This is a genomic window from Niallia sp. FSL R7-0271 (assembly GCF_038005785.1).
GTDB lineage: Bacteria > Bacillota > Bacilli > Bacillales > Cytobacillaceae > Niallia.
The window spans coordinates 1,168,430-1,226,100 of sequence record NZ_JBBOTZ010000001.1; the positions used below are offsets into that span (position 1 = coordinate 1,168,430).

Sequence of the window (57,671 nt, forward strand, 5' to 3'; positions counted from 1 at the left end):
ATGGAATATCTTTGAATTAAAAAAGCCGTTGTCGGAATCATAATTCCGTTAACGAGCATGTAGCCTGTAACGAGCCATTGCCCGACAGAAGCATCAATATCAAAGTCCTTATTAATAGAAGGCAATGCTATATTTAATAATGTTGAGTTTAAGATAGCAACAAAAGCCCCGGCCATCAGAATGGCGATAATGCCATATGGTGGCTTTTTCGTATTTTGTGTTGCTGTGTTGTTCATGAAATGTTTTCCTCCTTATGAACCTTTAGTTCATTTTTTATACAATTGTTCTAGGCTTAAATAATAATATACTGGCAGTATAAATTTTGCAATAAAAAATGTTTAGGTTTACTAAAAAATAAATTTTGTTGGATTACTTTTCCTGTTGGATAGCGAGAGCAAGGCTTAATGGTAACGTTTTCTTTGCTGATTTCTTGAAATTATTTACCGAATAGGTTAGTATGTTTTTTGAACTGTCAGTATAATTTCCCTAAGGTGATGAATATGAATAACCGGAAAAAGCATGTATTGAATAAAGCTCATGAGCTATTTATTGAAAAAGGATTCCAAGCCACATCCATTCAAGAAATTCTAGAAAGTAGCGGAATCTCGAAAGGAACCTTTTACAACTATTTTTCAAGTAAAAATGAACTGCTGATTTCTATTTTTAAGGATATATACACTGAACTTGGCGAGAAGCGCAAACAGCTTATGATTGGTCAAGATAAAGCTTCATTGGCAATTTTTATTCAGCAAATTGAATTGTTAATTAACACGAACAACCAGTATAAGATTATCTCTCTTTTTGAAGAAATTTTATTTACGAATGATCCGGAGCTCAAGCAATTTTTGAACAGGAGGAGAATTCAGGAATTAAACTGGCTGTATAAGCGGCTAATGGATATTTGCGGAATTGATAAAAAACCGTATCTGCTTGATTGTGCCGTCATGTTGACTGGCAACCTTCATAATATGATCTTTTTCTATTCGTTAGATCAACAGCGGCAAATAGATGTTCATAAAATTGTACAGTACAGTGTTAATAGAATAATTGCGATGACAGAGGATGTTGCGAAGACTGGCGAACGAGTGCTTGCTCCTGAATTGCTGTTAAAATGGCTGTCAGACAGCGCCGAAAGTGACAGGCATACAGATAGTAAAAATATTTCCTGTATGATTGAATCTTTAAAGCTAATGGTTAGAAACAGTGTGCAAAATGTGGAAGATCAGAAAAAATATGAGGAATTAATCGATTTTGTGGAGGAAGAGCTGGCAGAGCCGGAAAATCGCCGCAAGCATCTTGTCGATATGGCAATAGGTGAGTTAAAATCTTCAATCAGCGACAGTGAATGCCATAAAGCAGTTTGTTTACTAGAAGAAAAAGTGCTGACAATGGAATAAGCAATGGAGTGGCCTGAAATCCGCAAATCGAGATTTTAGGCTTTTTTTTATTAAGTTACTTGCTTTATTAATAAATATGCTGATTAGATTTTGCACGATTAGGGAAATTTAAACGATATAACAAGAAAGTGGGTTTGATTTAAAGTGGAGTTTTTTTTAGCAATTCTTCCTGCTCTGTTTTGGGGCAGCATCGTATTAATTAATGTGAAAATAGGGGGCGGGGCATACAGTCAGACATTAGGTACAACAATTGGTGCACTTCTTTTCTCTGCTGTAGTTTATTTGATTGCAAGACCGGAGCTGTCCCTTCTTATTCTTATTGTCGGTATATGTTCAGGTATCTTTTGGGCAATTGGGCAAAGCAATCAATTTAAATCAATTGAATATATTGGGGTTTCAAAGACAATGCCAATTTCAACTGGTTTGCAGATTGTATCAACAACCTTGTTTGGTGTCCTAGTATTTCGTGAGTGGACAACTGCTACTACCATTATTCTTGGCATTATTGCCATTCTTTGTATATTAGCAGGGATAATTTTAACTACATATGATCAGAAGAGAAGTGCAGATGAGTCTGCCAAACTGAAAAAGGGGACAGTTACCTTACTGATTTCTACTTTAGGGTATTTAGGCTATGTTGTAATCGCAAGACTGTTTTCTGTTGATGGCTGGTCAGCACTCTTCCCTCAGTCAATCGGAATGGTGATTGGCGGACTTGTTATTACATATAAACATAAGCCATTCAATCTTTATGCATTAAAGAATATATTGCCTGGTTTGTTTTGGGCAGCTGGAAATATGTTTTTGTTTATTTCGCAGCCAAAGGTCGGCGTGGCAATCAGCTATTCTTTATCCCAGACAGGTGTAGTTATTTCTACCCTAGGCGGAATCTTCTTATTAGGAGAAAAGAAAACAAAGCGCCAGCTTGTCTTTGTTGCGGTTGGGATTATCCTCATTATTGCAGGGGTCATCTGTTTAGGCATCGCGAAAAAATAACAAGGAGGAACTTTCCGTGTATACTGACTTAAAAGGTAAAGTAGTGGCAATTACAGGAGCATCGACGGGCTTGGGCCGTGCAATGGCAATCAGATTTGGTAAAGAGGGGGCTAATGTTGTCATCAATTATTTTTCTGATGACAACGAGGCATCAGCTGTCAAAAAAGAAGTCGAAGAAGCAGGCGGACAAGCTGTCATTATTCAAGGTGATGTCACAAAGGAGCAAGATGTCATCAATCTTGTTAAAACTGCGCATGACCACTTTGGAAAGTTAGATATAATGATAAATAATGCAGGAATTGAGAATCCAGTGCCATCCCATGAGATGACATTAGACAATTGGGAAAAGGTAATCGGCACAAATTTGACTGGTGCGTTTCTTGGCAGCAGGGAAGCGATAAAGTATTTTGTTGAGCATGATATTAAGGGCAATGTAATCAATATGTCAAGCGTTCATGAAATGATTCCGTGGCCGACATTTGTTCATTATGCAGCAAGTAAAGGCGGGGTGAAGCTGATGACAGAAACACTTGCCCTTGAGTATGCTCCAAAAGGAATACGTGTAAATAATATCGGGCCTGGTGCCATTAACACTCCTATTAATGCAGAAAAGTTTGCCGATCCTGCCAAGCGAAAAGATGTGGAAAGTATGATACCATTAGGCTATATAGGAAAGCCGGAAGAAATCGCTGCCGTTGCTGCTTGGCTTGCATCTGATGAGTCCAGCTATGTGACAGGGATAACTTTGTTTGCAGACGGCGGTATGACAAAATATCCGTCTTTCCAGGCTGGGAGAGGCTAAAATAGTTAACAAACAACACTGATATCCTCTGCATTGACCGTTATACTCCCTGTTGGTAGAATGGGAGTTAGTATTTTATAGGAAAGAATTCGGGTTTTGTTATAAGGATATAGGTGGAGATACAATGATGGAAAAACCGGCAAATTCATATACGGAAAGCTGGCTGGCATTATCAAGCTTACAAGGTGCAATAGCGACGGAGCTTGAACATGTCCTGCAGCATCAGCATAAGCTTTCACTTAGAGAGTTTTATGTGCTTCTTTATTTGTCAAAAGCACCAGAGCATAAGCTTAGACTTCAACAGCTTCAAGATATGGTGGGCTTGAGCCAAAGTGCCTTATCAAGGCTTGTAACAAGACTTGAAGCGAAGGAATGCGGAGCCCTGCAGCGACATCTGTGCACAGATGATCGGAGGGGAATTTACACTGCATTGACTGAGTATGGTAAAGACAAGTTTGTGAAAGCAAATGAGACTTTTTCTAACACACTGGCAGCTATACTGGAAAAGACAGAAACAAAAAATGACCTTAGTTCCATATTGCAAATGATGATTGGAAAGAAGTAAAAGCTGATAAGCACATGTCCGCTTTTACTTCTTTCCTTTTTTTATATTTTGTTGTAACTTTTTCCATTCAGTTTTCGCCCTATTAGAAGAAGACAGACTAAGGGGATGTGCTCGTTTGCGAAGGATAATCTTACTGCTTTTTTTCTTTGTATTGCTAATAGGCTGTTCAAACATTCAGCCTGCCATGAATGAACCACCTAGTCTTTTTATTGTTATGGACGATATCCGGCATGAAACGAAGCTTGGCAGCTACTGCTGGTCAAATGGCGGAAGCGGTGTTTGTGCAGATACAGCTGGACCGTTGGAGCTGCTCAAGGATGAAACACCGAAAAAGGTCAAAGCTAATCAAAGGATAAAATTTGAATTTGATTATGAAAATCCTTCTGAAGGGAGCTTACAACAAATACAGTCTGAAAATAAAGAAACAACAGTATTAAAAGCTGGTGGCCAAATGAAGGCTCCGCAAGAAGCGGGAATCTACTATTTTGTGTACTCTGCTTTGTGGACAGATGAGGATAGTCCTAATGGAGATGCACTATATGCTTTTGCTATTGAAGTGGAATAGGTTTGGGAGAAAACGGGTATCTTGTATGTGGAAAAAAAGAGAGAGCTATTTCAAGTTATTTTATTTGACCATCTTGAACAGGAATGATAATTTATATGCATGAGCATGCATTTTGAAAAAGAAAGAAGGAATAAAACGATGGAACATTTATTTTCTCCATACTCTTACAAAAGCTTAGAGCTAAAAAACAGAGTTGTTATGCCGCCAATGTGCCAATATTCTGTGACGAAAAAGGACGGAATTGCAACAGATTGGCATTACGTTCATTATGTAAGCAGAGCAATCGGTGGTGCGAGTTTAATCATTATTGAAATGACAGATGTTGAACCAGACGGAAGGATTACTGACTATGATTTAGGATTATGGTCTGATGAGCAAATTGCTCCACTTGCAAGAATAGTGGATGCTTGTCATCAACACGGTGCGAAAGTGGGCATTCAAATTGCTCATGCTGGTCGCAAAGCAGAAGATGCAGAGCTTCCAGTCGCTCCATCGCCAATTCCATTTGACGAAAACTCGAAAACACCTAGAGAGCTAACAACAGATGAAGTAAAAGGGATGGTAGAGAAATTCCGTGCTGCAGTGGAGCGTGCTGTAAAAGCGGGCGTTGACACAATTGAGCTTCATGGTGCACATGGCTATTTAATTCACCAATTCCAATCAAAGCTGACAAATAAACGGGAAGATGAGTATGGTCAAGATCGTACGAAATTTGGTGTGGAAGTTATCAAAGCAGCTAAGAGTGCTATGCCGGAAGATATGCCTTTAATTTTGCGCATTTCTGCGAAAGAATATGTGGAAGGCGGCTACGAGGTGGAAGAAAGCATCGAGTTTTCGAAAGCGTATGTGGATGCAGGTGTGGATATATTCCATATAAGTGCAGGCGGAGAAGGCCCGATTGCAGCAGCAGGAAAACCTGGCACACATGTTGCTTACCAAGTGCCGTTCGCACGAGCATTTAAACAGGCATTTAATCTTCCTGTCATTGCTGTAGGCAGATTGGATGAAGCAGCTCTTGCTAATTCAGTTATTGGAAATGAAGATGCAGAACTTGTTGCAGTTGGAAGAGGAATGTTAAGAAATCCTTACTGGGCATTAGAAGCAGCTGCTCAGTTAAGGAAGGAAACAGCAATTCCACAACAATATGTACCAGGGTTCCCAAGATAATTATTCAAAAAGGTGCATAGCTATATGCATCTTTTTTCGTGCAGAAAAAGGATACGCTTCCTGTTTGTAGAATAATATAGTGGCATTACATAGGAAGTATCATCAGTGGAGGGGATATTAGTGGAAAAAGCGCTTGTGATCGGTGGAACAAGGTTTTTTGGTGTGCATCTTGTAAGGTCATTATTAGACATGGGTGTTCATGTAACAGTAGCAACTAGAGGGATGGCGGCAGATCCCTTTGGAGACGAAGTGGAACGAATTTTCTTTGACCGCTCTGATTTAACGAACTTTAAGGAATCATTTAAAGATACAAAATGGGATGCTGTTTATGACCAGATTTGTTACTCCTCAGAAGATGCACTTAATGCAATAGAGGTTTTCAGCGGAAAAACGGAACATTACATACTAACATCCACATTATCTGTGTATGACTCTTACAAGCAGCTTTTAAAAGAAGAAGGTTTTAATCCATATGAATATCCAATCGTTATAAAATCTGCCAAAGAGGTGACATATCAAGAAGGAAAAAGACAGGCAGAAGCTGTGTTTTTCCAAAAAGCCCCTTTTAAGACGGCAGCAGTAAGAATTCCCATCGTACTTGGAATCAACGATTATACTAAAAGACTTGAATTTCATACAGAAAAAGTGGCAGCCGGGGAAGAAATCTATTTCCCTAACATTCAGGCAGCAATGGGATTTATTGATGAAAAGGAAGCAGGAAACTTTATTGCCTGGGCTGGAGTAAAGGGGATAGAAGGGCCAGTCAATGCATGTGCTGACGGCATCATTCACTTGTCTGAACTAATAGAAATAATTGAAAAAAGCACTGGAAAACAAGCGGTTTTAGCTAATGAGAAGCAGGATAATAATGCATCTCCTTATGGAATTGACTCATTTTGGGCAATGAGCAATGATAAAGCTAAAGGGATGGGGTATCTATTCTCGAATTTGCAAGAGTGGCTGCCAAGCCTTATAAATAGTATAACAAAAAAGTAAAGTGAATAATTGGAAACTAGCCAACCTGTGCGTATGGTTAGTTTTTTTGCGTAAAGGAAACTTTTTTAACATAATGCATATAAATGGTATTAAAGGAGTGATTTAAATGAATCGAAGCGGACGAGTTGAAAAGAAGATTGCTGCATATTCTTATATTTGCAAAACATTAGGAATTATTAATGAAGCAGAAATGAAACAAATCCAAGCTGGCATCTCTAATAAAAAACGGCAAAATCGCTAAAAGAGGAAAGCTTAGAACGCTTTCCTCTTCATTTAGGTGGTTTCAGGTGAGGACTTTTTATGTTTTAAATGTACGATAAAGGTTGCAATCCCAATCAGTAAAACACAAGCAAGACTTATAAAAAAGCCAGTTCGAATACCTTTTTCTAACACTGTCCCGCTGACAGCAGCAAGAATAAGAAGCAGTCCGATTATTGCCTTTGTCTTATCCCATCCTTTAGGCTTCAAAACTTTAAAGGAGGAGAACAAAATAAATGCCCAATTGTACAGTAACAGTATCCCGGCTGCAGTTGTAATATACTCAAATATCTTCCCTGGCAATAGTAAAGCAGCTAGAACGGATGCAAATAATCCTATTGCTCCTAAAGTTAATGAGGGAAGGGGCAGCTTATGAAATTTCTTTAGCTTCTTTTCGAAAATTTTAGGTGCATCGCCACCTTTAGCCATTGTAACAAGTAATTTAGTTACACCGAATAGCGATGCAGTCATCGTTGAAAACCCAGCAATAATGATCGCCCCATTAAAAACATGAGGGAAAAAGCTGAGCGGATAACCTGCGAGTGCTGTTACAAAAGGACTTTCCTTCTCATTAAATTTATCAAGTGGTACAAGCAATACTGCTAAAGCTAAAGACAGAACATAGATAATCAGCAAAATGATGAGCATATTAGTACCAGCTTTTGGTGCATCCTTCTTGTCCTTAAGCTGCATCGCCATCATTCCAATAACTTCTATCCCTCCATATGCATAAAAGGCATAGATAAGAGATGTCCAAAATCCTTTATATCCTTTTGGGAAAAAAGCATCAAGGCTTTTAGGGGTCTGCATAGCATGATCTCCGCCATGAATCCAGCCAAATAAAGCTGCAGCTCCTAAGATGATAAACATAACAATCGCTGCTGTTTTTATAACAGCTAAATAATTCTCAACCTTATCAAAGCCGTCTGTGCCCAAGAAAACGACAAATATCGATAATACAGCAAAAATACAAGCAAATACCCAAAGAGGTATTTTGGGAAACCAAAATTGTGAAAGAAGAGACAGGGCGGTAAGCTGGCTGCCCATAATAAGAATATTGGAACCCCAATAATTCCAACCGCAGCTAAAGCCGGCCCAAGAACCAAAAGCCTTGTTAGCGTAATAACAAAAGGACCCTTCCTGGGGATCTTCTGCTGTCATTTTTGCCAATAAATTAAAAACAATATAAGTTCCAATTGCCGCAATCATGAAAGATAATACAATCGCTGGACCTGTTTCAATGATTCCCAGGCTGGAACCTACAAAGTAGCCAGTGCCAATCGTACAGCCGACACCAACAAGTGATAATTCATACCATTTTAAATTACCTTGCTTATTTGAATCCTTCTGATTGTCTTTTTCTTGGCTGCTCATAATAACTCCTTCTTAAATAATAATAAAAATGGTTATATGTCTTAACTTAGTATGTATCGTTTTCATTGAAATATTTGCGGAGCGCTGATTTTCATCATTGATGGAAAAATATGTGTAAAATTAAGCGGCAGACCTTGTCTAAGCACTACAAAGGACTCAGGAAAAATAAGTCCATTTACATAACTTTGCTAAAAAATTTGCTGCTTGTTTAAAATTCCGCTAAAATGAGAACGAAAAAAGTATGCCAGAAAGAGGTTCAAGCATGATAGATCATATTGTCCTTGTCAAATTTAGTGAAACAACAACAGAAGAACAGCTGCAGGAAGTGATTAAAAGGTTCCGCGCCTTAAGAAACAAAATCATGGGAGTTGTAGACCTGCAGGCAGGACTGAACTTCGCCCAAAGCAGTAAAGATTATCAGGTAGTCCTGAAGGTTCGTTTTGAAGACAGGGAGGCCCTTGCATTATATGGACCAAATCCCGAACATCAAGCAGTAGCAACATATATTCGCGAAGTCGGCAGAGTCGACAGCATCGTCGTGGATATTGAAATATAAAAGAAAAACAGGCCGAAATTGGCCTGTTTTTTGTATTAGATGGATCAAAAGAAATTATCTCCACACATTAAAAATAGAATGCATAGCGGCAGGTTGATACGTGAAGACTATGATTAAATCGACAAATATTTGTAAAAAGTTCTCACTGAAGCATAACTAACGTATCTATAATAACAACGCATGACATCAAGGTTTTTTCCTGGTAGGTAAGAGCAAGGATTGGATGAAGTCGCTGTGACATATCTCACACAAAACAAAAAAATCTTTAAAATTTTGCGGTTCTCACATTTATTTTTAATAAAAAAGTGGTATTATATTAAAGGAGTTAATGAAGGGTTGTTGTAGAAACTTTAGAATTACTAGTTTTGTATAACTACATACCTTATTATCAATGTATCCAAATTATTAGTCTACGAACTTTTGTGCAAAAATGCACAATAGTTTGATATTCAAAAAAACATTAGGAAAATGCCAATAGCAAAGGAGAATCAGTTATGTCAGAAACAACTACACAAACAAGTGCTGAACTGACAGCTACATCTACTAATAGCCAAGACTTATTGGATCAGCTTTTAAAGCCTGAGGTACAAGAGTCATTGACTACTTTAATCGAACAGCTGCCAAAATTAACAGAAGTCGTTAATACATTGACAAGCTCATATGATCTTGTTCAAGGCCTATCAAAAGATGAGGTCTTCATGAGTGATATGGTCAATGCAACAACTGAAATGCTTGAACCAGTCGTTCATTCAGCAAAAGGTATGGCTTCAGCTGTAATTGAAGCGAAGGATCGTGCTGAGCAAAGCAATGAAACAATCGGTGTATTCGGATTGCTTAAATTACTAAAAGATCCTCAAGCTCAAAAAATGCTGCGTTTTACACAAAGCTATCTTCAAATCTTGAACGAACGCGACCAACAAAAATAAGTTCAACAATTGAATAGAACGAAGGACGGAGGATATACCATGGCAAAAAATATAGTTATTTTAGGTGCAGGCTACGGCGGTCTATTGGCAGCTCAAAATGTCCGCAAATATTACACTAAATCACAAGCGAATGTAACGGTAATCAATAAATATCCAACACACCAAATCATTACGGAATTGCATCGCCTTGCAGCAGGAAACGTTCATGAAAAGGCTGTAGCAATGCCTCTTGATAAGCTTCTTAAAGGTCTTGATGTTGATATTAAGATTGCAACAGTTGAATCTTTCAACGTAGATAATAAAGAAGTAATCCTTGCAGGTGGATCTAAGCTAAGCTACGATGCACTTGTTGTTGCATTAGGAAGCGTAACAGCTTACTTCGGTATTCCTGGATTGGAAGAAAACAGCATGGTTTTAAAATCAGCTGAAGATGCAAACAAAATTTTCAAGCATGTGGAAGAACGCATCAGCGAATATGCTAAAACGAAAAAACCAGAAGATGCTACTATTCTTATCGGCGGCGGCGGATTGACTGGTGTTGAACTAGTTGGTGAACTAGCTGACATCCTGCCTGCAATGACAAAGAAGTACGGCGTTGACTATAAAGAAATCAACCTATCTCTTGTTGAAGCAGGACCAAAGATTCTTCCTGTTCTTCCAGATGATTTAATCGACAGAGCTACTAAAAGCTTGGAAGCTCGCGGCGTTAAGTTCTTGACTGGACTTGCAGTAACAAATGTAGCAGGCAATGTTATTGACTTGAAAGATGGTCAAAAAATCGTTGCTAACACATTTGTGTGGACTGGTGGGGTTCAAGGTAACCCTCTAGTTGGTGTTTCTGGTCTAGAAGTAAACCGCGGACGTGCTACAGTTAATGACTTCTTGCAATCAACTTCACATCCTGAAGTATTTGTTGCAGGAGACAGTGCTGTATACTTCCCAGCTGATGGAGATGGCCGTCCAGCACCTCCAACTGCACAAATCGCATGGCAAATGGGTGAATTAATCGGGTACAACCTTTTTGCTTACCTTGAAGGTAAAACACTAGAAGGATTCAGCCCAATCAACTCTGGTACACTTGCAAGCCTAGGCCGCAAAGACGGAGTTGCTATTGTTGGCGGAAGCTCTACACCGCTTAAAGGCATGCCTGCATCATTGATGAAAGAAGCTTCTAACATCCGTTATCTTTCACATATTAAAGGCTTGTTCAGCTTAGCATACTAATATTTTTTCTAAAGGAAGGGTTGTCTTAACGACAATCCTTCCTTTTTTATTTTTTATTTTATAAAACGATGAAATAACGAGAAAAACAGCAAAAAACAGAGAATTGGTTAGATGAGGACGAGTAATTTGCATTGCCTGCGTCTTTTAGCGTTTTTTTGTTCTTTTTTGCTCTTTTTCCTTCATTTACTTTTTATCTTTTTGGGAGTAATATCTTCAAGTAAATAATATTTCGTAAATCGCTTAATCCATTTTTGGAGCGGGGGACCCAATTTTTATGTGCCGTGATAATGGCGCTTGGGGTGAATCCTATTGCAGGAGGGGCAACTCTCAGATGTCCCAACCCGACAGCTAACTCCGCAAGCGTTTAGAGAGAGGAATAATCTGATGTTCGATTTGACACGATCGACCACGGGGTATCCTCGTGGTTTTTTTGTGTGCAAAAATTGGGATATCGCCTACTTGGAAAGACATTTTACGAGAAAGCTGGAGGGTAACATGAGCGGTTCAATTTTGAAACGAATTTTAATTGGGAAGCCACTAAAAACAAGTGCATTGGGGGAGCAAAAATTAAATAAGCTTAAAGCATTGGCGATTCTTTCTTCTGATGCACTTTCATCGGTTGCATACGGAACAGAACAAATACTGCTCGTATTAGCAGGTATTGGTATTCTCGCATACTGGTATTCTATACCGATTGCCATTGGGGTACTTGTGCTGCTTGTAGCACTGATATTATCATATCGTCAAATCATCTATGCATATCCTCGCGGAGGCGGTGCTTATATTGTTTCAAAAACAAATCTAGGGGAAAATGCCGGCTTGATTGCAGGAGGCTCCTTGCTCGTTGATTATATCCTGACTGTTGCTGTAAGTGTATCAGCAGGTACAGATGCAATTACATCAGCATTTCCTAGCTTACATGAACATAATGTGCTTATAGCCAGCTTGTTTGTTATATTAATTACTATTTTGAACTTAAGAGGAGTCACAGAATCAGCATCTATTCTGGCTTATCCAGTGTATCTGTTTGTTATCGCGTTAGTGGTGCTGATTCTTACAGGTTTATGGAAAATGGTCACAGGTGATGTTGGCAACGCGGTGCATACACCAATTGGTACAGCTGTTCCTGGATTGAGTATTTTTCTATTATTGAAGGCATTCTCATCTGGATGCTCAGCGTTAACAGGGGTCGAGGCTATTTCCAATGCTGTACCGAACTTTAAAGAGCCTTCAGCAAAAAATGCAGTCCGAACATTAACGCTGATGGGAGTTATACTGGGAGTGCTCTTTTCCGGTATTACCTTACTTGCCTATTGGTATGGGATTTCGCCAAAAGCAGAAGAAACGGTTGTATCACAAATCGCTTCAGAGGTGTTTGGCCGGAATGGATTTTATTATTTCATTCAAGTAACGACAGCGCTTATTTTAATATTAGCTGCTAATACTGGCTTTGCTGCGTTTCCGTTGCTTGCAGTCAACCTTGCTGTTGATAAGTATATGCCAAGAATTTTTACAATTCGTGGTGACAGATTGGGCTATTCGAATGGAATTGTTACATTAGGAGCGGCATCTATTCTATTAATTATTCTTTTTAAAGGGAATACAGAAATGCTTATTCCGCTGTATGCAGTAGGTGTATTTATTCCATTTACACTATCCCAAAGCGGAATGATTAAAAAATGGTGCACAGAAAAACCGAAAAACTGGAAGTGGAAAATGAGCATAAACTTGGCTGGGGCATTAATAACACTAACTGTGCTGCTTATTTTATTCACGACAAAGTTTTCTCAAGTATGGTCTGTGCTGATATTCCTACCGATAATCGTCTTTATCTTTCATAAGATTAAAGGGCATTATGAGGATGTTGCCAGCCAGCTCCGTATGGATGAACATCATAAAGCAGAAAAGCCAGAAGGTAATATTGTTATTTTGCCTGTTGCTGGGATAACGAAGGTTGTCGATAATTCTTTAGCATATGCAGAAACGATTGGACAGACGATTATCGCTGTATATGTTGCCTTTGACAGAGAAAGCGAAAAACGGATGGAGGAGAAATGGAAAGCATATAGACCGGATATCCGCCTTGTGACAATCCATTCCCAATATCGCAGTTTAGTGAGACCATTAAGGAGATTCATAGATGTAATTGAAGAAAAAGGAGCAGAAAATAACCATAGTGTCACGGTTATTATTCCACAGTTCATAACGAAAAAAAGCTGGCATAATATCCTGCATAATCAATCCAGCTTGCTTCTTAAAGCCCATCTTCTTTACAGACGAAATGTTATCGTAACTACTGTGCCTTTCCGGTTTAAAAAGTAACAGAGAGAAGGGGGCTCATAAACATGAGCCCCCCTTTTTATTAGCCGTAAAGAATACCGCCGTCGATTAATACTGATTGTCCTGTCATATAGTCTGAATCTTTAGAAGCGAGAAAGGATACAAAATTGGCTACATCTTCTGGTTCCTGTGTGCGGCCTAATGCTATAGATTTAGAGAATTGTTCAAAGGCTTGCCCTTTTTCGAGATTCATATACTCAACCATGCCCTCGTCAATTCTGTCCCACATGCTGGTGCCGACAATGCCTGGGCAATATGCGTTAACTGTTATTTTGGCAGAAGCGAGTTCCTCAGCAGCAGCTTGTGTCCACGCTTTGACTGCAAATTTAGTGGCAGAATAAGCACCTAGTAAGGAATAAGCTCTGTGCCCTGCGATGCTGCAGGCATTAATGATTTTTCCGCCAGTTCCTTGTTTTTTCATTTGCACTGCGGCTGCTTGGATACCGTACAAGGTTCCGAACACGTTGACTTCAAAAATTCTTTGTAAATCCTCTTCCGAAATATTAAGAATAGAATCAACTTGATCTATACCTGCATTGTTTACAAACACATCTAGCTGTCCGTATTCTTGCACCGTTTGTTCTACTAATGCTTCTAGCTCTTGTTTTTTGCTGACATTTGCTTGAATTGCAATCGAATCGATGCCTTTCTCTATCAGTTCGATGCTGGTTCTGTTTGCACTTTCTTCATTAATGTCACTGACTACAACCTTGAAACCATCTTTGCCAAGGCGTTCTGCAATCGCTTTGCCAATCCCCATTCCAGAGCCTGTGATTACTACTACTTGTTTATCCATAATGCTACTCCCTTCTATTACTAGTTAATTACCATCCTAATTCCCTGATAGAAAGGCAGTGAAACAAGCAAAACCTTATTTAACAGATTTCCTGGGAAATTTGTCGACAGGATAAAGTAGTTAAAATAACAGAAAAAACTTGCATTCATGTATAATAAAAGAGACTAAAAAGCAAAGGGGATATGAGAGATGAGTTTGGCTACAATTATTAAGGAAAGAAGAACCTTTAAGAAGTTTAAAACAGAAGCTATTGATTTGGAAACAATTAAAGAGCTGCTGCAAGTATCAGCATTTGCTCCAAACCATAAATTAACAGAACCGTGGGAAATCGTATTTATCGGGGAAGAAACAAGGGCTAAGTTTAATCATAAAATCAATTTCGGAGATGCGCCAATTTTATTTGCTGTTTTATCTCACAAAGGAAAGACTGCTTTAGAAAGGGAAGAAAATACAGCTGCGGTGTCTTGTTTTATCCAAAACTTTCTATTGCTGGCATGGGAGAAAGGAATCGGAACTTTTTGGAGTTCTGTAGGCGCTTCTGAGAACGGTAGAAATATTTTAGGTGTGACAGAAGACTATGATGTGATCGGTGTAATTGCAGCTGGGTATCCTGATGAGACGAAGGACGCAAAGGAAAGACAATCGATCGAATTAAAAGTAAAACATTTGAATTAGGGATTTAAAAAACTTGATTTTATTAAATCAGGTTTTTTTATTGAGCAATTTCTTCCTTATCCAGCTGTCTTCTGACTGTTGTAAATGCAACGATATTTGCAATTTCTTCTTTTGTAAGCGGCTTTCCATCTACTGTCAGCACAAGGTTGTCCATTTTCGGAATAGACCCAATTTCTACTTTTGTTGTCTTATTCTTGCGGGAAAGAATTACATCAACAGAAACATCAAACAAGTCTGCTATTTGAATGAGGGCTCTTAATGATGGCTCGCGGTAGCCAGATTCATAGCCGGCATAAGTGCTTTTAGCAATTCCTAAAAGTTCAGCTGTTTCAGCTTGAGACCAGTTTTTGTTTTTCCTAAGTTCACTTAATATTTGCAGCAACTTTAATTCCTCCTTTTACTCTATATTTGGAGTATAGCATGTCAATCCTCGTTTTAAAAGAAAAAATACGCGAATTGAATACATATATTGCTTTATTAATAGGAATGGTACTATAATACAAATAAATAAATACGCGTAACGCATATAAAGAAATGATGGAGGAAGTAGGAGGAACACTCATGAAAAAAATATTGCTGCTTGCAACAGGTGGTACAATTGCTTCTGTAGAAGGAAATGAAGGGTTAGTTCCTGGCATGTCTGCGGAGCAGTTATTAGAGCATTTTGAAGGAGATTCTCAGACTGTTGATGTCACATGTGAAATACTGATGAACAGAGACAGTACGAATATGCAGCCAGAGCATTGGAAAGTGATTGCGGAGGCAATCAGCAACAATTATAACTTATATGATGGTTTTGTGATAACACATGGAACAGATACGATGGGCTATACTTCTGCAGCATTATCATACATGCTTCAAGGATTAGACAAGCCAGTTGTTATTACAGGATCTCAAGTTCCGATCAGCTTTAAACAGACTGATGCAAAGAAAAATGTGGCAGACAGTATCCGTTTTGCAACAGAAAACATCGGCGGGGTATTTGTTGTCTTTGATGGCAGGGTTATCATTGGCACGCGTGCAGTGAAGATGAGAACGAAAAGCTATGATGCTTTTGAGAGTATAAATCATCCGTATGTTGCATCCATTCAAGACAATCATATTCATTATTACTGGAAGCCTGGCAAAGCAGAAGGTTCTTTTAAGAAGGATACTAGCCTGTGTCCAGATGTGTTTCTGTTGAAGCTTCATCCAGGTACGAAGCCGGAAATATTCGACTATTTAAAAGACAACTATAAAGGCATTGTTATTGAAAGTTTCGGCAATGGGGGCCTGCCTTTTGAGGGAAGAAACCTGCTTCCTAAGCTTCAGGAAATGGTAGAGTCAGGAGTGGCTGTCGTCATCTCCACCCAGTGCCTAGAGGAAGGACAAGACTTGTATTTATATGAGGTAGGAAGAAAGGTTGCGCAATATAATGTTATCTTATCGGCGGATATGAACACAGAAGCTATTATCGCCAAGCTGATGTGGGTATTAGGAAAAGCAGATAATGTTAAAGAAGCAAAAGAATGGATGGAGAAGCCGATCGCATGGGATCTTTCAGTGGATTGGGAAAAGTGAAGGTAATTTCGTTTGAGAAGACAGCAAGCTATATTTGGCTCCATATAGGGGTATTGCTTATGGCCGTTAATATTCATTATTTTATGGCACCAAACCAGTTTGCTTCTGGAGGACTCGGAGGTTTGAGCATTGTCCTTCAAGCGGTGTTCCCTAATATGCCTCTTGGCGGGCTGATGGGTTTGCTCAATATAATATTCTTCCTGTTAGGGTTTGCGTTTTTAGGGTTTCAATTTGGCCTTAAAACAATCTATGCTAGTTTTTTGCTAACGTTTTTTGTTTGGGGATTAGGAGAACTAGATCCTGTAAGTGCACCGTTAAGTCATGATCTTTTCATCCAGCTTGTTGTCGGTACTTTAATCGCGGGCTTTGGGTTAGTGCTTGTATTAAAGCAAAATGCATCTACTGGTGGGATGGACTTAGTTGCCATGATACTCAATAAATATTTTTCGATTGAAATAGGCAAGGCCGTACTTATGGCAGATTGTCTTATTTCTGTGGCTGCACTGTTTGTTTTCGGTGTGGAAAAAGGATTGTACGCCTGCTTTGGAGTTTTCTTGAGAGGAATTGTAGTGGATTACTTCCGCAACCAGCTGCAAATGACAAAAGAGGTAGTTATCATTAGCGAGAAATGTGAATTCATTAAGCAGTATATTATTGAAAACCTTCATCAAAGCGCAACACTGCACTCTGCCAAAGGGGCATTTTCTAATGACGATAAAGAAGTTATTACGATTGTATTAGAAAGACAGGATTATATAAAATTAAAAAAATTTATCTATAAAATTGATAAGAGAGCCTTCATTACTGTACATAATATGAACGAAGTGATGGGCAGTAATTTTAATAATGTTGTTTAAACAGGCATGTAACAGGGTAAGTATTTCTACCCTGTTTTTTTATGTCTTTTTGAGGGGTCAGCTTGATTTTTAGGGATTTTTTGTCTGCTGGCAGTGGGAAAACACGGAAAAATATCTTAATAACTGAAAAAACCATCCGATAATACATAGTATAAAAAGCATTTCTTCATTGTGATAAAACGTGACTATAGTATTATATACGTATAATCGCATAAAGAATAATATAGGTAATATACAGTAAATATATGAGAACAAATTACATAATGAAGTTTTGTAGGTCAATAGAATCATATTGTTGGATGTGATTCTAGTAATAAGGAGGTTTTAGGATGAAAAAAGTAATTGTGCCAGGTGTGTTTTTTACGGCATTATCAGCACCTGTCCTTATTCAAGAAGCACAAGCAGCGTCAAATGAGGCTGTTGTAAAGTATGTCAATGTAGAAAGCAACTCTTCCCTTAATGTGAGAAAAAGCGCGTCATCTAGCGCGGCTGTAGTAACAACGTTAAAAAAAGGAAAAGAAGTAACTGTTCTGTCTGAAAGCAATGGATGGGCAAAAATATCTGTTGATGGGAAGACTGGCTATGTAAGCACTGCCTATCTTTCAGAAAAAACTAGTAACTACATAAAATATGTGTCTATTGATCAAAATTCTACTCTGAATGTGCGAAGCGCACCGAATACTTCTTCGTCTGTTGTTACAAAAATAAAAGTGAACACTAGTGTGGAAGTTTCCTCAACATCTAATGGCTGGTCAAAAATAAAAGTGAACGGAAAGGAAGGATACGTAGCTTCTAAGTATTTAGCTGACAAGGTAACAGCAGTAAAGGATAATTCTTCGGAAAGCTCTTCTTCCAAACCAAACACAGCTGCTGAAGCAAAAACAACTACGATGTATGTCAATGTTGACCAAGGTTCAAGCTTAAACATGAGAAACAAGGCTTCAAACAGCGGGTCTGTAATCGTGAAGCTTGCCAGGGGAGTGGCGGTAACATCTTACGGAGATTCTAATGGCTGGACAAAAATAAACGTTTATGGAAAAGAAGGATATGTTTCCACACAATATCTATCAAAAACAAAACCTTCAACATCTACTGCTGACAGTGGTTCAACCAATGTTGTGAAAACTACAACGAAATATGTAAATGTTACAAAGGGTTCCTCATTAAATATGCGTTCTAGCGCCAGCACAAGCGCAAGTGTAGTGTCCAAGCTTGCAAGAGGGACAAAGGTGACAGTAACTTCTGAAGCAAACGGCTGGGCGAAAATTACAGCAGGCGGCAAAACAGGCTATGTGAGTACAAGCTATTTGTCCTCATCAAACCCAGACAGTCAAAGCAGCAACAATGGCAACTCTGGCAATACAGATACAGGCAAAGAAACAGCTGTAACAAAGTATGTGAATGTGGATAAAAATTCAACGTTAAATATGCGTTCAAGCGCCAGCACAAGTGCAAGTGTAGTGTCCAAGCTTGCAAGAGGGACAAAGGTGACAGTAACTTCTGAAGCAAAGGGCTGGGCAAAAATTACAGCAGGCGGGAAAACAGGCTATGTGAGTACAAGCTATTTGTCCTCATCAAACCCAAACAGTCAAAGCAGCAACAATGGCAACTCCGGCAATACAGATACAGGCAAAGAAACAGCTGTAACAAAGTATGTGAATGTGGATAAAAATTCAACGTTAAATATGCGTTCAAGCGCCAGCACAAGTGCAAGTGTAGTGTCCAAGCTTGCAAGAGGGACAAAGGTGACAGTAACTTCTGAAGCAAAGGGCTGGGCAAAAATTGCAGCAGGCGGGAAAACAGGCTATGTGAGTACAAGCTATTTGTCCTCATCAAACCCAAACAGTCAAAGCAGCAACAATGGCAACTCCGGCAATACAGACACAGACAAAGAAACAGCTGTAACAAAGTATGTGAATGTGGATAAAAATTCAACGCTGAATATGCGTTCAAGTGCCAGCACAAGCGGAAGTGTAGTGTCCAAGCTTGCAAGAGGGACAGCTGTTACGGTTATTTCTGAAGCAAACGGCTGGGCAAAGGTGACAGCAGGCGGCAAGACTGGCTATGTTAGCAGCAGTTATTTATCTGCAAGCAAATTGGATGACAGCACTGGCTCTGAGTCTAAACCTGATACAGGCACTGGCAACGGTGAGCAAGGAACAACAAAGTATGTAAATGTCGACCAAGGATCAAGTCTAAATATGCGCAGCAAGCCATCTACTTCTGGAGCGGTTGTTGCAAAATTAGCAGCAGGTACAGCGGTCATTGTCTACTCAGAAGCAGATGGCTGGGCAAAGGTGACTGCTAATGGTCAAGAAGGCTATGTCAGCAGTTCCTATTTAACGACTAAACAAGCGGAAACTCCAGGTGTGAGCATTGGGGATACAGTTAAGACATACGTAAACTATGATATGACATTGAATGAAATGGCTGATATCCAAATGAAGGCAAACCCGCAAACCGATAAGGTTTACAATGTCTATATAAGAGAAGATGCTATTGCCTTTAAATCCTCTGATTCGACAAAAGGAACTGTTTTAGGAAGCGGATGGAGATTAAGAGGCGGTGCAGGTACAGAATACCAGGTCGTCAATTCTGTTCAAAACGGTCAAGTGCTGACAGTCACTTCAAAAGTGAAGGGTTCGGACGGTTATTATTGGTATAAAGTAAACAGCACACAATCATGGGTAAATGCAAGCAAAGAAGATACTACGTATTATTTGGATCCAAATAATTTCCTTAACACCACTGTGCAGTCCATGCAGTTTCTTAAACTGTCGGCTAAAGCTGACATTAATGACGCAGAAGTGAATGAACGCATTCTTGCGGGGAAAGGGGTTTTGGCTGGAAAAGCTTCCTCGTTTATCACGGCAGCGAATGCTTATGGTGTGAACGAAATTTACTTAATTTCTCACGCCTTGCTGGAAACTGGCAATGGTTCATCTACATTAGCGAAAGGTGTCCAAGTGAACGGCAAAACTGTTTATAATATGTATGGAATTGGCGCATATGATGGCAGTGCAATTTCAAGTGGTGCTCAATATGCATACAATGCAGGCTGGTTTACACCTGAAGCAGCAATCATTGGTGGAGCTAAGTTTATCGCACAAGGATATATTAATGCAGGACAGGATACGCTTTACAAAATGAGATGGAATCCGGGCGCTGCAGAAAGCACTGGGAATGCAACACATCAGTATGCAACAGATATCGGCTGGGCGTCAAAACAAGTAACCCAAATTCATAATCTATACAGTCTGTTAAACTCTTATACGCTGAAATTGGAAATACCAGTGTATAAATAACAAAAATGCTGACCCAATTATTTGGGTCAGCATTTTATTTTTCACTGATAAATTCATCCAACGCGTAATCTGCTGCGGGGATATCCAGCTCTTTATCTAAAGCAAGCTTAGCAAGCTGCTGGCCGAGATAAGGTCCCATTGTTAGTCCTGATGCACCTAGACCGTTTGCGAAAATAACACTGTCCTGCCCAGGAATTCTTCCGAAAATAGGCAAAAAATCTGCGGTGAATGGCCTAAAACCTACTTTTGCTTCCAAAAATGTACTGTTTAACAGTCCTGGAGCAAACAATAGCGCTTTTTCCATTATCTCTTTCATGCCGCCCATTGTCAGCCTGTAATCAAGGGCTTCATCATTTTCATGGGTTGCTCCAATTACAATGCGGTTCCCATTTAAGGAAAGGATATACTGATCATGTGGAGGCATTACAACAGGCCAATCGTCGCTGTTTACTTCAGGCATTTGCAAGTGAATAATCTGACCCTTTTGAAAGCTTAAGTCAATTGCCAGCTTTAATGGCTGAAGAAGCTCATTCGCCCATACGCCGGCAGTAATAATAACTTCATCTGCCAGAATTGTTTCATGTGCTGTTTTAATGCCGATAACAGTGCCGTTTTCCATTAGCAAGCTGCAATCTGTTTGAAGAAATATCGCATCTAGTTTTTGAGCAGCAGATAGCAGAGAGTTTCTTAATGCCCAGCCATCAACTCTGGCAGCACCGCTCACATAAACAGACTGGTAGCCGTCCGCTAAAGGAGGGAAGAGCCTCTTTGATTCTTGTTCTGATAGAATCGTAACATCTCCTATTTCTGGTGCATCTTCTTTGCGTTTTAAAGTTCTTTTTACCATCGCTTCTAGTTTGTCTATATTATTGTGCGGGCTGATAGCCCCGACTTTTTTATAGCCTGTGTTACATTCCCCGCTCGCCTGCAGCTCTTCCACTAAAGCGGGATAATATCTGGCTCCCTCCATCGCAAGCCTGTACCAACGCTTGTTGCGTCGCTGTGATATCCATGGACAAATAATTCCCGCTGCAGCTTTTGTTGCCTGTCCAGAATCCTCTCTGTCCACAATAGTTACTTGCGCACCTTGCTTAGCTAATTCATAGCCAACAGACGCTCCTAGAATTCCAGCGCCTATTATTACTGTTTTTTTCATTATAGTCCCTGCCTTACTAGTTATTAAAATGTGCAAAGTGTTACGTTTATGTGACATAACCTAATATAGGTTGCAGACTGTCCACAAAAAAGCGTACTATTATTTTAAGCTTTTACTAGGATAGATTTCAATCCATGCTATTTTAGGTACTGTATTTCAAGAAAATTACTAGATTAATATAAAATTGAAATATAACTGTAACATTCCTATTACTTAAATGACAAAATGTGATGCTATACTACTAATTGTTGGCGAAAGTTGTACAAAGAATAGAAGTTTCGTCGAAAACTAATCGAACGGCTTACAAAAATGGGCCTTTCCTAATATAATGATGGGGTAACCCCATAAACTTTACTAACTACATAAATTACTAGACAGATAATAATAGAACGTACATTAGACCAGTGCAGGGGGAAAATGAAATGTTAAAAAAGAAATTAGTAGTTTTAAACACAACAATTATGCTTGGACTTGGAAGCTTAGGTATTCCGGCAATCAGCGCAAAAGCAGAAACATCTGCATCTATTGCAAGTGAGCGTACTGCATTACAGGATAAAATTTCTGATGCTGAGTATAAAATTATTGAAGCGCAAGAGAAGCTTGCTGACTTAAATGCACAAATCAAACGTGTAGACAGTGCCGTTGAAGATAATAAAGAGCAAATTGAAAAGACAGAAAAAGATATTAAAAGCACGAAAGAAGAAATTGCTTCATTAGAAAAAGAAATTAAAGACCTTCAAAACAGAATTGAACAACGCAATGAAATTTTAAAAGAGCGTGCTCGCACATATCAAGAGAATGGCGGAAGCGTTGATTATATCGATGTTTTGCTAGGATCTGCTAGCTTCAAAGAGTTTGTTGACCGCGTTGGTGCTGTTGCAACAATCATGGAAGCGGACAAAGATCTTATCCAAAGCAATGAAGCAGATAAACAAGATTTAGAGAAAAAGCAATCAAGCGTTGAAGAAAAGCTATCAGGCTTAAAAGATATGCAATTAGATTTGGAAGAAATGCAAAAGCAAAACCTTGCTAAACAAGAGGAAAATGAAAAAGCGAAAGCTGAATTAGAAGAGAAGCAAAAAGAAAATGAAGCGGCTAAAGCAGAGCTTGAAAAGGAAGATAATTCTCTTGCAGCTAAAGAAGAAGAAATCAAGAAAATGATTAAAGAGAAAAAACAAGAGGATTTAGACAATTTAATCAGTACAACAACTCAAGCAACTTCAAGCTCAAGTTCTGATTCGAGCTCTAACTCAAGCTCAAGCTCTTCTGCTAAGAAAAGCACATCTACAGCAAAGAAAAGCAGTTCAAGTGAACAAAAAGCAACAGGTGGAAAATCTGCTGTAATTACTGCAGGCTATAAATATATTGGAAACTCAACATATAAATTCGGTGGCGGAAGAACTGCTTCTGATATTGCAAATGGATTGTTTGACTGTTCTGCATTCGTAAGCTGGGCTTACTCTCAAGGCGGATACAGCATCCCTGCAAGCACTGATGCATTGAAAAACTACGGAACACAAGTTTCTTACAGCGATATTCAACCTGGAGATTTAGTATTCTTTGATACTTACAAAAAGGACGGCCATGTAGGTATCTATATCGGCGGTGGCAAGTTCATCGGATCTCAAAGCTCTAACGGTGTTGAAATTGTTTCTATGTCTAACAGCTACTGGAAATCTGTTTTCAACGGAAGAGTAGTACGTATCTAATTTGAACTATTAATAGAAAGCATTACTCGGTGGTTAGAATCATTGGGTAATGCTTTTTATTCTTCATTAAGTATATACCCTTATTTTTAAGCAATATTCAAATATTGTTTAAAAATTTTAAAAATGGCAAGAATGATCATAACAGACAGAAAAGAGTTAATTAGTTTATAAAAAACTATTGATTTATTCATCCATATAGTTTAAAATCAATAATCGTAATCGTTCTGATTTGAAATAATCTTTTATATTTATAGTTTACATGTTTTATAATCACTTATAAATCGTAATCAATCCGAAATAATCACAGATCATAATGAAAGAAAAGGAGCAGATATAATGTTAAATACATATAAAATACTGATTATGTCGCTAATTGTCCTTGTTATCGCGGCAGGATGCAGCAATGGCAATGGAGAAACGAGTGAAGAGAAAGACAGCGACAAGCTGAAAATTATCACTACTTTTTATCCAATGTATGAGTTTACGAAGAATGTAGCCGGTGATAAAGCAGATGTTGAGCTGCTGATTCCATCGACTATTGAACCACATGATTGGGAGCCAACTCCAAAGGATATCGGTAACATCCAAAATGCAGATTTATTTGTTTATAACAGTGATGATATGGAAACGTGGGTTGCTGATATTGAAGCAAGCATCAATAATGACAAAGTATCTGTTGTTGAAGCAAGTAAAGGCATTGAATTGATGGATGGTGAAGAAGAAGAGCATGAACATGAAGAAGAAGGACATGAAGAAGAAGAACATGAACATGAGCATAGCCATGAAGCTGATCCCCATGTTTGGCTAAGTCCAGTTTTAGCGCAGCAAGAAGTCCAAACAATTACGGATGCAATCGTCAAGGCAGATCCAGATAATAAAGAGTACTATGAAACAAAAAGCAGCGAGTATATCGAACAGCTGAAAGCACTTGATGAGAAATACAAAACAGAGTTAGCAGATAAAACGTCAAATGAATTTATTACACAGCATACAGCATTTTCATACTTGGCAAAAGAATATGGACTTGTTCAAGTGCCGATTTCAGGGATTTCTCCTAGTGAGGAACCAAGTGCTGCCAAATTAGCAGAGCTTAAAACTTATGCCCAAGACCATAAGATAAAAGTGATTTATTTTGAAGAGCTCACTTCTAGCAAAGTGGCTGATACTCTTGCAAAAGAGCTTGGGGCTGACACAGAAGTATTGAATGCATTAGAAGGTTTGAGTGATGAGCAGCAAAAAGCTGGTGAGAATTATATTACAGTTATGGAAGATAACTTAGAGCAGCTGAAAAAATCTCTTTTTGAGTAAAGATATGCTATAATCATTAAGGCGTATGTGAAGCATGTCATCACATACGCTTTCTATGTGAAAAAGAGGATAGTTAAATAGATAATAAAAAACGAAAGGGGAGATTGAGATGGCACTTGCTTCTATTAGAAATATAACATTTGGTTATGAACATCTGCCCTCATTAGAAGATGTTTCTTTCGACTTAGAAAGCGGAGAGTTTGTCGGAATCACCGGCCCGAATGGTGCGAGCAAATCGACGCTGTTAAAGCTAATACTTGGCTTGTTGAAGCCTTGGAGTGGAAATGTTGTTTTAAGCAAACAGAACAGTCAAGGGAAAAAATTGACGGTCGGCTATGTTCCGCAGCAAATATCATCTTTTAATGTCGGCTTTCCGAGCACGGTCTTAGAACTTGTTCGCTCTGGCAGATACCAAAAAAAGAAATGGTATAAGCGGCTTCAGGAAAATGACCATAAGGCAGTCCAAGTTGCATTGGAAATGGTCGGCATGTGGGAGCACCGTAATAAAAAGGTAGGAGATTTATCTGGCGGTCAAAAACAGAAAATCATTATTGCTAGAGTACTGGCATCAGAGCCGGATTTGCTCGTATTAGATGAACCGACGACAGGCATGGATGCTGAAAGCCGCAAAGGTTTTTATGAGTTTATGAGGCATCAAGTTGTATCCCATAACCGAACTGTCGTGATGGTAACACATGAGCAGGACGAAGTAGAAAGCTACTTAGATAAAATAATTCATATTGAGAAAGGAGAGAAGGGAGGATGGAGATGTTTGACCTTGAATTCATGCAAAGAGCATTTTGGGCAGGCGGATTAATTGCTATCATTGCACCGATTATTGGTGTGTTTCTTGTGTTAAGAAGACAGGCCCTGATGGCAGACACTTTGTCCCATATCTCGTTGGCGGGTGTGGCAATCGGCTATTTCTTTCACACTAATCTGACTTTCTCAAGCATTCTTGTTGTTGTGGCAGGTGCTTTAGGAATTGAATATATGAGACGGGCATATCACTCTTATTCAGAGGTTTCTGTTGCTATTTTGATGGCTGCAGGTTTATCCTTTGCCCTCTTTTTAATGAGTATTTCAAGCGGGGGAATGTCGACGAGCATGGATCAGTACTTGTTCGGAAGCATCATCACAATCAGCGAGCAGCAAGTTCTTGTGTTGGCTGCAGTAACTGTTATTATATTGCTATTTTTCATCATTTTTAAACGGTCTATGTATTTAATGACGTTCGATCAAGATACAGCAACAGCTAGTGGTGTGAATACAAATCTATTATCGATATCATTCAGTATTTTAACAGGAATTGCGATTTCGGTGATTATTCCAACAATCGGTGTGCTGTTAGTGTCCGCATTGCTTGTATTGCCAGCTGCGTTTGCAATCAAGCTCGCAAAGGGTTTTAAAATGGTGTTCATCGTGGCAATCCTTATCGCCTTGTTCAGTATTTTCACTGGTCTTTTCTCATCCTATCAATTAGGAACTCCACCAGGAGCGACAATTACATTGCTGCTTGTCATACTATTAGGTTTTGGTTTCCTTATTCAAAAAATAGTGCTGCACTTCATGCGCTACCATAAACAAAAGGAATACCGAAAAAACTTCGGATAAAATAAGAGAAGGAGCTTTCCAAAATGAAAGCTCCTTTTCGTATACTTAATAGCCTTTCTTGTAATCTACAACATTGATTTCTAATTTCTTTTCAGCAAGGAATCTTTTTAAGTTCGGGATGAATATATCTTCGACTACTCGTTTATCATAATGCTCTGTGGAACCGGAAGTGTGTGGAGTAATGATGACATTATCCATTTCCCATAAAGGGCTCGACTCTTCTAATGGTTCTTTCTCAAATACATCCAGGCCGGCTCCTAAAATTTCTCCTGCAGAAAGAGCGGCTGCCAAGTCAGCCTCTTTAATGATTTCTCCTCTTCCAATATTGATAAGGAAGGCACTGTTTTTCATAAGTTGAAACTGCTCTTTTGTAAACAGATGGTAAGTATCCTCTGTTAGGGGAAGCGTGATAACAACGTAGTCACATTCAGGCAGAACTTCATTAAGCATATCTGTTGTGTACATCTCATCAACATAGTTCTCTGGTTTACCTGAATGGCGGATACCCATAACTTTCATACCAAAAGCTTTTGCTAATTTAGCTGTTTCTTTTCCGATTGCTCCGACTCCGATTACACCAACTGTTTTGCCATGCATTTCTAGCTTAATATCTGCTCCGTCCCACTTTTTCTTTACTTGGTTTTTAATATAAGTATGTATATTGCGGGTTAATGACAGCATCAGTGCGAAAACAGTCTCGGAAATAGGAAAGCTATGAACGCCATTCGCGCTTGTTATCGTGATGTCTTTTCCTTCTAAATCTTTTAACGGAAGGGAGTTAACACCAGCACTCCATGTTTGAACCCATTTCAGCTCATCAAGAGCATTCATGCTACTGTCTTCAAAGAATTTTCTCCAGCCAAGTATGATCGTTGTATCTTGCACATGTAGCTTCCATTGCTCCGGCTCGTTTGTCATAATAATATCCCAATCAGGTATTGCTTCTTGAATTTGTTTCACTAAGTTATCCTCTATTTGGCGAGTGATAAGCAGTTTTTGTTTTTTCATCCTATTGCACTCCTTTATTGGATAATAAGTATATTGTAACAATATACAAAAAATTTAACATCTGTTAGATGTAAAAAACCAGCAGACACCTTCATGTACTGCTGGTTTTTCCAATTAAATAATTCTTTTGCGCAAAAAACTGGAAATGGCGTCGATAATGGTAACCATTACGATAATTCCTAACAAGATGATTCCAACTCTGTCCCAATCCCTTGAATTTAACGCGAAAATCAAAGGTGTACCGATACCGCCTGCCCCAATGACACCAAGGATGGCAGCAGCACGAATGTTAATTTCAAATCGATATAAAGTATAGGATAAAAATCCAGGCAATACTTGTGGAAGCACAGCGAACCACAATACTTGCATGCGGTTTGCACCTGTCGCTGTTAATGCTTCAGTCGGACCCATATCTAGACTTTCGATTTCTTCTGAGAACAGTTTTCCGAGCATTCCGATGGAGTGCAATCCTAATGCAAGAACACCAGCAAAAGAGCCAGGGCCTACTGCCTTGATGAACAGAATAGCCATAACAATTTCAGGGAAGGTACGGATAAAGCTCAGCACGAATTTTCCTGAGGATGTAATTGCTTTGCCTTTGCTCATATTGTTTGCTGCCCAGAAGGCGAAGGGAACACAAAGAATTCCAGAAATAAAGGTACCAAGAATGGCAATAGCTAATGTATCCAGAAGGCCGCGCAATAAATCCTCGCCTTCAGGCAAATATACATAATCCCAATCAGGATGAAAGATTCCGGAAAAAATTGCTTTTGAGATTTGTCCTGCTGTTTCTTTAATATCATTTACAGGCATGCCGGCAAAAGCCCAAATATACACTAATGCGAGCAAGATAAAAATGACTGTCCTAAAAAGGTATTTTTTCTTTGGCTTATTAACTTTAGTGGATAGTTGGCTCATAATAATTTCTCCCGTAATTTCGTGCTAATATAATCAATCACTAACACAACAACTAACGTCATGATAATGATGGAAGCAGTCTTATCGTATTCAAGGAATCCAAGCGTTTTATCGTAATATTCCCCGATTCCACCAGCGCCGACTAGTCCAAGGATGGCAGCAGCCCGGACATTTACTTCAAATGTATATAAAACATAGGAAGTGAAATGAGCAGTTACTTGAGGAATAACACCAAAAAACACCCATTGCACCTTATTTGCTCCTACTGCTGTCATCGCTTCAAGCGGACCTGGGTCAATAGACTCGATAGCTTCATACAGCAGCTTTGCAACTAAACCAATAGAAAATATAGACAGTGCGATAATACCTGGAAGGGCACCAAGACCGAAAATAGCAACAAATATACTGGCAAGAAGCAGATCAGGTATTGTCCGGATTAAGTTAAGGATAAACCGGAATGGATAGACTATCCATGAGTTACGGATAATATTGCTCGCACACAGCAATGCAAGCGGGACAGCAATGATTGCTCCAAAAGTGGTGCCGATAACAGCCATACGGATTGTTTCAAGCATCGGCTCTAATATGTTCTCGAAATAATGCCAGTTTGGCGGCCACATTTGTACAAGCAAATCAAACATGTTAGGAAAACCGATTGTTAAGTCAGCAATCGAAGATTCTGTTTTAAAGGAGCTCCACCACAGTAAAGCCACTACTAAAATGATCGTGAAAATCATCTTTGTTTTGGCAGGCGGTTTTGGGGCATTTCTTAGCCCTGCTTTTGGTTCATTAATGTTCGGTTCGTTTATGCTCATACTGGTTCACCTAACAGCTCGTCTTTTTTGATTGGTCTGCCGTAAATTTCTGCAAACACTTCATCTGTGGCAGCTTCAACAGGTCCATCAAAGACTACTTCACCTGCCCTTAAACCGATAATTCTAGTCGCATACTCGCGGGCAAGATCAATGAAGTGAAGGTTAACTACTGTTGTAATGCCATCTTCTTCATTAATTCGCTTTAAGTCGTCCATTACTTGTTTTGTTGTTAATGGGTCAAGGGATGCGACCGGTTCATCCGCTAATATTACTTGCGCCTCTTGTGCGAGGGCGCGTGCAATCGAGACACGCTGCTGCTGTCCGCCTGAAAGCTCGTCCGCACGAGAATAAGCTTTTTCTAAAATATTAACCCTATTTAAGGCGTTTAAAGAAAGTTCGACATCATCTTTTGGAAAAGCCCCGAGAATCGTTCGGAATGTGTTATGATAGCCAACACGTCCGGATAGTACATTTTTTAATACGGTAGAGCGTTTTACAAGATTGAAGCTTTGGAAGATCATGCCGATATCACGGCGGATTTTTCGGAGGCCGGAGCCTTTTGCTGCAGTGATGGATTTGCCGTCTATCAAAATTTCGCCTTCTGAAATTTCATGCAAACGATTGATAGAACGGAGGAAGGTTGATTTTCCGGCACCAGAAAGCCCGACAATTACAACGAATTCACCTTTTTCAATCGTAATGTTAATGTTATTCAAACCCTTTGTACCATTCGGATAAATTTTCGTAACATTTTTAAACTGTATCAATTGCCTACCAACTTTCTCTTAATTTTAGAAAAAGAACCTAAACAACAAGCTTCTTTTTTCTACTAAACAACGGAATTTACTAACTCCGATGCTTAGTAGAGAAAATAAGTCCAACCACCTAGTATTTTTACTAGATGGTTGGTTGAATAGATTTATAGTGATTAAAAGAACTTGAATTGCGTGTATGTAAAAGAATTTTCTTTAAACATTTAGAAATCCATGCACTTTTGTCCTAATATATATACTATTCAGTCTTTACTTTTTCTGCATATTCACGTACAACATCGAAATTGCTGTCATCAGAAACAACATATCCTTCATGTGTGTAAATTTCTCTTATGATTTCATGGCCTTCATCACTTTTACCGATGGCAATAAATGCATCTTGTAATTTCTTTTTCCATTCGTCTGTCATGTCAGAGCGTACAGATACTGTATCGTTAGGAATTTCCTCTGTAAAAGAAATAACCTTTGTATCCTCAAACACAGTTGGGAAATCTGCTTTTACAATGTTACGAGCATCTTGGAAAACAGCTGCAGCATCCACATCACCATTAAGTAGAGAGATGATTGCTTGGTCATGACCTTTTACTGTAATACCTTGTACATCTTTAAGTGGGTCAAGATCATTATCCATTAATGTAGCCGCAGGCCATACATACCCAGCAGATGATGTAACATCTTGGAATGCGATTTTTTTGTCTTTTAGATCAGCAACGGAATCGATGCCAGAATCGTTTTTCACTACGAAAATAGATTTATAGAAATCTACCAATTCGTCTTTTTCTGAACCATCATCATTAATACCTTTACGTTGTGCTTGAAGAATTACATCAGCAGCATCTTTTTCTTTAGCTAATACATAAGCTGTTGGAGGCAAGAAGCCAACGTCAACTTGTTTAGAAGCCATTGCTTCAATAATTGTGTTGTAGTTAGTAGAAACACTTACTTTCACTGGAATGCCTAGTTCATCAGATAGCAAATCTTCAAGCGGTTTTGCTTTTGCTTCAAGTGTATCAGCACTCTGAGAAGGAACAAACTGAACGGTTAATTCCTTTGGTTCATATCCCTCTGACGCGTTTGAGCCAGTTTCATTTGATGATCCACAGCCAGCAAGAACACCTGCTGCTAACGACAAAGATAGACCGAATGTTGCAATTTTTTTGAACATTATTTTACCTCCGAAAGATGTTATGTGTTATTACATGTAAAAATATAGCATATAAAATTGTAAAATAGTGAAAATTTTGTATAAAAAAATTATTATTTTTTTGTAAATAATAACTATTGAAATATTCTGATAATTATTGTAAAACTAGTTATGTCGGCGTTTTTGAAAGAACAATGAATGGACAAATGTTTATTATTTTCCAGAAAATATTATTGTGAAATATCGCACTAAATAGATAGAATGCTATTTTCTGAAAAAAAAGAAAGAAAAAATGATACTCTTCTACTATAATAAAGCATGCAAGCGAGTGTACGATTAAAGATATAGGAGTGGAGAAATTTGACAGATACAAATGTAACAATACTATTTACTAGCGATGTGCACGGGAATATTTATCCTCTTCTTTATGGCAATAACCAGCCGGCAAATGTTGGTCTCGGAAAAGTAGCAGCTATTCTTGCAGAAGAAAGGGCCAAAAATGAGCATACAATTGTTATAGACAATGGGGATTTAATTCAAGGAACACCATTAACTTATCATTATGTGCATGCATTGGCTGATAAAAAAAACCCAATGATCCAAATATTAAATAAGCTCCAATATGATGGCGCAGTTATAGGAAATCATGAATTTAACTATGGACTCGATATTCTCCGCAAAGCAGCCTCAGAGTCAGAGTTCCCTTGGTTATGTGCAAACATAATCGATGAAACGGCAAATCAACCTTTTCTTGGCAAGCCATACATAATCAAGAACGCTGGCAATATCAAAATTGCAATACTTGGCATTACTACACATTACATACCAAATTGGGAAAATCCATCAAATATAAGCGGACTTCGCTTTCATGATGCATTAGAAGAAGCAAAGTATTGGGTCGAGAAAATAAAAGCAGAAGAGCAGCCTAATTGCATCGTTGTTTCCTATCATGGCGGGTTTGAAAAAGATATAGACACAGGAGAGCCGACAGAAGCTCTTACTGGGGAAAACCAGGGCTTTAGCATGTGTGAACAAATCCAACATTTAGATGTACTGATAACAGGTCATCAGCACAGAACACTGACAGGCAACATCAATGGTATTGAAGTTATTCAGGCAAGCAACAATGGCCAGCTAGTCGGTAAAATCACGTTAACGTTCACTGAAAATGGAAAGCTTGCAGCAAAGAAATCTGAGCTGCTTTCGACAGAAGGAGTCGAGGCAGATCCTGACATTTTGGCGCTTGCTACTAGCTATGAACAAAGCACACAACAATGGCTGGATACACCGATAGGCTTTATCGACGGAGATATGACTGTCTGTGATCCAATGGAAACCCGCTTGTCGGACAGCCCTTTAATTGAATTTATTAATAAAGTTCAAATGGAAGCAGCCGGTGTAAAAATCGCTAATACAGCACTGTTCAACAATGATTCACCTGGCTTCAAGCCGAATGTGACAATGAGAGACATTGTTTCTAATTACATTTATCCAAATACGCTGAAGGTTCTGGCCATCTCTGGCGAGGATATAAAGGATGCATTAGAGCAAAGCGCGAAATACTTTGAAGTCGACGAAAACGGTAATCCAGCCGTAAATAAGACATATCTATATCCAAAACCGCAGCATTATAATTATGATATGTGGGAAGGAATTGAATATATATTAGATATTTCTAAGCCAGTCGGACAAAGAGTCACGAAGCTGCAATATGCAGGCAAGGATATAAAGAAAGACGAACAGTTTGAAGTAGTTATGAATAATTATCGGGCCGGCGGGGGCGGTAACTACTTCATGTATCAGAATAAGCCTGTTTTAAGAGAAGTGCAGTTTGACATGTCTGAGCTTATCGCTGATTATATTACGGAAAGAAAAACGGTCAAGGCAACATGCGACCTTAACTGGAAAGTTGTCTGGTAAGAGGAATACATCTTCATAACTAGGAAAGAAGCATTGGCAGCAATGCTTCTTTTTCATACAGTAATATTTCATTGACATTCCTTTTTTACTGCTATAGTCTTAATATTAAAAAATTAATTTGTACTATTGGAAAGGGATGAGAAGCTTTGGCAAACAGGCCTGTAATCGGGATAACAGGTGCGTATGTCCTTCATAATAAATTTATGGAGGGGACATATGTTCATCATGATTATCAAAAAACAATCCATGCAAATGGCGGACTTCCGGTCATTTTGCCTTTTGTCAGCGCAGAGCTGGCAGAAGAGATGGTCGATCATTGCGATGCGATTCTGTTAAGCGGCGGAGAGGATGTAGATCCTCAGTTTTATCATCAAGACCCACATCAAAAATTGGCAAGCACGATTCCCTTGAGAGATGAAGTTGAACTCGCGCTTATAAAAGCAGCGATGGAGAAACAAAAGCCGATACTGGCTATTTGCCGCGGTGTTCAGATACTTAATGTTGCTTTAGGTGGTACATTGCTTCAGGATATTCCAAGCCAAGTTAGTGACAGCATTCAGCATACCCAAACAGCAGAGCGCAGCAGAGATACTCATTGGACAAGCATTGATGCGAGCAGCAAACTTTATGAAATAATGGGAGTAGAGTCGGAAAGAGTCAACAGTCTCCATCATCAGGCAATAGACAGGCTCGCAGAAGAATTGATCGTGACAGCAAAAAGCTCTGACGGCATTATTGAAGCAGTTGAACATAAGGATTATGGTAATTTTTTATTAGGAATACAATGGCATCCAGAGTCGATGGCTTCCACCAATGAAAGAATGAATCGGATTTTCACTGAGTTTATCGCTGCGGCAAAATAAACATTAGTTTAAGCGGATAGAGGGCAGCAAACAGCAGCCCTCTTCTGGTTTATTCCTTTAGAGAGCATGATAATTGTTTATTTCCCCTTTTTTATAGAGAACATATGAGAAAAGTGCTAGTATGTTAAGTAGATGAAATATTGTTTTATTGGTAAAGCAAACTTGAAAGATCGTAAACCCAAGCGATTGAAAAGAGTATACTGGGGTGAAATAGATGCTAGAAAATCGCACAGGAAATCTTTTAAAGCAGCTAATGGCTGCAGAGGACCTAATAACAAGTGAACAATTATCGAGAGTGCTTCATGTTACATCAAGAACCATACGCAATGATATGAAGGAACTGGAATCATTGCTAGCGGCAAATGGCGCGAAAATTAAATCTGTGAGAGGACAAGGCTATAAATTAGTAATTGAAAGTGACCAGCTTTTTCGGAAATTTCTGCAAGAAAGTTTTCATGAGGGAAAAGACGATATTATTCCGACGCTGAAAGGCGGAAGAGTTCACTACATTATTAACAGGCTTTTGCTGACAGATAAAAACTTAAAGCTGGAAGACTTGGCAGAAGAGCTGTTCATAAGCAAATCGACGATCCAAAATGACTTGAAAGAGGTGAAAGAGCTTCTTTTAGTTTATGATTTAAAAGTCGAGAAGACAGGAAACAGTGGACTAAGAATAAAAGGGGATGAAGTTAATCTTCGCTTTTGCATGTCAGAATATCTATTTAATAGAAAGCTTGATCAGACAGAGCTGACATATGATCCAGCAGCCCTCTTAGTAAATGAAGAGTTAGCAGCTATTCGCAATATCATTCTCGAAGAAATCAGGGATGCTGGCATCACCTTATCCGACATTAGCTTGAATAATCTCGTTGTTCATATTGCAATTGCTTGTAAGCGTATACGGGAAGGGAATTATATTTCCGCCATTCCGAAAGAAAAAAATGAAATACTAAAGGAAAAAGAGTATGCAGTTTCTGAAAAAATTGTTCGAACAATTGAAGAAGAGCTTAACGTAGCATTTCCTGAAACAGAAATTGCTTATATCGCCATCCACCTTCTAGGCACAAAATTGCTGACTCATCATGAGCTAACAGATGGGGAAGTGCTTGAATTTATTGATGAAAGTATCATGGATTTGACCAAAAAAATACTCGCTGAAACGGACGAAAAGATGGACCTCGGCATTAAAGAAGACAGAGAGCTGTTTACAGGATTGTCTTTGCATTTGAAGCCAGCGATTAACAGATTTCGTTATAAAATGAATTTGAGAAATCCGTTGTTAGACGATATTAAATCTAATTATCCTATTCCTTTTGAAGCAGGAGTTGTGGCTGCAGGAGTTATTAATAAGGAATTAGGCTATGACATTCACGAAAATGAAATTGCCTTTTTGGCTCTGCACTTTGGAGCAGCAATGGAAAGAAAAAAAGTCAGCAGTAAAAAGAAACGGTGCATGATTGTCTGTGCATCAGGAGTGGGAAGTGCCAATCTGCTTTATTATAAGCTGAAGTCTCAATACAGCTCAGAACTTGAAATGATCGGAACAACAGAGCTTTATAAGGTGAAAGAAATCAATTTTGCAGAAATTGACCTTATAATCAGCACGATTCCCATTAAGGAAGAAGTGCCTGTTCCTGTTATTGAAGTTAATACGATTCTTGGAGACAGAGATTTTGAGAAAATCAATGGAGCATTATATTCTAAGAAGGCAAAAAACAAAGCTGATTCTTCTATTAGAAGCGAGTTAGTCTTCTTACAGCAGCCTTTTGATAAAAAGGAAGAGGTATTTGCCTTTTTAGAGGCAGAGCTTTTGAAGTTAGGCTTAATTGACGAAAGCTTTATGGATAATGTGAGAAAGCGCGAAAAAGTGTCACCGACATGTTTTGGGAATTTAGTCGCCATCCCGCATCCAAATACGCCGCAGACTGAGGAGACTTTTTGGGCCTTTTGCACATTGCAAAAGCCAATTGACTGGGGCGGAAAGAATGTTCAGTTTGTTTGTCTGTTAAGTGTGCAAAAGAACAGTACAGGAGATTTTCAGGAAATGTATGATGTGCTGGGAGATGTTCTTGACAGTCCTGCCATTATTCAGCATATGCTGAAATGCAAAAGCTTTCCAGAATTTAAGGCTGTTTTTCCTTCATAAGAGAGTTAAGGGTGAGGATATCATGAGAATATTATTATGCTGTGCTGTCGGCATGTCTACAAGCTTGCTTGTGCGCAAAATGAAGAAATATGCAGAGATCAATAATATAGATTGCACTATCTGGGCGATTCCTGCTGAAGCGATCAACCATCATTTAGATAAAGCAGATGTTATTTTGCTTGGACCGCAAGTTCGGTTTCTGCTCCGTGATGTTACAAAAATGGCAAGCAAAAAAGAAATTCCTGTTTCCATCATTAATACGGTGGACTATGGAAAGTTTAATGCAAAGGAAGTTCTTGACCTTGCTGTGAAACTGGTTTCAGAAAAGAAAAACAGCGGGCTGGCCTTTTTGGATGGCCAGCAATAAGCTTTTCAAACACGCAAAAAAACATGAATAGTTTTCTGACTTTATCAAAAGATAGAAGAAGAACGGAAAAGAAAAGAAAAAAAGTTAGTATTAACATTGAAAATCAGCTAAAATAGAAAGGTAACACATATTTTTATTTGGAGGTATTTTACTATGAGCGAAAAAACTTTTACTATTATTGATGAAACTGGAATACATGCAAGACCAGCTACATTATTAGTAAGCACTGCAAGCAAATTCAAATCAGACATGCAAATTGCATATAAAGGCAAATCTGTAAACTTGAAATCCATCATGGGCGTTATGTCACTTGGTGTACCAAAAGGCGGAGAAATTACTATTTCTGCTACTGGTGAAGACGAAGCAGAAGCTGTAGATGGTTTGGAAGCAGTTCTTAAAAAAGAAGGCCTAGTAGGCTAATCCAAACAAAATACATACTAAAGGCCCCCTATACATTAGGGGGCTTTTAGTTTTCATAAGAATTATTGTCCAAATATTCCGATTATCATGTAAAATGGGAATGGGAGGGAAAACTAATGGTTGTAAAGGCAGAAGGTATTGGACTTAAAAGGAATGGGAAATGGATTTTAAAGGATATTAATTGGGAAATTAACCGCGGAGAGCATTGGGTGCTATATGGCTTAAATGGAGCAGGAAAAAGTGCGCTGCTTAATATGATTTGCGCTTATTATCATCCAACAGTCGGAAAGATGACTGTGCTTGACAAAGAATTCGGTGCATCAGAGCTTGGTGCTAATTTAAGAAAAAGAATCGGCCTTGTATCGAGCAGGCTGCAGCAAAATCTTTATGTATCAGACAGTGCCTATGAAATCATTTTGAGCGGTGCTTATGCAAGCATCGGTTTATATGAAACACCTACAGATGAAGTCAGGGCTAAAGCAATCCGCCTTCTTAGAGAGCTAGGCTGTTATGAATATGCCGACAGGGCATACTCCAGCTTATCGCAAGGAGAGAAGCAGCGTGTTTTAATTGCCCGTGCACTTATGCTCGACCCAGAGCTGGTAATTCTTGATGAGCCGGCGACCGGCCTTGACTTTTTAGCAAGAGAGCAATTGCTTGAAACAATTCAAACCTTGGCGCAAATGGAAGCGGCCCCGACGATTATTTATGTGACACATCATCTGGAAGAAATTTTGCCAGTATTTTCTTCCACATTGCTTTTGAAGGAGGGGACTGTTTTTGCTAAAGGAAAAACGGAAGAAATTATGACAAGTTCTAGCTTAAGCGAGTATTTCTCCTTTCCTGTCGATGTTATCTGGAGTAATGGACGGCCGCTTTTGGCTAAACATGTAACACAATGACTTAAGAGATGGAATAAGGCTGGCCAAATTTCTGGCCAGCCTAAATCATGTGCATGGTTAATCCCAATCCTCGTAAACAACAACACCGCCAGTTAAATCAATGGTGTTTCGTTCCCCTTTATATAATAGCTTTCCGTTTTCCTCGACAATCAGATTCTCATAAGTAAATACTTTTTTGCCAGTTGGAAGGGTAATGATTACTTTGTCTCCTAGGTTTTGGTCATTGGGCTTATCTGCAAAAAATAGCTCTGTGAAAATAAAGCCGCCGATAAAAAGAAGAAGTAAGACACCACAGCTAATAAGGTATAATTTTTTTTTCCCCTTTTTATGATCCTGGTTTGCATGTTTTTCTAATCGATTCATCTTTTCCTCCATACTTGCATTGTTCAATAAATATTTAAAAATTCCCTTATTAGTAAAATATGAGATTTTCAAAAAAAGATGATTAATAATCGTAATTTAGAAAGATAGTAAATAATAAAAATGTGAATGATTAAAAAAATTAATAAATAGTGAAACTTCTCCGCGCTTTCTTCGTAAATAAGTTATCAAAACATTTAGAAAGGATAGGTGGTGAATGGTTTAGTTTGGGAGAGTGTTTTTTATAAATAAAACTTTAGAAAGTGAATGATGCTAAATGGAGCTATTCGGAGTTAGTATAATATCCATTTATCTCGCTGTATTAGTGATTTCAGCGGTGCTCATTTTGTTCTCCATCTTTTTTTCCGATATTATTCATGCAGATATCGGCATCCTTAATCCTACATTATTGCTTTCCTTTTTGACGATTTTGTCAGCATGCGGATATTTATTAGAACGCTATAGTGGTATGAACAGTCTGTTAATTCTTGGACTGTCGGCGATAGCGGCCTTAATTGCGGCAAGTTGCTTCCACTTTTTTGTATTAATTCCATTATCTTCTGCAGAGGAGTCGCTCGTGTACAATGAAGAGTCTTTAAAGGGAAGAATCGGAAAAGTAATAACTGCAGTTCCAAAGGATGGTTTCGGGGAAATAATGATTGAAAGCACAAGCGGACATATTTCAAAGACAGCGGCCAGTTTTTACAATGAAGTTATCGAAAATGGAACAGAAACAATTGTGGTGGAGGTGAGAGACCGGATTTGCTATGTCGTCCCGTATGACGGCTGAAATGATTTACTTACAACATAAGGGAAAGAAGGAGGAACAATGATGGGAATTGCTCTAGAAATTTGGATTATTATCGGAATTGTACTTATTTTGTTTATTGCGTTAGTAGGTATTTTTATCGCTAAATATAAAACAGCAGGGCCTGATGAAGCACTTATCGTTACAGGCAGCTATCTAGGTTCGAAAAATGTTCATGTTGATGAATCAGGAAATAAAATTAAGATTATTCGCGGCGGCGGTACATTTATTTTGCCTGTGTTTCAGCAGTCAGAGCCGCTAAGCTTGCTGTCAAGTAAGCTAGATGTATCCACACCAGAAGTTTATACAGAACAAGGTGTTCCTGTTATGGCTGATGGTACGGCTATTATAAAAATTGGCGGATCAATTGGCGAAATTGCAACTGCAGCCGAGCAGTTCCTTGGAAAATCAAAAGGAGATCGGGAAAATGAAGCAAGAGAAGTGCTGGAAGGTCATCTTCGCTCGATTTTAGGGAGTATGACAGTCGAAGAAATCTATAAAAACAGAGATAAATTCTCTCAAGAAGTGCAGCGGGTTGCGTCACAAGATTTGGCAAAGATGGGCTTAATGATTGTTTCCTTTACAATAAAGGATGTAAGAGATAAGAACGGCTATTTAGATTCTCTTGGTAAGCCTAGAATTGCCCAAGTGAAAAGAGATGCAGACATCGCTACAGCTGAGGCAGACAAAGAAACAAGAATTAAAAGAGCAGAAGCAGATAAGGATGCGAAAAAGGCAGAATTGGAGCGGGCTACTGAAATAGCAGAAGCGGAAAAGGAAAATCAGATGAAAATGGCTGATTTCAGAAGAGACCAGGATATAGCGAAAGCTCGTGCTGACCAGGCATATGATTTGGAAACTGCACGTTCTAAACAAGATGTAACAGAGCAAGAAATGCAAATTCGCATCATTGAAAGACAAAAGCAGATTGAACTGGAAGAAAAAGAGATACTAAGAAGAGAAAAGCAATATGATTCGGAAGTGAAAAAGAAAGCCGATGCAGACCGTTACGCAGTGGAGCAGTCAGCAGAAGCAAATAAACGCAGACAGATGGCAGAAGCCGATGCCAATCAATACAGAATTGAGTCACAAGCGAAGGCAGAAGCCGAAAAAGTTCGTGTCGATGGATTGGCTAAAGCGGAAGCTGAGAAAGCAAAAGGGGAAACAGAAGCAGAAATCATCCGCTTGAAAGGTTTAGCAGAGGCAGAGGCGAAGCGGAAGATTGCGGAAGCATATGATATGTATGGCCAGGCAGCTATGTTAGATATGGTGTTGGAGATGCTTCCTGAGTATGCGAAACAAGTGGCAAGCCCGCTTGGCAACATCGATAAAATTACAGTTGTCGATACAGGCGGAAACGGCAGCTCTGGTGCAAACAAAGTATCAGCATATGCGACTGATTTAATGGCAACAATGCAAGAATCTTTAAAAGCATCTGCTGGGATTGATGTGAAGGAGCTTCTGGATAATCTTTCAGGTAAGAGAGTCGACGCGCTCCCTTCAGAAGTAAAGGAATAAGATGAAAAGGGTATCCTGATTCGAGGATACCCTTTCGTCTGTAAACAAACTTTAAAGAGGAACTGTATTCATTCTATAAATAATCGAAATGGATGGGGACTACAGAAAAAACTGCTCGCTTTGAATGCATCATATCATTTAAATGTCCTGCAAATCTTTAAAGCAATATTTATTCTTAATTCCTTTTTTTCTTAGCAAACTAAAAGGGCATCCTATTTTTTAGGATACCCTTTTGATGGATTATTCTGCTTTCAAGTCTTCAATAGAATCAATATCCATATAACTTGGAACTACAAAACCAAGCTTTGTGCCTTCTAGGTTTGCACCTAGATCTTCAAACTTGCCTTTATACTTAGTAGCATAATCTTCATGTGTTATTGGCAGCCAGCCTGCAACATGTGCATCAAGGCTTCCATCTGCCACTCCAGTCCACATTGGACCTGCTTCAACTTGGCTTAATGTAACGTCATAACCTAGGTCAGTCAAAACTTTGCCGATAACATTTGTACTGGCAATTTCACTGTCCCAAGCAACATAGCCAAGCTTAATTTTATCGCCATTTACTTTTGAAACGCCCTTCGTCCATTCACTTACAACATCGGCATTATCTTTCACCCATGCAGCAGCTGCATCTTCAGGTTGTGTTCCATCATAAATTTCCATCATAACTTCGCCCATTGCATCTGTATCCCAATGGAAGTTATCAAGCACTTGATATGCTTCTGGCATATCTTCTTTTAAACCGTTGCGAACAATTGTATGAATGTTTTCATCTTCGCCGAATGAACCTTTAGGATCATCTAAATATTTCAGATCATATGCATTAAACATCCAATGCGGAGTCCATCCTGTAATAATGATTGGCTCTTTTTTATCATAAGCTTTTTTTAATGTGGCAGTCATTGCCGCACTTGAACCTTCGACAATTTCCCAGTCAGACAAATCATAATCTTCCTTGGCTTTGTTTGCTGCCTTCATAATTCCTGCACCAGGGTCAATTCCGATAATTTCATGATCTACCTGCTCTGCGATGGGAGCATTCTCGTCTGCTTTAGAACCGCAGGCAGCAAGAGCGAAGACTAATGCTGCTGTAAATACTAATGTTATTAATTTTTTCATGTGTTTAAATTCCCCCTCGTTTTTTTGTACCAAGATTTTGTGTAATTCTATCAAGAATGATTGCAACCACTACAATTGCCAAACCGGCTTCAAAGCCACGTCCGATTTGGATTTGAGTAACTGCTCGGTAAACGTCAGCACCTAATCCAGGAGCTCCGACCATTGCAGCGATTACTACCATGGATAGCGCAAGCATAATACTTTGGTTAATACCGGCCATTATTGTCGGCATGGCAAGGGGAAGCTGAACCTTCAATAGTTTTTGTGCTGTGGTGCTTCCGAAGGACTCGGTCGCTTCCGTAATATCAGCAGGTACTTGCTGAACACCAAGAATCGTTAATCGAATAGTAGGTGGCATGGAGAAGATAACAGATGCTACTACACCAGGAACGACTCCTATATTAAAGAAGAAAATAGCAGGAATTAAATATACAAATGCTGGCATTGTCTGCATAAAGTCTAGTACAGGAACAACTATTTGCTTCACAGTATTTTTTTGCGATGCCCAAATTCCAAGCGGCACCCCTATGATAATCGAAATAATGACAGCTGACAGCACAAGTGCTAATGTGTCAAGCATTGGATCCCAATACCCAAGATTATCAACTAGAAATAAACCAACTAAAGTAAATAATGCGATTTTCTTATTTGCTAATTTCCATGCAATCAATGTCATAAGAATAATAAAGATATAGGAAGGGATAAAAGCAAATACAGCTACCAATGAATCTACTACAACTTCAAGACCTTCGCTGATACCGTCGAATGCTACTGCGAATGTGGTAGTCAGCCAATCTACAAATGTGTCAATCCAATCTGCAACCGGAAGTTTTGGAAATAGATTTTCCATTAGTTAAGCACCTCCGTTTTTTGTGTTTCAATCATTTCTAATGAACTGTTAATATTTTCATTATTGCCGGCAAGTGCACCGATAACAGCACCTCTGACAAGCATGCCTTTCAAGCGATGTTCCCCGTCTGTTACTGCAACAGGTATACTTGCAGTTGAAACTTTATCGAAGAGGTCAACCAGCAATGTTTCACCGCTTACTGTTACTGTCTCTTCCAATATTTCATGCAGAGGTATGTTGCTTTCAACCGCTTTTTTAGCTGCATCTGCTGTTACAGCACCAAGCAGCACTCTTTTTTTATTGACTACATAAATGCTGGATATTCCGAGGTCTCTCATCATTTGGAGAGCAACACGAGGCCCTTTGTCTACGTTAACAGCTTCTGCACGTTTCATAACATGGTTTGCTGTTAATACTTTCGAAAGATCAACATCTTCGACAAAACGCTCGACATAGTCGTTAGAAGGATTCATTAAGATTTCCTCTGGTGTACCTACTTGGACAATGGTTCCGTCCTTCATTAAGGCGATACGGTCACCAATACGTAAAGCTTCATCTAAATCATGTGTAATAAAGATGATTGTTTTTTCCATATTTGATTGCAAATCAAGTAATTCATCCTGCATATCTTTACGGATTAACGGGTCAAGTGCACTAAAAGCTTCATCCATCAGCAATACGTCTGGATCATTTGCAAGTGCTCTCGCAAGACCAACCCTCTGCTGCATTCCGCCGCTGAGCTGATCTGGATATTGGTTTTCATAACCTTCTAAGCCGACTAGTTTAAGAGATTCTAAAGCACGCTGTTTTCTGGCAGCTTTATCGATCCCTTGTATTTCCAAGCCAAACTCTGTATTTTCCAGAATCGTGCGGTGCGGAAGAAGAGCGAACTTTTGGAATACCATGCTAATCTTTTCTCTTCTGACTTTACGTAGTTCTTCCTTAGACATTTTCACAATGTCCTTGCCATCGATGTAGATTTTCCCTAGTGTCGGATCAATAAGTCTGTTCAGCAAACGGACTAGTGTTGATTTACCGCTCCCTGATAATCCCATAATGACAAATATTTCGCCTGCTTTAATTTCAAAGCTTGCTTTGTTAACACCGACAGTTGAACCTGTCTTTTTTAATATTTCCCCTTTACTCTCACCCTTTTGGAGAAGGGAAATGGCTTTTTTGCTGTTTTTACCGAAGATTTTTGTAACATCTTCAATTTTCACTTTTACGTTGTTTTCCATTCTTTCACCTCGTTTTTTCGGGAACCGTCAAGCTGGCACTCCATAAGTATAGTATTAATTAACTTATTCTCGCAAAGCTTATATTCAGTCAAATTCATTCATTCTGTACGTACAGAAAAAACTGTACGTACTGTAATAGACGTTTCCTTACAATTCCTCTTAAATACTGCCGAATGCTATTGTGATTGTTTCTTTACAAATTTATTAATCATGATAATCTATAAAGGAATAATAATTAATTTGAACAAACGTAGATGCGAAAAAGTGGAGAGTTGCCACAAAGATACAAAGCATCAGTTTCTCCGTTTTTCTTCTATATAATGAATGATGAAATTGGATGTGAATATAGCAATGGAAGGTAAAGAACAACTGGAAAGGGCTCGAGAAAGAGTAATTGACGTAATTGCTCAAAATATGGACTTGTATGGCGTAACAGATTCAATCGGCAGACTATATGGAATGTTAATGTTTCAAGAGCAGCCAATGACACTGGATGAAATGAAAGAAGAGCTCGGCATGAGCAAAACGAGCATGAGTACATCTGTCAGAACTTTATTGGAATTGAAGATGGTCGATAAAGTATGGAAAAAAGGGGTAAGAAAGGACCTATACAAGGCAGAAAGTGATTGGTACCAAAACTTTGTTGATTTTTTTGCAATTAAGTGGAGAGCGGCTATTTCGGAAAATGAAACCGAAATGAAAAAATCACTGACTGAATTAAACAAGCTATTGGACCGGGAAGATGTCGACGAAGAAGTAAAAGAAATGGCGAAAAGCGACATCCAAAAACTCGAGTACGCTCTAAATTACTATGATTGGCTCGAAAGATTTGTAGACAGTCTGGAATCAAAGGAAATCTTTAAGCTTATACCTATGAAGGAAACAGAATAACAAACTAAAAGGCCTCTCTATAATTTAAGAGAGGCCTTTTTAGTTTTTTAGAAAAAATATTTCACTAAGAGAATGTTGATTGGAACGAATAGGTGAGACAGCAGCTGTGCTCCTTTTTGCAATGAGAAAGAGTGCGGGTGCCTGCTTGTACTAGTCAAAAACCTAAAAAATGTGCATTTGACTATCGCACATTCTGGGGGTTTTGAATAGGATATATGGAATTTAAAAAAGGAGGAGTTAATTATGGGTGAAGTAGGATACGGCGGAGGTTTCGCTCTATTAGTAGTTTTGTTCATCTTGTTGGTAATCATTGGCGCTTCTTGGGGCTACGGCGGACTTTACTAAGAGATAAAAATAATTAATTATAAGGAGGAACACTATATGTACGGATATGGTGGATGTGGTTATCCTAGCTACGGTTATTCATGCGGAGGACATGGTTACGGCGGAGGTTTCGCGTTAATCGTTGTTTTGTTTATTCTTTTGATTATTGTAGGTGCAGCTTGCTTTAAATGGTAAGTATATGGAGTAAGCCTGATTCCAGACGTGGAATCAGGCTTTTTCGATAAAAAAAATAAAAAAAACGATAAAAAATGTTTAGAGCCTAAAAATAACGGGTAAAGAATACTAAAAAAATTTTTTGAATTAGGGACGTGAGGGGACATGCAAAGAAGATGGGTTATTTACCGTTTGACAGCAGAGGAAAAATTCAATTAAAACATAGTTACATATCATGAATAAACCATTGTCACTTTTTACCATATATTACAATAGGTGTTGGAGTAGTATAATTATAGACATATAACATAGGGCATCAATTTATATCTTAAAAATACATATATTCTTTATAGAATCGGGGGAAATTATGACTGAAAACATCTCTACCCATTCATCGGAGCATACTGATAGGATGAATGACTATTATGTGGTCGGAATTGGGGCTTCGGCTGGCGGACTGGAAGCAATTGAACAGTTTTTTGCCAATATGCCTTCAAACACAGGTATGGTCTTTGTCATTGTACAGCACCTTTCATCCAAGTATAAGAGTTTTATGCCGGAGTTGCTCGCCAAAAAAACGAACATGAATATTTTACGGGCGGCAAAAGGAATGCAGTTGGTTCCTAATACGATCTATTTAAATCCTCCGAATCAGTTCTTAACAATTAAAGAAGGAGTTTTTGAGCTGGAGGAATATGAGAAAGACAAGCATTATAACTTTCCAATCGATACATTTTTCAGGTCGCTTGCCTATGAAAAGCAGCAGAAGGCAATAAGTATTGTTTTTTCAGGTAATGGAACAGATGGGACAGAAGGTATTCAGATCATAAAAGAGAATGGAGGAATTGTGTTTGTTCAGGAAAAAGATACAGCTAAATTCCATAACATGCCAAAAAGTGCAATCACTTCAGGAGTTGCTGATTATGTAGAAGCTCCTTCTGACATTCCTGTAATCATCCAGACAATTACAGATCCATCCAGCTTAAATTATAGTGAAGAGTCACTTAAGCATATCTTTAATATTTTGCTGAAAAAAACAGGTATTAACTTCTCCTATTATAAAAAAAGCAGTGTGCTGCGCAGAATCGAAAGAAGAATGAAGGTAATTAAAGATCCGCTGCATTCATTAGATGCGTACCGTGATTATTTGTTTAAGGTTCCAGAGGAGATTGATTTACTGCAAAAGGATCTTCTTATCGGTGTAACTCAATTTTTCAGAGATCCAGAAGCCTTTAAGGAAATCGAGAAGCTGATACCAGAGCTTGTAGAAAGAAAAATAAAAAATGGTGAAGAAGAAATCCGGGTGTGGACTGTAGGCTGTTCAACAGGACAAGAAGCGTATACAATGGCTATGCTTATTGATCAGTATATCGAGACAATTGAAGATTCAATTGATTTTCGTATTTTTGCAACAGATGTTGATAAAGATTCTATAAAGACGGCTAGCCAAGGGATATATGATAGTGAACTGTTAAGCGAAATTCCGTCATACATAAAAGAAAAATACTTTGAGCCTGCCGGTGAAAAGTACCAAGTTAAGAAAACAATCAGAAAGAAAATTGTGTTTGCTCCCCATAATATTTCAAAAGACTCCCCTTTTGTAAATATTGACTTAATCAGCTGCCGCAATATGATGATTTACTTCCAGCCTGAATTGCAGCAAAGAATCTTGTCGCTTTTCCATTTTTCCCTGATTGAGGATGGAATACTGTTTTTAGGATCAAGTGAAACAGTTGGCAAGCTTTCTGGCTTTTTTGAGCCTATCCATTCTAAATGGAAAATCTATCGCAACAAGCAAAGTGATAAATGGGATTTGAAGGAGCCTGCAATTCATTCCAAAACGAAGGCGAAGGAAACCACAAATTCCGATGTGCATGTACCTACCACATTCTTTGATGCACTGCCAGGACGAAAGGTAGACTTGCTTTATCAAAAGCTTGTTAATGATTTTATTAATCCATGCATCATTTTAAATGAGCAGAATGAAGTGGTGCTCACCTCGAAAAAGGCGAATCGTTTTTTATCGGTTCCGATTGGTGAAACGAATTACAGTATTTTTAAAATGGTTCCAGCTCATCTGTCGGTCATTATTGGAACAGGTTTAAAAAAACTAAGAGAAAACGAATCAGAAGTAACGTATAAAAATGTGCTGTTAGTCATTGACAAGGAAGAAAAATATTTCGACTTAACGATTAAAAGATTTCTTGATAAAGATGCTCTTTCGATTCTTTTGTTTCATGAGGAAGAAGAAAGTAAAGGAATTATTTCCTCACCTATCTATTTTGACCATGACAGCACAATCAGTGAAAGGGTCATCGATTTAGAGCAGGAATTATTCTATACGCAACAGAATCTGCAGACAACAATAGAGGAGCTTGAAACGTCCAATGAAGAGCTGCAATCAACGAATGAAGAGCTGATTGCCTCTAATGAAGAGCTGCAATCGACCAATGAGGAGCTGCAATCTGTCAACGAAGAGCTTATAAACGTTAATAATGAATACGAGAATAAGATTGCCGAGTTAACCGATTTAACGAATGACTTGGATAATCTATTAATAAACACAAATATAGGAACGATCTTTTTAGATAAAGGTTTCAACATTAAATTATTTACACCAGAAGTGCAGAAAATCGTCAATGTGCTGGACATGGATATTGGCCGTCCGTTATTTCATATCTCCCATAATTTAGAGTACGGTTCCTTACTTGAGGACGCAAAGGAAGTATTGAAAACGACATCTAAAGTGGAAAGAGAAATTCGCAGCTATGACGGCAACTGGTATGGCATGAAGGCAATGCCTTACCGCACGAGCGATAATATTGTCGATGGTGTTGTTATTACTTTTACCGATATTACAGAAATTAAAACCTATAATCAAAAGCTGAGTCTGACTTCCAGCGTGATTGAACAGAGTCCGACAAGCATTATTATTACCGATAAAGCTGGTAGAATTGAATATACAAATGAGCGCTTTAAGCTTCAGACTAAGCAAGAACTCGATTGTATAGGCCTGCATATATTAGATGTGTACGAGCAATACTTAAATGCAGAGGGATTTCTAGCAGTTTGGGAAGCTATTAAAGCAGGCAATGATTGGGAAGGGAATATTACTTACCGTTTGGATGATGGTATTGAAAGATGGGAGAATGTCAGTTTTCATCCGATTAAAGATTCTTATGGAAATTTAGTTAATATTCTTCGCACATCTGAGGATATAACGGAAAATAAAAAATCAGAAGCCATGCTGAAAAAATCAGAAATGCTTTCTGCTGTCGGCCAGCTTGCCGCAGGTATTGCCCATGAAATTCGAAATCCATTAACTTCACTGAAAGGCTTCTTGCAGCTGATGATGCAGAGCAATACATATAACAAGGAATATACGGAAGTGATGTTCTCAGAATTCAATAGGCTGGAGTTGATTATCAGTGAATTCCTAGTATTGGCAAGACCGCAAGCTGTTGCATTTAAAGAGCAGCAAATAGAAGGAATTCTAGAAGATGTCAATGTATTGCTGAGTACTCAGGCAATCTTAAAAAATATCAGTCTTGCACTAGACTATGAACTGAATATGCCTCCTGTTTATTGTAATGAAAAAGAGTTGAAGCAGCTGTTTATCAACATGATTAAAAATGCAATGGAAGCAATGGATTCAGAAGGTGCAATCTCTATTTCTGCCCGAATGGAGACAGAAGGTCAGCTTCTTGTCAAAGTGTCAGACCAAGGGAAGGGAATACCGAAGGAGCAGCTAGAAAGAATGGGCGAGCCTTTCTATACAACAAAGGAAAAAGGAACTGGCTTAGGATTGATGATCAGTCAAAAAATCATTGATAACCATAAAGGCACACTGACTTTCCATAGTGAAGTAGGAGTAGGTACAACTGTTGAAATGAGATTTCCTGTCAAATGAAAAAAACCCTTAGTAAAGGGCTTTTTTCATTTCATCAACAAGAGACTTTATTTCATACAGCTCATCATAAATCATTTCCGAATATTCCCCTTTTCCATCTTCAATAATGAGCGGGGAAATAACACCGAGCAGGTCAACTATTGTGGAAGTTGACCTTTTAACTTTATCCAGCTTTTTCTTTGTATCGAGATTTTGAAGATGATCAAGACTTTCTTTATCCTGCTTTAAGACTGGAGGCATAATTTTTATATCCTGCCCAGCCTGCAGTTTGAGCAATGCTTCTCTTAGCTGGTTTAGCTCATAGGAAAGATTGATATATTGGCTGTCTATGAAATGACAAACGATATAATAATGTTTGTTAGCTGAATCATATGTATATTGAATCTGACATAGAGCCAAACCTTCACTTGTTTTCATATTCGCTTCCATTGATGTTTTTCCATGGCTGTCTGTAAGAAAGGCAATCGTTTTTTCGCGGCTTTCAAGATCAACGAGCTCCAGAAAACTATCAGCAGCAAAAAACCTCGCTTTGCTTGCATTAGATCTTGCTAATATGGAATAGCGGTCGTTTATTAGGAAGAATGGCATTGGCATCAAAGATAAATCTACCATCATAAAGAGTCACCTCTTGCAGAATGAATAAAGCTGCTTTCTTCATTGTAATCTTTAAGCCAGTATTTCAACTGTGATTGTTCTGATATAAAGATGGTTGCAGGACTTGCATATGGTCTTAAGTTATAATCATGAAGCAGTCTGCTTCCGACAATTATTGCAGGCTGTGGTGTTAGCTCTTCAAGCTGTTCAATATATGGGCGGAGAGTTGGAATTGAATAAGACATCGACAGGGACATGCCAATTACATCAGGCTTCCATTTCTGTGCCATATAAACAGCGTGTTCAAGCGGAAGGTTAGCACCGAGGTTTTTGACATCCCAGCCAGCTTCTTCGAAGGTCGAAGCTACCATTTTTAGCCCTAGCGTATGGTGTTCCCCTTCTAGGCAAAATAATAATGCCTTTTTTGCTAGTGCATCGTTCTTTTGGATATTCAGCATAAAATGAGAGAGTATGATTTCGCAAATACCTGTAGCTAAATGCTCATCTGCAACACTTATTTCGTTTTTTTGCCATAATTCTCCGATATAATTCATGGCAGGTGTAATTAATTCATCGTAAATAAAAGAAGTATTATAGCCTTGATAATCAAGTTCCTGAATAATTGCCATGCTTTTTTGTATATTGCCTTCAAGTAAAGCGCCAGCAAGCTCTTTAGCCGAAACGAAATGCGTCACTTTGTATTGTCACGTCCAATCTGGAGTATTGTCTTCGTTATGAATGAAGTTTCGAAATTGTAGTAAATAAATTATACTATAAATACTGGATCAGTTAACTAGAAAATCATAGAAGGGATAAAGAGATAAAGAGATGAATCTTTTGGATAAAGAAAAAATCGTCGAAAAACTGTTTGTTAAGTTTTATGAACAGTATCCTGATTTAGTAAGGTTTGGAGAAAATGGGAGAAAACGAACAAGAGAGGATATAAACTATCATTTTCAGTATATGGAAACGGCCTTTTCTCTTCAAAATAAGCAGATATTCCATGATTATATCATCTGGTTAAGTGAGGTCCTTGAGACAAGAGGAGTAGGTAAGCATTTACTTTATATAAACTTGGAGTGGATTGCTAGTGAGCTTCGCGAATTAGAACAGACAGATGAAATAATCTTTTATCTGGAAATCTTGGCTGAAGGGATGGTAATCATTAAAGCAGGCAGTCAATAATGAAGGAAAACTCCAGCAGATTTGCTGGAGTTTTCCTTATTCGATATTAAAATAGAAAGCTTTCGTATTAGCCAATAGTTGATTATATATTTGTTTTGCTGGCATATTCTTTAGTTTTGATAGTTTCTCCATTGTGTGATGAATCATGGCAGGCATTGTTTTATGGTTATGAAAAGGGCCTTCAAAGGGCCATGGTCCATCGGTTTCTGCCATGATCTTTTGCAGAGGATATTGTGCCGCAATACGTTGGATTTCCTCTTCATAAACAATATCAGGTGTAAAGGAGATATAGCACCCGTTTGTCTTCATCCGCTCTAATGTAGTTTCGCTTCCTTTGAACCAATGAAAGTGGGCTTCCATATAGCTGTGTTTTTCTAATAATTCCAAAGCAAGCGGTGCTTCATCATAAATGCAGTGCAAAATGATTGGTTTATTCACTTCCTTGGCGAGCAGGATAAATTGCTCAAGTACTTCAAGATACGGCTCAAGAGGATAACTTTGTGGGTCTTTTTGTCTTTCATAATGAGGAAGACCAACTTCGCCTATTGCAATCATATCTTGCTGATGCAGCTTAATCCATTCAAATAAGTCTGCGAAGTCTCTATCCTTTAGGAGCGGCTGTTCTGGATGAAAGCCGAATGCCGGGTGAACGAAAGAGAAATTTTTGCTTAATTGCCGATTGCGGATGGAGGAAGCTTTGTCCATTGATACAGCAATAAGAGCAGCTATTGATTCATCTCTTTGGATATTGGCAATTTCCTCCTCGGAATATTGGTCAAGATGAATATGAGCATCAATTATTCTGTTCAATCTGCTTTACCTCCGAAGGTTTAAGTTTATAATAGATATCTTTCTTCCATTCTAAGAATTCCTGATTGAGCCAAAGATCGTCTGCTCTCGGCCGAGGAAACGGCACCGTTGCTTCCATAGGCTTATCGTTCGGATTAGAAGGAAGGATATAAATTCTATCCGACAGATACAAGGCTTCATCAATATTATGAGTAATAAAGAGAACCGTTCTTTTATCCATACTCCATAACGATAAGAGCCATTTCTGCATTTCCAATCTCGTCAGCTCATCAAGGGCGCCGAACGGTTCATCCAAAAGAAGCAGTGGCATCGGACTCATTAAGGCTCGAACAAAGGAAACACGTTGTTTCATCCCTCCTGACAGTTCAGCAGGAGTGGCATTAGCATAGGAGGATAAGCCTGCTTTTTTGAGCATATCCAGTGCAAGCGCCTTATCCTTTTTGCCGTTAATTTCTTGGGTAATCAATACATTTTCCAATACAGTCCGCCAAGGAAATAAGGAGGGTGCTTGAGGCATATAGCTGATATGGCCTTTTTGTCCAGTAATATCCTTGCCGTTTTGCATGATGTTTCCTGCATCAGGCTTTAGCATCCCGCCGATGAGATGGAAGATGGTGCTTTTACCACTCCCCGATGGTCCTAATATAGAAACGAATTCTCCTTCTTGAACCGTCATATTTAAATCTCGTAGAACAGGTTTTTTTTCAAATGACATGCTTATATTTTTTAATTCCAGTTTGCCCATTTACTTCTCCTCCTTGCTTTGGCCGCGGATGCACCATTTCTCAAGCAGTTTAATGACAACGAAAAAGAGCAAACTTAATGCCATAATAGCAAAAATCGCCACAAATACACGGTCTGTGCGGAATGATTTGGATGCCATAGTCATATATACTCCAATTCCTTCTTTCGAACCAAGCCATTCAGAGATAACGGCACCCATAACACTATAGGTAGCTGATATTTTTAATCCAGAAAAAATCGACGGCAGGGCATAAGGCCACTCCAGCTTCCAAAACATTTGCCGTTTTGTGCTGCCTGACATTTGCATAAAGTGTTTAAGCTCTGGAGATGTTTGTCTGAATCCGTCAAGACAGGCTACTGTAATCGGAAAAAAGCATACGAGTGTAATAACAATTAGCTTCGGCATAATACCAAAACCAAACCATACTACAAGCAGTGGTGCAAGCACGATAGTTGGAATGTTTTGAGACAGAATCAGCAGAGGATACACAGCTTCCCGGAAAAAAGCCACCCGATGCAATGTGACAGCAATCAGTAGTCCGACTGCACTACCAATCAAAAACCCGATAACAGACAGCTTTGTAGTGGCAATCAAGTGAACGAAAAAAGTATCCCAGCTTGCATTCGCTTCCGTGAGTATCGCCGAAGGAGAGGGAAGCAACCAGTTCTCGATATGAAAAAACCTTACAGCAGCTTCCCAAAGTCCAAATAAAAGAAGGAGAACCAGTAACGGTCTCCAAAATGTTAATAAAAATTTATTCATTAGCGATATTTCCCCGTTAAGTCTTCCATTGTAATTCCGTCAGGCTGATAAAGAACTTTAATTTGGGTAATAACATTGCTCGATCCAATGTCTGTCATCTTTTTGTTCATGGAGCTGATAATTTGAAACAGCTCATCCATGTCACCTTCCATCGTTGTTTCTAACGGATGGACTTCATATTTAACACCAGAATCTTGAATAATTTTAATTGCCTCATCCACATAGGGAATTACATTTTCCCCGTTTTTTGTTTTTGGAATGATTTGTACACTAATTAAAGCATTTGCCATTATTCGTCTCCTCCTTCAGGCAGAAATTCGTTTGTAAATGCTTTGTCTGCATCAAGCTGCTTTTCTAACAGCTTATTGTCATACATCCAATCAGCATAGTTCTTCCAAACAGACAGCTTTTGTTCCCCCCAGCGAGGTGCGTCATCTTGGTATTTAGATGCCAGCCACTCTTGGCTTTTTTTCACTAGCTCCTCATCTAAATCTGGTGCATGCTTTAACAGGATGGAAGCTGCATCGTCCGGGTTATCTATTGTGTATTCATAGCCCTTTGTTGCTGCTTTCAGGAAAGCTTTGACGGTTTCTGGATTATCTGCAATCATACTTTCGTTTGTGGAAAGTACAGGTGTGTAATAATCAAGCTTATCACTGTAATCAGTTAAGTAAATCATATTAATCTTTTCGCCGCGAAGCTCTGCCTCCACTCCGGTCCAGCCGTAATAAATCCAGGCGAAATCAATGTTTTGCTTCATTGCCGTGAAATAGTCAGCATCTCCGATATTAACAATATCAACATCTTTAACATCCGTATTTTCCTGCTTCATCAGGGAAGAGATGACAGAAGCTTCGACTTCTGAACCCCAGCCTCCATATGTTTTACCTGCAAAATCCTTAGGTGATTTGATGTTATTTTCTGCAGGTGAAGCAAATCCGGATGTATTATGCTGAATGATTGCTGCGATTGATACGAGTGGCACACCTTGAACTCTTGCTTGTGTAATTCCTTCTTGATAGCTAACGCCAAAGTCTGCTTTTCCGGATGCGACTAAGGAATCAGCACCAGCTTCACCAGGTGTGATGATATCAACATCAAGTCCTTCCTCTGCGAAATAACCTTTTTCCTCTGCTGCATAAAGTCCTGTATGATTAGTGTTTGGTGTCCAATCCAGAACAACAGTGATTTTTTGCTTTTTGTCTTCCCCTTGCTCCTTGCTGTTTTCTGATGTGTTGCTGCAGCTTGCTAAAAGCAGGACTGCGGCAAAAGCCATTAAAGCTTTTTTCATAATGCTTCCTCCTGTAGTAAGAAAAAAAGTTAGGAACCTGTAACGAAGTAGGAGAGTTGCTGCACTATAACTTTAAGTTAAAAGTGAGCCGGCAACTGTTATAAAAACGAAAAAAAAGTTCAAGTTACATGAACCTGAACGCTTTAAATACAAAGGTATGTAAAGAATGTCCGTTTCCTACGCTGGCATTAACCAGATCAGGTTCAAAGGGTTTTTATCTTTCGGATAACTCTCAACCAGCAACACTGGTTCCCCTAGTAATTCTTTTTTTCTCATTCTGTTTTCCTGCTTATTATAGCAGATATATAAGACTTGTCCTATATCTTCCATCATATAAATCAAATTTGGCTGTTTTTCTTCCATTTTTCAAAAGCAATCAGCTCCTGATTAACAGCAGAAAGGACGTATTTTAAGACAAGTGCATCGTCGACAATTCCAATGCCAAAGATAAAATCCGGAATAATATCTAATGGAGACAAAAAATATAATAATCCTGCAACAATCAGCACCATTGATTTTTTGTTAATTTGCCGATATGTGCCGTTTTGGTATGCCTTGACTAACGAAAGCAGTAACTGAAGCTTGTCCCAAAGAGACGATAGCCACTTTCTGTTAGAGGTTGCTTTTGGAACAGCCTTTTTTAACAGCTCTGTTAGTCTGGAAGGCTGTTCCACAAGTGCAGCCGCTTTTTTTTCATGTTTTTTATATCCTGTTTCTATTTTATCTTTTTTAAATAACAACATCATCAACTCCGTATAAAGTGTACTGTATAAATAATGTTTGCTTCTTTACCATTCATTAAACATTTCCCTTTATATAGGAGATAAAACTAATAAGGAGAAATTTACTTTCTTTTCGTATGGTTGTTACAATGAAAGTAAAGATTAGAACTGGAGCTGATCATGATGTTGGAAGAATGGATTAAAAATGCAAACCACCTTGTCGTTTTTACCGGTGCAGGTATGTCAACCGAAAGTGGTTTGCCCGATTTTCGGTCTGCAGATAAAGGATTATGGACAAATGAACAAAAATCATATTTATCAAGCACAGATGCACTGAACCATCATTTAGAAGATTTTATCGCCTTTTACAGGGAAAGAGTATTAGGAATTTCTGAATTTAAGCCGAATAAGGGCCATTTTCTGTTGGCAGAGTGGGAGAAAAGAGGTTTGTTAAAAGGGGTTATAACCCAAAATGTAGATGGATTTCATTTTCTTGCAGGAAGTAAAAAGGTGTATGAGCTGCATGGGACTCTGCAAAAGCTCCATTGCCAAACATGTAAAAAAACATATTCGTGCAACGAATATCTGCATGAGGTTTATGTATGTGCATGCGGCGGCACATTGCGTCCATCCATTGTTTTATTTGGAGAAATGCTGCCGGAAAAACCGTTTCTTCTTGCAGAAAAAGCAGCTATTGCATCAGATGTGTTTATCGTGCTAGGCTCTTCACTGAGTGTGTCACCAGCGAATCAAATCCCCTTGCTCGCTAAGCAGACGGGAAGTAAATTAATAATTATTAATAACGAAGAAACAGAGTTTGATTATTTTGCTGATCTCCTAATCCGCGAAGCAATCGGCCAAACGCTTGAATGTGCAGAGGCAAAGCTTAACAGCATATAAAAAAATGCAATCTTTGCAAAAACTAGGGTATGGGGAAGGGATTGCAAACTTTTGTGTATCGAGCTATTATTAAGAGATGAGCATAAATGAAAGTGCAAAAGAGAGGAATAAAACATGTCTAAAACATTTCAAGATGAGGTATTGTCCCGACGTACCTTTGCAATAATATCCCACCCGGATGCCGGTAAAACAACGCTTACGGAAAAATTACTGTTGTTCGGCGGAGCAATTCGCGATGCTGGAACAGTAAAGGGGAAAAAGACCGGGAAATTTGCAACAAGTGACTGGATGGAAATTGAAAAGCAAAGAGGTATTTCCGTAACATCAAGTGTTATGCAGTTTGACTACAACAATGCGAGAGTTAATATTCTGGATACACCAGGACACCAAGATTTCAGTGAGGATACGTATCGAACATTGACTGCCGTTGACAGTGCTGTCATGATTATTGACTCTGCAAAAGGGATCGAGGAACAGACATTAAAGCTGTTCAAGGTTTGTCGTATGAGAGGGATTCCGATTTTTACATTCATCAATAAGCTTGACCGTCAAGGGAAGGCGCCATTAGAGCTTCTTGCGGAGCTAGAGGAAGTAATGGGAATTGAGTCGTACCCGATGAACTGGCCAATTGGTATGGGGAAAGAATTCCTAGGTATTTATGATCGTTACTATAACCGAATTGAGCAGTTTCGTGTAGAGGAAGGCGATAAATATATCTCGTTAAATGAGGATGGGGAAATTGAGGGAGAACATCCGATTAAAAAGGATTCCCTGTATGACCAGACGCTAGAGGAAATCATGCTGCTAAATGAAGCAGGCAATGAATTTTCAGCAGACAGAATTAACAGCGGAGATTTGACACCAGTATTTTTCGGTAGTGCTTTAGCGAACTTCGGCGTACAGACTTTCTTGGAAACTTATTTGGATTTTGCGCCATCGCCGCAGCCAAGAAGCTCTACTGCAGGAAAAATTGATCCGTTGTCAGAAGAATTCTCAGGATTTATCTTTAAGATTCAGGCAAATATGAACCCAGCACACAGGGATAGAATTGCTTTCTTAAGAATTTGTTCAGGTAAGTTCGACAGAGGAATGACTGTCAATTTGCCAAGGACAGGTAAGCAAATTAAACTGGCCCAATCCACTCAGTTTATGGCGGATGACAGAAGCACTGTCAATGAAGCGGTAAGCGGTGATATTATTGGATTGTATGATCCAGGATTTTACCAGATTGGCGATACATTGACAGTAAACAAAAACACCTTCCAATATGAAAAGCTTCCGCAATTTACACCAGAGCTTTTCGTGCGTGTCACAGCTAAAAACGTCATGAAGCAGAAGCATTTCCACAAAGGAATTCAACAGCTTGTTCAAGAAGGAGCAATCCAGCTATATAAAACAGTAAAAACAGAGGATTATCTTCTTGGTGCAGTTGGACAGCTGCAATTTGAGGTGTTCGAGCACCGCATGAGAAATGAATATAATGTAGATGTGCTTATGGAGCATGTTGGTTCTAAAATTGCCAGATGGACAGTGGATGAGGAAGTAAACGAAAACTTATCAAGTGGCAGAAGTCTGTTGGTTGAAGACAGATATGGGAAAAAAGCATTCTTGTTTGAAAATGAATTTGCGTTGCGCTGGTTCCAGGATAAAAATCCTGATGTTAAACTTTATAATCCAATGGATTCAGAAGAATCCTAACAAAAAAAACAGGCGATTATCTTAATCGCTTGTTTTTTTGTATCTAAATGTTAGTTTTCTTAACTTGTTATGGGAGTTGTAGCGAGGTAAACAAATGTTTAAAAGGAATATTTGGTATTTTTTTATATTAGTATAATATCAATGTTGGTTGATGGTGTAAGTGTATCCTAAAAAAGAAAGGATTTCTATTAAATTACTTGAAACTATACTATGGTAAATGGATTATTTCGCTTAGCTAAAATTAAGCATAGCAAGGTTTTTTGTTGTATTTATATAATTTCTAACTGTTTAGATTTTTTAAAAAAGTTAAAACTTTCTAAAAAATAATTGTAATCGACTAAAATTTAGGT

At 38.7% G+C, this 57,671-nt stretch carries 57 protein-coding genes and 2 riboswitches (1 of these 59 cut by a window edge); of the genes, 35 read left to right on the plus strand and 22 right to left on the minus strand.

Features of this window, described 5'->3' with window-relative positions:
- Positions 1 to 236: the 5' portion of a DHA2 family efflux MFS transporter permease subunit gene (locus tag MKX82_RS05905; RefSeq protein WP_233317768.1), read on the minus strand. Its footprint begins 1,309 nt before the window's first position; 236 of the gene's 1,545 nt are visible here — the first part of the coding sequence; the start codon lies at positions 234 to 236; the stop codon falls past the left edge of the window.
- Positions 237 to 500: 264 nt separating this feature from the next.
- Between MKX82_RS05905 and MKX82_RS05910 the strand changes: the two genes are divergently transcribed.
- The 8 genes from MKX82_RS05910 (at position 501) to MKX82_RS05945 (ending at position 6,729) form a co-directional block, all read left to right on the plus strand.
- Positions 501 to 1,397 carry a TetR/AcrR family transcriptional regulator gene (locus MKX82_RS05910; RefSeq protein WP_233317766.1) on the plus strand — a complete coding sequence of 299 codons (897 nt, stop codon included), beginning with the start codon at positions 501 to 503 and terminating at the stop codon, positions 1,395 to 1,397.
- A 144-nt stretch (positions 1,398 to 1,541) separates the two neighbouring features.
- A complete protein-coding gene (locus tag MKX82_RS05915; protein ID WP_233317765.1) occupies positions 1,542 to 2,393 on the plus strand; it encodes a GRP family sugar transporter in 852 nt (283 codons plus the stop codon).
- A gap of 16 nt (positions 2,394 to 2,409) precedes the next feature.
- The gene (gene gdh / locus MKX82_RS05920; protein WP_237941110.1) at positions 2,410 to 3,195 is read left to right on the plus strand and encodes a glucose 1-dehydrogenase; all 786 of its coding nucleotides are present in this window, start codon (positions 2,410 to 2,412) and stop codon (positions 3,193 to 3,195) included.
- 124 nt (positions 3,196 to 3,319) lie between these two features.
- Positions 3,320 to 3,760, plus strand: a complete 441-nt coding sequence (locus MKX82_RS05925; protein ID WP_237941111.1) for a MarR family winged helix-turn-helix transcriptional regulator — start codon at positions 3,320 to 3,322, stop codon at positions 3,758 to 3,760.
- A 115-nt stretch (positions 3,761 to 3,875) separates the two neighbouring features.
- Positions 3,876 to 4,325: a hypothetical protein gene (locus MKX82_RS05930; protein ID WP_237941112.1), complete on the plus strand. Its 450-nt coding sequence runs from the start codon at positions 3,876 to 3,878 to the stop codon at positions 4,323 to 4,325.
- 138 nt (positions 4,326 to 4,463) lie between these two features.
- A complete protein-coding gene (locus MKX82_RS05935) occupies positions 4,464 to 5,492 on the plus strand; it encodes an NADH:flavin oxidoreductase/NADH oxidase (protein ID WP_341075695.1) in 1,029 nt (342 codons plus the stop codon).
- A 105-nt stretch (positions 5,493 to 5,597) separates the two neighbouring features.
- Positions 5,598 to 6,488, plus strand: coding sequence for an NAD-dependent epimerase/dehydratase family protein (locus MKX82_RS05940; protein WP_341075697.1), 891 nt, complete (start codon positions 5,598 to 5,600; stop codon positions 6,486 to 6,488).
- Positions 6,489 to 6,594: 106 nt separating this feature from the next.
- Positions 6,595 to 6,729, plus strand: a complete 135-nt coding sequence (locus MKX82_RS05945; RefSeq protein WP_267913467.1) for a hypothetical protein — start codon at positions 6,595 to 6,597, stop codon at positions 6,727 to 6,729.
- A gap of 32 nt (positions 6,730 to 6,761) precedes the next feature.
- Here the strand turns inward: MKX82_RS05945 and MKX82_RS05950 are convergent, their stop codons facing one another.
- Positions 6,762 to 8,120, minus strand: coding sequence for an amino acid permease (locus tag MKX82_RS05950; RefSeq protein ID WP_237941114.1), 1,359 nt, complete (start codon positions 8,118 to 8,120; stop codon positions 6,762 to 6,764).
- Positions 8,121 to 8,382: 262 nt separating this feature from the next.
- Here MKX82_RS05950 and MKX82_RS05955 point away from each other — a divergent pair, with 262 nt between their 5' ends.
- From MKX82_RS05955 to MKX82_RS05970, 4 genes are all read left to right on the plus strand, one after another.
- A complete protein-coding gene (locus MKX82_RS05955; RefSeq protein WP_233317750.1) occupies positions 8,383 to 8,676 on the plus strand; it encodes a Dabb family protein in 294 nt (97 codons plus the stop codon).
- A 494-nt stretch (positions 8,677 to 9,170) separates the two neighbouring features.
- Complete coding sequence (locus tag MKX82_RS05960) at positions 9,171 to 9,602, plus strand: DUF1641 domain-containing protein (protein ID WP_127735207.1); 432 nt, start codon at positions 9,171 to 9,173, stop codon at positions 9,600 to 9,602.
- Between the two features lie 39 nt (positions 9,603 to 9,641).
- On the plus strand, positions 9,642 to 10,826 hold the full coding sequence (locus tag MKX82_RS05965; RefSeq protein WP_233317748.1) for an NAD(P)/FAD-dependent oxidoreductase: 1,185 nt from the start codon (positions 9,642 to 9,644) through the stop codon (positions 10,824 to 10,826).
- Between the two features lie 227 nt (positions 10,827 to 11,053).
- Positions 11,054 to 11,205, plus strand: a riboswitch (cyclic di-AMP (ydaO/yuaA leader).
- 116 nt (positions 11,206 to 11,321) lie between these two features.
- On the plus strand, positions 11,322 to 13,148 hold the full coding sequence (locus MKX82_RS05970; RefSeq protein ID WP_233317746.1) for an APC family permease: 1,827 nt from the start codon (positions 11,322 to 11,324) through the stop codon (positions 13,146 to 13,148).
- 40 nt (positions 13,149 to 13,188) lie between these two features.
- Here the strand turns inward: MKX82_RS05970 and MKX82_RS05975 are convergent, their stop codons facing one another.
- Positions 13,189 to 13,962 carry an acetoin reductase gene (locus MKX82_RS05975; RefSeq protein ID WP_341075709.1) on the minus strand — a complete coding sequence of 258 codons (774 nt, stop codon included), beginning with the start codon at positions 13,960 to 13,962 and terminating at the stop codon, positions 13,189 to 13,191.
- Between the two features lie 189 nt (positions 13,963 to 14,151).
- On the opposite strand from MKX82_RS05975, the gene MKX82_RS05980 reads away from it, so the two are divergent.
- Positions 14,152 to 14,637 carry a nitroreductase family protein gene (locus MKX82_RS05980; protein WP_233317741.1) on the plus strand — a complete coding sequence of 162 codons (486 nt, stop codon included), beginning with the start codon at positions 14,152 to 14,154 and terminating at the stop codon, positions 14,635 to 14,637.
- A gap of 37 nt (positions 14,638 to 14,674) precedes the next feature.
- On the opposite strand, the gene MKX82_RS05985 is transcribed toward MKX82_RS05980, so the two are convergent.
- The gene (locus tag MKX82_RS05985) at positions 14,675 to 15,019 is read right to left on the minus strand and encodes a helix-turn-helix domain-containing protein (RefSeq protein ID WP_233317739.1); all 345 of its coding nucleotides are present in this window, start codon (positions 15,017 to 15,019) and stop codon (positions 14,675 to 14,677) included.
- A 179-nt stretch (positions 15,020 to 15,198) separates the two neighbouring features.
- On the opposite strand from MKX82_RS05985, the gene MKX82_RS05990 reads away from it, so the two are divergent.
- From MKX82_RS05990 to MKX82_RS06000, 3 genes are all read left to right on the plus strand, one after another.
- Entirely contained in the window at positions 15,199 to 16,197 is a 999-nt protein-coding gene (locus tag MKX82_RS05990) for an asparaginase (RefSeq protein WP_233317737.1), read from the plus strand.
- Positions 16,146 to 17,054: a YitT family protein gene (locus MKX82_RS05995; protein WP_341075716.1), complete on the plus strand. Its 909-nt coding sequence runs from the start codon at positions 16,146 to 16,148 to the stop codon at positions 17,052 to 17,054. The genes MKX82_RS05990 and MKX82_RS05995 overlap by 52 nt, the downstream gene beginning before the upstream one ends.
- A 329-nt stretch (positions 17,055 to 17,383) precedes the next feature.
- Positions 17,384 to 20,359, plus strand: a complete 2,976-nt coding sequence (locus tag MKX82_RS06000; RefSeq protein WP_341075719.1) for an SH3 domain-containing protein — start codon at positions 17,384 to 17,386, stop codon at positions 20,357 to 20,359.
- 34 nt (positions 20,360 to 20,393) lie between these two features.
- On the opposite strand, the gene MKX82_RS06005 is transcribed toward MKX82_RS06000, so the two are convergent.
- Positions 20,394 to 21,515 (minus strand): NAD(P)/FAD-dependent oxidoreductase, encoded by a 1,122-nt coding sequence (locus tag MKX82_RS06005; protein WP_341075721.1) that lies wholly within the window; start codon positions 21,513 to 21,515, stop codon positions 20,394 to 20,396.
- Positions 21,516 to 21,937: 422 nt separating this feature from the next.
- Here MKX82_RS06005 and MKX82_RS06010 point away from each other — a divergent pair, with 422 nt between their 5' ends.
- The 4 genes from MKX82_RS06010 to MKX82_RS06025 all read left to right on the plus strand — a co-directional run bounded on the left by MKX82_RS06010 (position 21,938) and on the right by MKX82_RS06025 (position 26,146).
- On the plus strand, positions 21,938 to 23,224 hold the full coding sequence (locus tag MKX82_RS06010) for a coiled-coil domain-containing protein (RefSeq protein ID WP_341075725.1): 1,287 nt from the start codon (positions 21,938 to 21,940) through the stop codon (positions 23,222 to 23,224).
- A gap of 336 nt (positions 23,225 to 23,560) precedes the next feature.
- Entirely contained in the window at positions 23,561 to 24,532 is a 972-nt protein-coding gene (locus MKX82_RS06015; protein WP_237941121.1) for a metal ABC transporter substrate-binding protein, read from the plus strand.
- A 109-nt stretch (positions 24,533 to 24,641) separates the two neighbouring features.
- Positions 24,642 to 25,349: a metal ABC transporter ATP-binding protein gene (locus MKX82_RS06020; protein WP_233314692.1), complete on the plus strand. Its 708-nt coding sequence runs from the start codon at positions 24,642 to 24,644 to the stop codon at positions 25,347 to 25,349.
- On the plus strand, positions 25,295 to 26,146 hold the full coding sequence (locus MKX82_RS06025) for a metal ABC transporter permease (protein WP_233314691.1): 852 nt from the start codon (positions 25,295 to 25,297) through the stop codon (positions 26,144 to 26,146). Before MKX82_RS06020 ends, MKX82_RS06025 begins: the two co-directional genes overlap by 55 nt.
- A 45-nt stretch (positions 26,147 to 26,191) precedes the next feature.
- On the opposite strand, the gene MKX82_RS06030 is transcribed toward MKX82_RS06025, so the two are convergent.
- From MKX82_RS06030 to MKX82_RS06050, 5 genes are all read right to left on the minus strand, one after another.
- A complete protein-coding gene (locus MKX82_RS06030; protein WP_341075733.1) occupies positions 26,192 to 27,154 on the minus strand; it encodes a D-2-hydroxyacid dehydrogenase in 963 nt (320 codons plus the stop codon).
- Between the two features lie 114 nt (positions 27,155 to 27,268).
- The gene (phnE, locus tag MKX82_RS06035) at positions 27,269 to 28,072 is read right to left on the minus strand and encodes a phosphonate ABC transporter, permease protein PhnE (RefSeq protein WP_237941123.1); all 804 of its coding nucleotides are present in this window, start codon (positions 28,070 to 28,072) and stop codon (positions 27,269 to 27,271) included.
- A complete protein-coding gene (gene phnE / locus MKX82_RS06040) occupies positions 28,069 to 28,887 on the minus strand; it encodes a phosphonate ABC transporter, permease protein PhnE (protein WP_237941124.1) in 819 nt (272 codons plus the stop codon). Before phnE (MKX82_RS06040) ends, phnE (MKX82_RS06035) begins: the two co-directional genes overlap by 4 nt.
- Positions 28,884 to 29,654, minus strand: a complete 771-nt coding sequence (phnC, locus tag MKX82_RS06045; RefSeq protein ID WP_233314687.1) for a phosphonate ABC transporter ATP-binding protein — start codon at positions 29,652 to 29,654, stop codon at positions 28,884 to 28,886. The genes phnE (MKX82_RS06040) and phnC overlap by 4 nt, the downstream gene beginning before the upstream one ends.
- Before the next feature lie 244 nt (positions 29,655 to 29,898).
- On the minus strand, positions 29,899 to 30,825 hold the full coding sequence (locus MKX82_RS06050) for a phosphate/phosphite/phosphonate ABC transporter substrate-binding protein (protein ID WP_233314686.1): 927 nt from the start codon (positions 30,823 to 30,825) through the stop codon (positions 29,899 to 29,901).
- A gap of 339 nt (positions 30,826 to 31,164) precedes the next feature.
- Between MKX82_RS06050 and MKX82_RS06055 the strand changes: the two genes are divergently transcribed.
- The 6 genes from MKX82_RS06055 to MKX82_RS06080 all read left to right on the plus strand — a co-directional run bounded on the left by MKX82_RS06055 (position 31,165) and on the right by MKX82_RS06080 (position 37,422).
- Entirely contained in the window at positions 31,165 to 32,724 is a 1,560-nt protein-coding gene (locus MKX82_RS06055; RefSeq protein WP_341075743.1) for a bifunctional metallophosphatase/5'-nucleotidase, read from the plus strand.
- Positions 32,725 to 32,870: 146 nt separating this feature from the next.
- Positions 32,871 to 33,587, plus strand: a complete 717-nt coding sequence (locus MKX82_RS06060; protein WP_233314684.1) for a gamma-glutamyl-gamma-aminobutyrate hydrolase family protein — start codon at positions 32,871 to 32,873, stop codon at positions 33,585 to 33,587.
- 214 nt (positions 33,588 to 33,801) lie between these two features.
- Complete coding sequence (locus MKX82_RS06065) at positions 33,802 to 35,733, plus strand: BglG family transcription antiterminator (protein ID WP_341075748.1); 1,932 nt, start codon at positions 33,802 to 33,804, stop codon at positions 35,731 to 35,733.
- A 22-nt stretch (positions 35,734 to 35,755) separates the two neighbouring features.
- Positions 35,756 to 36,100: a PTS sugar transporter subunit IIB gene (locus MKX82_RS06070; RefSeq protein ID WP_341075750.1), complete on the plus strand. Its 345-nt coding sequence runs from the start codon at positions 35,756 to 35,758 to the stop codon at positions 36,098 to 36,100.
- Between the two features lie 153 nt (positions 36,101 to 36,253).
- Positions 36,254 to 36,520: a phosphocarrier protein HPr gene (locus tag MKX82_RS06075; protein WP_233314681.1), complete on the plus strand. Its 267-nt coding sequence runs from the start codon at positions 36,254 to 36,256 to the stop codon at positions 36,518 to 36,520.
- 116 nt (positions 36,521 to 36,636) lie between these two features.
- On the plus strand, positions 36,637 to 37,422 hold the full coding sequence (locus MKX82_RS06080) for an ABC transporter ATP-binding protein (RefSeq protein WP_341075753.1): 786 nt from the start codon (positions 36,637 to 36,639) through the stop codon (positions 37,420 to 37,422).
- A 57-nt stretch (positions 37,423 to 37,479) separates the two neighbouring features.
- Here the strand turns inward: MKX82_RS06080 and MKX82_RS06085 are convergent, their stop codons facing one another.
- Positions 37,480 to 37,785, minus strand: a complete 306-nt coding sequence (locus tag MKX82_RS06085) for a hypothetical protein (protein WP_233314679.1) — start codon at positions 37,783 to 37,785, stop codon at positions 37,480 to 37,482.
- A gap of 274 nt (positions 37,786 to 38,059) precedes the next feature.
- Here MKX82_RS06085 and MKX82_RS06090 point away from each other — a divergent pair, with 274 nt between their 5' ends.
- Positions 38,060 to 38,572 (plus strand): hypothetical protein, encoded by a 513-nt coding sequence (locus MKX82_RS06090; RefSeq protein WP_341075757.1) that lies wholly within the window; start codon positions 38,060 to 38,062, stop codon positions 38,570 to 38,572.
- A gap of 48 nt (positions 38,573 to 38,620) precedes the next feature.
- Positions 38,621 to 40,108, plus strand: a complete 1,488-nt coding sequence (locus MKX82_RS06095; protein WP_233314796.1) for a flotillin family protein — start codon at positions 38,621 to 38,623, stop codon at positions 40,106 to 40,108.
- Between the two features lie 240 nt (positions 40,109 to 40,348).
- On the opposite strand, the gene MKX82_RS06100 is transcribed toward MKX82_RS06095, so the two are convergent.
- Genes MKX82_RS06100 through MKX82_RS06110 form a run of 3 tightly spaced genes read right to left on the minus strand, consistent with a single transcriptional unit; the run spans position 40,349 to position 43,315 of the window.
- Positions 40,349 to 41,227 (minus strand): glycine betaine ABC transporter substrate-binding protein, encoded by an 879-nt coding sequence (locus MKX82_RS06100; RefSeq protein ID WP_233314677.1) that lies wholly within the window; start codon positions 41,225 to 41,227, stop codon positions 40,349 to 40,351.
- A 4-nt stretch (positions 41,228 to 41,231) separates the two neighbouring features.
- Complete coding sequence (locus MKX82_RS06105; protein WP_233314676.1) at positions 41,232 to 42,077, minus strand: ABC transporter permease; 846 nt, start codon at positions 42,075 to 42,077, stop codon at positions 41,232 to 41,234.
- Positions 42,077 to 43,315: a quaternary amine ABC transporter ATP-binding protein gene (locus MKX82_RS06110; RefSeq protein WP_233314675.1), complete on the minus strand. Its 1,239-nt coding sequence runs from the start codon at positions 43,313 to 43,315 to the stop codon at positions 42,077 to 42,079. The genes MKX82_RS06105 and MKX82_RS06110 overlap by 1 nt, the downstream gene beginning before the upstream one ends.
- A gap of 324 nt (positions 43,316 to 43,639) precedes the next feature.
- Here MKX82_RS06110 and MKX82_RS06115 point away from each other — a divergent pair, with 324 nt between their 5' ends.
- The 4 genes from MKX82_RS06115 to MKX82_RS06130 all read left to right on the plus strand — a co-directional run bounded on the left by MKX82_RS06115 (position 43,640) and on the right by MKX82_RS06130 (position 48,614).
- Positions 43,640 to 44,206, plus strand: coding sequence for a GbsR/MarR family transcriptional regulator (locus MKX82_RS06115; RefSeq protein WP_237941128.1), 567 nt, complete (start codon positions 43,640 to 43,642; stop codon positions 44,204 to 44,206).
- 243 nt (positions 44,207 to 44,449) lie between these two features.
- Complete coding sequence (locus MKX82_RS06120) at positions 44,450 to 44,551, plus strand: YjcZ family sporulation protein (protein ID WP_233314673.1); 102 nt, start codon at positions 44,450 to 44,452, stop codon at positions 44,549 to 44,551.
- Positions 44,552 to 44,587: 36 nt separating this feature from the next.
- Entirely contained in the window at positions 44,588 to 44,725 is a 138-nt protein-coding gene (locus MKX82_RS06125) for a YjcZ family sporulation protein (RefSeq protein WP_233314672.1), read from the plus strand.
- A 346-nt stretch (positions 44,726 to 45,071) separates the two neighbouring features.
- On the plus strand, positions 45,072 to 48,614 hold the full coding sequence (locus MKX82_RS06130) for a CheR family methyltransferase (RefSeq protein ID WP_341075768.1): 3,543 nt from the start codon (positions 45,072 to 45,074) through the stop codon (positions 48,612 to 48,614).
- A 9-nt stretch (positions 48,615 to 48,623) separates the two neighbouring features.
- Here the strand turns inward: MKX82_RS06130 and MKX82_RS06135 are convergent, their stop codons facing one another.
- Together MKX82_RS06135 and MKX82_RS06140 are read right to left on the minus strand one after the other, a co-directional pair.
- Complete coding sequence (locus tag MKX82_RS06135; protein ID WP_233314670.1) at positions 48,624 to 49,229, minus strand: hypothetical protein; 606 nt, start codon at positions 49,227 to 49,229, stop codon at positions 48,624 to 48,626.
- A complete protein-coding gene (locus MKX82_RS06140) occupies positions 49,226 to 49,903 on the minus strand; it encodes a cobalamin B12-binding domain-containing protein (protein ID WP_233314669.1) in 678 nt (225 codons plus the stop codon). Before MKX82_RS06140 ends, MKX82_RS06135 begins: the two co-directional genes overlap by 4 nt.
- A gap of 142 nt (positions 49,904 to 50,045) precedes the next feature.
- Here MKX82_RS06140 and MKX82_RS06145 point away from each other — a divergent pair, with 142 nt between their 5' ends.
- Entirely contained in the window at positions 50,046 to 50,393 is a 348-nt protein-coding gene (locus tag MKX82_RS06145) for a hypothetical protein (RefSeq protein WP_233314668.1), read from the plus strand.
- A gap of 36 nt (positions 50,394 to 50,429) precedes the next feature.
- On the opposite strand, the gene MKX82_RS06150 is transcribed toward MKX82_RS06145, so the two are convergent.
- The 6 genes from MKX82_RS06150 to MKX82_RS06175 form a co-directional block, all read right to left on the minus strand.
- Positions 50,430 to 51,203: a TatD family hydrolase gene (locus MKX82_RS06150; RefSeq protein ID WP_341075771.1), complete on the minus strand. Its 774-nt coding sequence runs from the start codon at positions 51,201 to 51,203 to the stop codon at positions 50,430 to 50,432.
- Positions 51,187 to 51,948, minus strand: a complete 762-nt coding sequence (locus tag MKX82_RS06155) for an ABC transporter ATP-binding protein (protein WP_341075773.1) — start codon at positions 51,946 to 51,948, stop codon at positions 51,187 to 51,189. The genes MKX82_RS06150 and MKX82_RS06155 overlap by 17 nt, the downstream gene beginning before the upstream one ends.
- Entirely contained in the window at positions 51,949 to 52,710 is a 762-nt protein-coding gene (locus MKX82_RS06160) for an ABC transporter permease (protein ID WP_237941132.1), read from the minus strand.
- On the minus strand, positions 52,710 to 53,000 hold the full coding sequence (locus MKX82_RS06165; RefSeq protein WP_233314664.1) for a thiamine-binding protein: 291 nt from the start codon (positions 52,998 to 53,000) through the stop codon (positions 52,710 to 52,712). Before MKX82_RS06165 ends, MKX82_RS06160 begins: the two co-directional genes overlap by 1 nt.
- Positions 53,000 to 54,001, minus strand: coding sequence for an ABC transporter substrate-binding protein (locus MKX82_RS06170; protein ID WP_233314663.1), 1,002 nt, complete (start codon positions 53,999 to 54,001; stop codon positions 53,000 to 53,002). The genes MKX82_RS06165 and MKX82_RS06170 overlap by 1 nt, the downstream gene beginning before the upstream one ends.
- Before the next feature lie 157 nt (positions 54,002 to 54,158).
- Positions 54,159 to 54,267, minus strand: a riboswitch (TPP riboswitch).
- A gap of 72 nt (positions 54,268 to 54,339) precedes the next feature.
- Positions 54,340 to 54,747, minus strand: coding sequence for a YkvA family protein (locus MKX82_RS06175; RefSeq protein ID WP_233314662.1), 408 nt, complete (start codon positions 54,745 to 54,747; stop codon positions 54,340 to 54,342).
- A 159-nt stretch (positions 54,748 to 54,906) separates the two neighbouring features.
- Between MKX82_RS06175 and MKX82_RS06180 the strand changes: the two genes are divergently transcribed.
- A complete protein-coding gene (locus MKX82_RS06180) occupies positions 54,907 to 55,623 on the plus strand; it encodes an NAD-dependent deacylase (protein WP_341079418.1) in 717 nt (238 codons plus the stop codon).
- 114 nt (positions 55,624 to 55,737) lie between these two features.
- Entirely contained in the window at positions 55,738 to 57,321 is a 1,584-nt protein-coding gene (locus MKX82_RS06185) for a peptide chain release factor 3 (protein WP_233314661.1), read from the plus strand.
- Positions 57,322 to 57,671 lie beyond the last annotated feature (350 nt).

Bases quoted from the DNA above. Each gene is read 5' to 3' on its own strand.
- phnE (WP_237941123.1), bottom strand. From the start codon at position 28,072: ATGAGCCAACTATCCACTAAAGTTAATAAGCCAAAGAAAAAATACCTT.
- MKX82_RS06000 (WP_341075719.1), top strand. From the start codon at position 17,384: ATGAAAAAAGTAATTGTGCCAGGTGTGTTTTTTACGGCATTATCAGCA.
- MKX82_RS06090 (WP_341075757.1), top strand. From the start codon at position 38,060: ATGGAGCTATTCGGAGTTAGTATAATATCCATTTATCTCGCTGTATTA.
- phnE (WP_237941124.1), bottom strand. From the start codon at position 28,887: ATGAGCATAAACGAACCGAACATTAATGAACCAAAAGCAGGGCTAAGA.
- MKX82_RS06165 (WP_233314664.1), bottom strand. From the start codon at position 53,000: ATGGCAAATGCTTTAATTAGTGTACAAATCATTCCAAAAACAAAAAAC.
- MKX82_RS06015 (WP_237941121.1), top strand. From the start codon at position 23,561: ATGTTAAATACATATAAAATACTGATTATGTCGCTAATTGTCCTTGTT.
- MKX82_RS05980 (WP_233317741.1), top strand. From the start codon at position 14,152: ATGAGTTTGGCTACAATTATTAAGGAAAGAAGAACCTTTAAGAAGTTT.
- MKX82_RS06185 (WP_233314661.1), top strand. From the start codon at position 55,738: ATGTCTAAAACATTTCAAGATGAGGTATTGTCCCGACGTACCTTTGCA.
- MKX82_RS06100 (WP_233314677.1), bottom strand. From the start codon at position 41,227: ATGAAAAAATTAATAACATTAGTATTTACAGCAGCATTAGTCTTCGCT.
- MKX82_RS06120 (WP_233314673.1), top strand. From the start codon at position 44,450: ATGGGTGAAGTAGGATACGGCGGAGGTTTCGCTCTATTAGTAGTTTTG.
- MKX82_RS05965 (WP_233317748.1), top strand. From the start codon at position 9,642: ATGGCAAAAAATATAGTTATTTTAGGTGCAGGCTACGGCGGTCTATTG.
- MKX82_RS06025 (WP_233314691.1), top strand. From the start codon at position 25,295: ATGGAGATGTTTGACCTTGAATTCATGCAAAGAGCATTTTGGGCAGGC.
- MKX82_RS06030 (WP_341075733.1), bottom strand. From the start codon at position 27,154: ATGAAAAAACAAAAACTGCTTATCACTCGCCAAATAGAGGATAACTTA.
- MKX82_RS06050 (WP_233314686.1), bottom strand. From the start codon at position 30,825: ATGTTCAAAAAAATTGCAACATTCGGTCTATCTTTGTCGTTAGCAGCA.
- MKX82_RS05975 (WP_341075709.1), bottom strand. From the start codon at position 13,962: ATGGATAAACAAGTAGTAGTAATCACAGGCTCTGGAATGGGGATTGGC.
- MKX82_RS05950 (WP_237941114.1), bottom strand. From the start codon at position 8,120: ATGAGCAGCCAAGAAAAAGACAATCAGAAGGATTCAAATAAGCAAGGT.
- MKX82_RS05955 (WP_233317750.1), top strand. From the start codon at position 8,383: ATGATAGATCATATTGTCCTTGTCAAATTTAGTGAAACAACAACAGAA.
- MKX82_RS06010 (WP_341075725.1), top strand. From the start codon at position 21,938: ATGTTAAAAAAGAAATTAGTAGTTTTAAACACAACAATTATGCTTGGA.
- MKX82_RS06020 (WP_233314692.1), top strand. From the start codon at position 24,642: ATGGCACTTGCTTCTATTAGAAATATAACATTTGGTTATGAACATCTG.
- MKX82_RS05995 (WP_341075716.1), top strand. From the start codon at position 16,146: ATGGATGGAGAAGCCGATCGCATGGGATCTTTCAGTGGATTGGGAAAA.
- MKX82_RS06075 (WP_233314681.1), top strand. From the start codon at position 36,254: ATGAGCGAAAAAACTTTTACTATTATTGATGAAACTGGAATACATGCA.
- MKX82_RS05960 (WP_127735207.1), top strand. From the start codon at position 9,171: ATGTCAGAAACAACTACACAAACAAGTGCTGAACTGACAGCTACATCT.
- MKX82_RS06175 (WP_233314662.1), bottom strand. From the start codon at position 54,747: ATGATGTTGTTATTTAAAAAAGATAAAATAGAAACAGGATATAAAAAA.
- MKX82_RS06105 (WP_233314676.1), bottom strand. From the start codon at position 42,077: ATGGAAAATCTATTTCCAAAACTTCCGGTTGCAGATTGGATTGACACA.
- MKX82_RS05945 (WP_267913467.1), top strand. From the start codon at position 6,595: ATGAATCGAAGCGGACGAGTTGAAAAGAAGATTGCTGCATATTCTTAT.
- MKX82_RS06135 (WP_233314670.1), bottom strand. From the start codon at position 49,229: ATGATGGTAGATTTATCTTTGATGCCAATGCCATTCTTCCTAATAAAC.
- MKX82_RS06160 (WP_237941132.1), bottom strand. From the start codon at position 52,710: ATGAATAAATTTTTATTAACATTTTGGAGACCGTTACTGGTTCTCCTT.
- MKX82_RS05970 (WP_233317746.1), top strand. From the start codon at position 11,322: ATGAGCGGTTCAATTTTGAAACGAATTTTAATTGGGAAGCCACTAAAA.
- MKX82_RS05990 (WP_233317737.1), top strand. From the start codon at position 15,199: ATGAAAAAAATATTGCTGCTTGCAACAGGTGGTACAATTGCTTCTGTA.
- MKX82_RS06110 (WP_233314675.1), bottom strand. From the start codon at position 43,315: ATGGAAAACAACGTAAAAGTGAAAATTGAAGATGTTACAAAAATCTTC.
- MKX82_RS06170 (WP_233314663.1), bottom strand. From the start codon at position 54,001: ATGAAAAAAGCTTTAATGGCTTTTGCCGCAGTCCTGCTTTTAGCAAGC.
- MKX82_RS06005 (WP_341075721.1), bottom strand. From the start codon at position 21,515: ATGAAAAAAACAGTAATAATAGGCGCTGGAATTCTAGGAGCGTCTGTT.
- MKX82_RS05935 (WP_341075695.1), top strand. From the start codon at position 4,464: ATGGAACATTTATTTTCTCCATACTCTTACAAAAGCTTAGAGCTAAAA.
- MKX82_RS06085 (WP_233314679.1), bottom strand. From the start codon at position 37,785: ATGAATCGATTAGAAAAACATGCAAACCAGGATCATAAAAAGGGGAAA.
- MKX82_RS06155 (WP_341075773.1), bottom strand. From the start codon at position 51,948: ATGGGCAAACTGGAATTAAAAAATATAAGCATGTCATTTGAAAAAAAA.
- MKX82_RS06080 (WP_341075753.1), top strand. From the start codon at position 36,637: ATGGTTGTAAAGGCAGAAGGTATTGGACTTAAAAGGAATGGGAAATGG.
- MKX82_RS05910 (WP_233317766.1), top strand. From the start codon at position 501: ATGAATAACCGGAAAAAGCATGTATTGAATAAAGCTCATGAGCTATTT.
- MKX82_RS06130 (WP_341075768.1), top strand. From the start codon at position 45,072: ATGACTGAAAACATCTCTACCCATTCATCGGAGCATACTGATAGGATG.
- MKX82_RS06065 (WP_341075748.1), top strand. From the start codon at position 33,802: ATGCTAGAAAATCGCACAGGAAATCTTTTAAAGCAGCTAATGGCTGCA.
- MKX82_RS06115 (WP_237941128.1), top strand. From the start codon at position 43,640: ATGATGAAATTGGATGTGAATATAGCAATGGAAGGTAAAGAACAACTG.
- MKX82_RS05925 (WP_237941111.1), top strand. From the start codon at position 3,320: ATGATGGAAAAACCGGCAAATTCATATACGGAAAGCTGGCTGGCATTA.
- MKX82_RS06180 (WP_341079418.1), top strand. From the start codon at position 54,907: ATGTTGGAAGAATGGATTAAAAATGCAAACCACCTTGTCGTTTTTACC.
- MKX82_RS06070 (WP_341075750.1), top strand. From the start codon at position 35,756: ATGAGAATATTATTATGCTGTGCTGTCGGCATGTCTACAAGCTTGCTT.
- MKX82_RS06125 (WP_233314672.1), top strand. From the start codon at position 44,588: ATGTACGGATATGGTGGATGTGGTTATCCTAGCTACGGTTATTCATGC.